At 46.4% G+C, this 51,929-nt stretch carries 39 protein-coding genes and 1 pseudogene (1 of these 40 only partly in view); 12 read left to right on the top strand and 28 right to left on the bottom strand.

Annotated elements, in window-relative coordinates; all coding sequences use genetic code 11:
* The 10 genes and pseudogenes from AB5627_RS09860 to AB5627_RS09815 form a co-directional block, all read left to right on the top strand.
* Positions 1-1,019: pseudogene (locus AB5627_RS09860) on the top strand (hypothetical protein); the annotation flags it as partial.
* A 5-nt stretch (positions 1,020-1,024) separates the two neighbouring features.
* Positions 1,025-1,354, top strand: a complete 330-nt coding sequence (locus AB5627_RS09855) for a hypothetical protein (RefSeq protein WP_117904555.1) — start codon at positions 1,025-1,027, stop codon at positions 1,352-1,354.
* Positions 1,354-1,515, top strand: a complete 162-nt coding sequence (locus AB5627_RS09850; RefSeq protein ID WP_181979835.1) for a hypothetical protein — start codon at positions 1,354-1,356, stop codon at positions 1,513-1,515. The genes AB5627_RS09855 and AB5627_RS09850 overlap by 1 nt, the downstream gene beginning before the upstream one ends.
* A gap of 16 nt (positions 1,516-1,531) precedes the next feature.
* The gene (locus tag AB5627_RS09845; protein WP_117904557.1) at positions 1,532-3,511 is read left to right on the top strand and encodes an AarF/UbiB family protein; all 1,980 of its coding nucleotides are present in this window, start codon (positions 1,532-1,534) and stop codon (positions 3,509-3,511) included.
* A 10-nt stretch (positions 3,512-3,521) separates the two neighbouring features.
* Positions 3,522-3,914 (top strand): hypothetical protein, encoded by a 393-nt coding sequence (locus tag AB5627_RS09840; protein WP_147338136.1) that lies wholly within the window; start codon positions 3,522-3,524, stop codon positions 3,912-3,914.
* Positions 3,915-4,352: 438 nt separating this feature from the next.
* Entirely contained in the window at positions 4,353-10,052 is a 5,700-nt protein-coding gene (locus AB5627_RS09835; protein WP_368369827.1) for a hypothetical protein, read from the top strand.
* A 152-nt stretch (positions 10,053-10,204) separates the two neighbouring features.
* Positions 10,205-10,609: an IS66 family insertion sequence element accessory protein TnpB gene (locus AB5627_RS09830; RefSeq protein WP_368365432.1), complete on the top strand. Its 405-nt coding sequence runs from the start codon at positions 10,205-10,207 to the stop codon at positions 10,607-10,609.
* Positions 10,603-10,959: an IS66 family insertion sequence element accessory protein TnpB gene (gene tnpB / locus AB5627_RS09825; RefSeq protein ID WP_368365433.1), complete on the top strand. Its 357-nt coding sequence runs from the start codon at positions 10,603-10,605 to the stop codon at positions 10,957-10,959. Before AB5627_RS09830 ends, tnpB begins: the two co-directional genes overlap by 7 nt.
* Positions 10,960-11,103: 144 nt before the next feature.
* Positions 11,104-12,741, top strand: coding sequence for an IS66 family transposase (locus AB5627_RS09820; protein WP_368369826.1), 1,638 nt, complete (start codon positions 11,104-11,106; stop codon positions 12,739-12,741).
* Positions 12,738-13,205, top strand: a complete 468-nt coding sequence (locus tag AB5627_RS09815) for a RyR domain-containing protein (protein WP_368369825.1) — start codon at positions 12,738-12,740, stop codon at positions 13,203-13,205. The genes AB5627_RS09820 and AB5627_RS09815 overlap by 4 nt, the downstream gene beginning before the upstream one ends.
* A 55-nt stretch (positions 13,206-13,260) precedes the next feature.
* On the opposite strand, the gene AB5627_RS09810 is transcribed toward AB5627_RS09815, so the two are convergent.
* The 4 genes from AB5627_RS09810 to AB5627_RS09795 all read right to left on the bottom strand — a co-directional run bounded on the left by AB5627_RS09810 (position 13,261) and on the right by AB5627_RS09795 (position 27,939).
* Positions 13,261-24,597 carry a YodL domain-containing protein gene (locus AB5627_RS09810; protein WP_368369824.1) on the bottom strand — a complete coding sequence of 3,779 codons (11,337 nt, stop codon included), beginning with the start codon at positions 24,595-24,597 and terminating at the stop codon, positions 13,261-13,263.
* Positions 24,598-26,649, bottom strand: a complete 2,052-nt coding sequence (locus tag AB5627_RS09805; RefSeq protein ID WP_287214460.1) for a DUF4316 domain-containing protein — start codon at positions 26,647-26,649, stop codon at positions 24,598-24,600.
* Between the two features lie 88 nt (positions 26,650-26,737).
* Positions 26,738-27,430, bottom strand: coding sequence for a hypothetical protein (locus AB5627_RS09800; protein ID WP_287214462.1), 693 nt, complete (start codon positions 27,428-27,430; stop codon positions 26,738-26,740).
* Entirely contained in the window at positions 27,427-27,939 is a 513-nt protein-coding gene (locus tag AB5627_RS09795; protein WP_195221651.1) for a hypothetical protein, read from the bottom strand. The genes AB5627_RS09800 and AB5627_RS09795 overlap by 4 nt, the downstream gene beginning before the upstream one ends.
* 115 nt (positions 27,940-28,054) lie before the next feature.
* On the opposite strand from AB5627_RS09795, the gene AB5627_RS09790 reads away from it, so the two are divergent.
* A complete protein-coding gene (locus AB5627_RS09790; protein ID WP_195221652.1) occupies positions 28,055-28,390 on the top strand; it encodes a hypothetical protein in 336 nt (111 codons plus the stop codon).
* 54 nt (positions 28,391-28,444) lie between these two features.
* On the opposite strand, the gene AB5627_RS09785 is transcribed toward AB5627_RS09790, so the two are convergent.
* Complete coding sequence (locus tag AB5627_RS09785; protein WP_368369823.1) at positions 28,445-30,457, bottom strand: DNA topoisomerase 3; 2,013 nt, start codon at positions 30,455-30,457, stop codon at positions 28,445-28,447.
* A 100-nt stretch (positions 30,458-30,557) separates the two neighbouring features.
* On the opposite strand from AB5627_RS09785, the gene AB5627_RS09780 reads away from it, so the two are divergent.
* Entirely contained in the window at positions 30,558-31,379 is an 822-nt protein-coding gene (locus AB5627_RS09780) for a PD-(D/E)XK nuclease family transposase (RefSeq protein WP_195221654.1), read from the top strand.
* Between the two features lie 42 nt (positions 31,380-31,421).
* Here AB5627_RS09780 and AB5627_RS09775 read toward each other — a convergent pair whose 3' ends face one another.
* From AB5627_RS09775 to AB5627_RS09665, 23 genes are all read right to left on the bottom strand, one after another.
* The gene (locus tag AB5627_RS09775) at positions 31,422-32,057 is read right to left on the bottom strand and encodes a hypothetical protein (RefSeq protein ID WP_195221655.1); all 636 of its coding nucleotides are present in this window, start codon (positions 32,055-32,057) and stop codon (positions 31,422-31,424) included.
* A gap of 17 nt (positions 32,058-32,074) precedes the next feature.
* Positions 32,075-32,932: a fibronectin type III domain-containing protein gene (locus tag AB5627_RS09770; RefSeq protein ID WP_243246364.1), complete on the bottom strand. Its 858-nt coding sequence runs from the start codon at positions 32,930-32,932 to the stop codon at positions 32,075-32,077.
* Positions 32,933-32,937: 5 nt separating this feature from the next.
* Complete coding sequence (locus AB5627_RS09765; protein ID WP_368369822.1) at positions 32,938-34,077, bottom strand: phosphoadenosine phosphosulfate reductase family protein; 1,140 nt, start codon at positions 34,075-34,077, stop codon at positions 32,938-32,940.
* Entirely contained in the window at positions 34,070-35,254 is a 1,185-nt protein-coding gene (dcm, locus tag AB5627_RS09760; protein ID WP_117856246.1) for a DNA (cytosine-5-)-methyltransferase, read from the bottom strand. Before dcm ends, AB5627_RS09765 begins: the two co-directional genes overlap by 8 nt.
* A gap of 74 nt (positions 35,255-35,328) precedes the next feature.
* Complete coding sequence (locus tag AB5627_RS09755) at positions 35,329-35,610, bottom strand: hypothetical protein (protein ID WP_242988897.1); 282 nt, start codon at positions 35,608-35,610, stop codon at positions 35,329-35,331.
* Between the two features lie 18 nt (positions 35,611-35,628).
* Positions 35,629-36,441, bottom strand: a complete 813-nt coding sequence (locus AB5627_RS09750) for a CD1107 family mobile element protein (protein WP_117856245.1) — start codon at positions 36,439-36,441, stop codon at positions 35,629-35,631.
* The gene (locus tag AB5627_RS09745) at positions 36,422-36,742 is read right to left on the bottom strand and encodes a hypothetical protein (RefSeq protein ID WP_046436710.1); all 321 of its coding nucleotides are present in this window, start codon (positions 36,740-36,742) and stop codon (positions 36,422-36,424) included. Before AB5627_RS09745 ends, AB5627_RS09750 begins: the two co-directional genes overlap by 20 nt.
* 12 nt (positions 36,743-36,754) lie before the next feature.
* Positions 36,755-39,532: a hypothetical protein gene (locus AB5627_RS09740; protein WP_287214477.1), complete on the bottom strand. Its 2,778-nt coding sequence runs from the start codon at positions 39,530-39,532 to the stop codon at positions 36,755-36,757.
* 21 nt (positions 39,533-39,553) lie between these two features.
* A complete protein-coding gene (locus AB5627_RS09735; protein ID WP_195221662.1) occupies positions 39,554-41,995 on the bottom strand; it encodes a VirB4-like conjugal transfer ATPase, CD1110 family in 2,442 nt (813 codons plus the stop codon).
* 64 nt (positions 41,996-42,059) lie between these two features.
* On the bottom strand, positions 42,060-42,437 hold the full coding sequence (locus AB5627_RS09730) for a PrgI family protein (RefSeq protein WP_009988125.1): 378 nt from the start codon (positions 42,435-42,437) through the stop codon (positions 42,060-42,062).
* A gap of 19 nt (positions 42,438-42,456) precedes the next feature.
* Positions 42,457-43,398, bottom strand: a complete 942-nt coding sequence (locus AB5627_RS09725) for a VirB6/TrbL-like conjugal transfer protein, CD1112 family (protein WP_287214481.1) — start codon at positions 43,396-43,398, stop codon at positions 42,457-42,459.
* Complete coding sequence (locus AB5627_RS09720; RefSeq protein ID WP_287214483.1) at positions 43,398-43,967, bottom strand: tRNA (adenine-N(6)-)-methyltransferase; 570 nt, start codon at positions 43,965-43,967, stop codon at positions 43,398-43,400. The genes AB5627_RS09725 and AB5627_RS09720 overlap by 1 nt, the downstream gene beginning before the upstream one ends.
* Positions 43,968-44,100: 133 nt before the next feature.
* Positions 44,101-44,190, bottom strand: coding sequence for a hypothetical protein (locus AB5627_RS09715; RefSeq protein WP_080550596.1), 90 nt, complete (start codon positions 44,188-44,190; stop codon positions 44,101-44,103).
* A gap of 100 nt (positions 44,191-44,290) precedes the next feature.
* Positions 44,291-45,901, bottom strand: coding sequence for a recombinase family protein (locus tag AB5627_RS09710; RefSeq protein ID WP_014078536.1), 1,611 nt, complete (start codon positions 45,899-45,901; stop codon positions 44,291-44,293).
* Between the two features lie 111 nt (positions 45,902-46,012).
* The gene (locus tag AB5627_RS09705; protein WP_014078535.1) at positions 46,013-46,201 is read right to left on the bottom strand and encodes a transposon-encoded TnpW family protein; all 189 of its coding nucleotides are present in this window, start codon (positions 46,199-46,201) and stop codon (positions 46,013-46,015) included.
* Positions 46,198-47,055, bottom strand: coding sequence for an ATP-binding protein (locus AB5627_RS09700; RefSeq protein WP_014078534.1), 858 nt, complete (start codon positions 47,053-47,055; stop codon positions 46,198-46,200). The genes AB5627_RS09705 and AB5627_RS09700 overlap by 4 nt, the downstream gene beginning before the upstream one ends.
* Positions 47,052-47,801: a phage replisome organizer N-terminal domain-containing protein gene (locus AB5627_RS09695; protein WP_014078533.1), complete on the bottom strand. Its 750-nt coding sequence runs from the start codon at positions 47,799-47,801 to the stop codon at positions 47,052-47,054. The genes AB5627_RS09700 and AB5627_RS09695 overlap by 4 nt, the downstream gene beginning before the upstream one ends.
* Positions 47,791-48,003 (bottom strand): hypothetical protein, encoded by a 213-nt coding sequence (locus AB5627_RS09690; protein WP_005927784.1) that lies wholly within the window; start codon positions 48,001-48,003, stop codon positions 47,791-47,793. Before AB5627_RS09690 ends, AB5627_RS09695 begins: the two co-directional genes overlap by 11 nt.
* Before the next feature lie 185 nt (positions 48,004-48,188).
* On the bottom strand, positions 48,189-49,811 hold the full coding sequence (locus AB5627_RS09685; RefSeq protein ID WP_014078531.1) for a relaxase/mobilization nuclease domain-containing protein: 1,623 nt from the start codon (positions 49,809-49,811) through the stop codon (positions 48,189-48,191).
* Positions 49,783-50,181, bottom strand: coding sequence for a plasmid mobilization relaxosome protein MobC (locus AB5627_RS09680; protein WP_044024773.1), 399 nt, complete (start codon positions 50,179-50,181; stop codon positions 49,783-49,785). The genes AB5627_RS09685 and AB5627_RS09680 overlap by 29 nt, the downstream gene beginning before the upstream one ends.
* Before the next feature lie 525 nt (positions 50,182-50,706).
* A complete protein-coding gene (locus AB5627_RS09675) occupies positions 50,707-50,910 on the bottom strand; it encodes a helix-turn-helix domain-containing protein (protein WP_173681418.1) in 204 nt (67 codons plus the stop codon).
* A complete protein-coding gene (locus AB5627_RS09670; protein ID WP_173681419.1) occupies positions 50,900-51,346 on the bottom strand; it encodes a sigma-70 family RNA polymerase sigma factor in 447 nt (148 codons plus the stop codon). The genes AB5627_RS09675 and AB5627_RS09670 overlap by 11 nt, the downstream gene beginning before the upstream one ends.
* Positions 51,347-51,549: 203 nt before the next feature.
* Positions 51,550-51,929, bottom strand: the 3' portion of a protein-coding gene (locus tag AB5627_RS09665) for an ABC transporter permease subunit (protein WP_173681420.1). It continues 769 nt past the right edge of the window; 380 of the gene's 1,149 nt are visible here — the last part of the coding sequence; its start codon lies off the right edge, out of view; the stop codon is at positions 51,550-51,552.

Here is a 51,929-nt window from a genome sequence, read left to right as displayed (position 1 = left end):
GTGTAAAGAAGCATCTGACATTCAATGGCGATTTGACTCGTGACGAGTATCAACGTTTAAAACAAGAACCTATAACAACGAAAAAAAATATTCCTTGGATTCCTTGTCCTGTTTCTGTTGGTTTGGATTACATTGACTTTTGTCCGGTGACAATCGATTTCTCAGAATCAAGGGTACTCGGCATTTATGGAAAAAAAGGATATGGAAAAACAAACTTGCTTAGAGTCATTCTTGAGGATTTATTTAAAAAGAAATCATCTTCGAGGTTTGTATTTTTTGATGACGGAAGAAAGCAGCTTGAAGAATTCTATAATAGATGTGAATCACTTGGTTTGGACTGTATAAAGTTTTATGAAACAAAGAGAAACTCACCGCTCCCTCCAAATAACGATAGTGGAATGAATCAAAAAACCCCAACTGATTTTATGGACATTATAGATAAACCGACTACTGCATCTGGTTTCAAGAAGACTTTATCACCGTTTCAGCAGTTTTACCATTTCATTAATGATTATTACATGGATCTCACTTGGAATGGAATTTCTAATAATCAACTTAAATCTCCTGTGGCAACTTATATATACGGTGAGGAGATGGCAGGACTTATGCCGTCTTACAACGAAGAACTAAATCCGATTAAACCGACGGTATTTATTCTTCAGAGTAAAATGCTTTATTTAAGCGCTAATGGTGAGAAACAGTTTATAAACAACATTCTTCCAAAACTCGCAGCCATCGCCGAAGAAAAAGATCTGATTTTTATTTTCACTGATGTGCAAAAAATTACAGATCAAGAAAGCAATAACTTTTTTAATAATTCATTAAATGCTATTTTCTTACTCGATAGTATCGCAGAATTTGCTGCTGAACGAGGACAAAAGACAGTATTCGGCAGTATGGATGTAAAAGGATTAAGGGAAGAATATGCTCGATGTGAAACTGGGGATGGTTATTTTTATGATATAGAAGCTGACAAGCTCATGAAGATGAAGTTTATTAGGCAAGACAAATGGAGGTAATAGTAATGGCTGATGGTAATCATATCAGATGTGCTGATATCGAAAAGCTTGTACAATTTGAAAAGGATAGTCAGGTAGCCAAAACGGACTTTGATAATATTATAAAGGAATTCAAACGGATTAACGAAGCATTACTCGGAAAATGGCAAGGTGCTGGTGCTAATCAATATCGAAAAGAGGTTGAACACATTCTTGAAAAAATCGGAAGTGTTGGAGAAGTTCTCGATGCGATAAATGAAGGGGCTGTAAAAAGTGCAAGAGATGCATATTTGCAGCTTGATGCCGATTTAGCTGCGTTCAATGAAAATCCAACTTCTGAGGAAGGTGGAAATTAATGAACAAAACGGTTAATAGTTCAGACGATCTCGGAAATATTGAACTTTTTGATGAAACCAACGATGACATTAAGACTGAGATCGTTCTTTTTGAATGCAACGATACCGAGGTAGATCAATCTATTTTTGGAATTTTAGCTTTACCAGAGAACTTGGATTAGAAAGAGATGTGATTCGGTGAGTACCCAGATAAAGGGCAGTAAATTCATTTATGAGATAGATGAAAAGGATTTCCCACATGGCTTTATTGCCCAGGGAACTGAAAGCTTTGTATTTAAAGGCAGAAAAATCTCTGTAAACGGTCAAGATGAAGAAGAGTTATCATTCTCTTGTGTTTTGAAGTTTAAGCCCTACTCTCGTTCTCGCTTTGAGCGATTTACGAATAATGAACTTAGAATATTTGAAGAACTTCAAGAGTGTCGTAGTGTGGCTCGGATATATGATGTTATAGAAGATCTTGGCGAAAGTTTTGATTTGAAAACGCCAGAAATATCAAAGCACATCCGAAGTAAAAGCATTGAATTAAATGGTGCAATGATACCTTGCTTCTGTGTTGTTGAAGAATATATCGACGGTTGGTCTTTGGAACAATACTGTATCAGGCAGTTTTGGGGACTTGAGAAGTTTAAAGATAATCGTTGGATTAAATACCATGAGTTTAAGGACTTTGAAAAGGAAGAAGTTCTAAAAAAATACAAAGATGAAAAAACTTTTTTCAGATATCAAGATAAAATGTTGCATTATATGCTGAGTCTGTGTGGTATATTACAATTTATAAGCATGACATCCAAAAAGAAAGTGCTGCATCTTGATATAAAACCCGAAAACATCATGGTCACAAGCCAAAGCGAAGAATTAGTTTTAATTGATTTTGGACGATCAGAATTTTTAGATGAGCGTGATCGATATATATATCATAAGCTCGCACCATTTAAGTACATAAATGATAATGGTGTCAGAGTCAAAGAAGACATCAACCATCCATTTTGTCATGGAACGATTGGTTATGCAGCCCCGGAAGCTTTTAGGGCTGCAATAGATGACAGTTTCCCATTAACTCTACTCAATGATAAAAGTGAAGACAAAACAAATGGCTTTGAAATTGGAAGAATGTCAATTGAAAGCGATATTTTTTCATTTGGGGCAACCTTCTGGGAATGCCTAAATATTGTTGAATTAGTAACTAACAGCGAAGAATTCTCAACTTTAAACCGTAAATCACGCTTTTATGAATCGCATTTGCTGAATCACGATTCTTATTATGAGCGAGATTTATCTCTTGAATGTACTGGACCATTAGGTGGAAGATATAATCTTGCCTTACAGAATATTATAAAGAAATGCACTCGCAAACGCTTAGATGGGTATATGAATGATCCAGCATTCTATCATGGATATGACGAGATAATTCGTGATTTGGAAGATGCAAGAGACTCTATTCCAACTGTTAAAAAGGGGGAAAACAAACAAGTAAAAAATTCCTCTATAACATTTGGAATTTGCATTGGTTGTTTCCTTTCGTTGCTACTGATATCGGGTGTTTATCGAGCAATTGGTGCTCGAATCGCAAAAAGCAACTGGAATAACCTGGTCAGTGAGATAAATAATCACATAGAACAAGGAGATTCTGCATATCAAACCACAAAGCAGGGGGAGCTGTCTGAAATCGCACTTGAACGAATGGAATTGGCAACTGGAGCACAGGAACTTGAAGTTTGTGATGAAACGTTCGTGTTCTTATGTAATGATAATGTGATTAATTCCTCAGAGGCGACACTTATGATTACATTACTTAATCAGCTTGATGATAACAATGATAAGATCCAATATGCTGATAAGATTATTGAGCATGCTAATCCAGTTGAGTTGCCTTCAATTGCGGCGAGTGTCAATTCGCTAGGCCTTTCTACAGACGATATTGGTTACAAGCTGGCAATAGCTCTTTACTGCGTTGATCGAGAAAATGATTATGATTATGTAGATGCGTATGATTTGATTGTACAAAATGCTAACTTAAAAGAGTACCGTACCATTATCAAGATGCTAGCCGTTACCTTAAACAACAAAGGCGACTATGTCATAAATCAGATAGCTGAGAAAAAAAGCGTGAAACGTTCAGAGGTTATTGAAACGCTTAATAGTCTTGAAAAAATGTGAGGTGGCAAATGTGGAATTCATAAAACGAATCAAGATGACTTTTGACAGAAGATTCGAGAAAAAACCTGTTATAGGTAACATTGTTTACGGCATTTTCACCGGATTTGCTGCTTGCACTTGCATGCTGGGTGTTTTTATTATATTTGCAGTCATAACGGGCCTTCATAGCACGCTTGGAATTAACTACAAATCTTGGCACCTTTTCATGATGCTTTCGCTGTTCGTTGCATTGATCGCATTTGTTTTAGGAGCATTTGCGTACTTTCCTTATCGAAGGAAGGGAAACAGCTTGTTCAAAAAAGAATATATTAATGGAACTTCATATAAAGCTTTGCATAATCTATTAAAGCCAACGAAAAGCGATAACTCTCACGAAGAAAGCGATGATGATAAACATGAGTAAAAACAGATACTGCGGTATTTTGCTGTATAGTGTGATATCATTTCTCATATCGGCTTTATCATTTATTCTGATTCCTTTTTCTAATTTTGAAGGAACAAAACTGCAAAAAGCAATAGCATATATGGTCGGTTTCATATTCTGGATAGGACTAATTGTAGGTTTAATACTAACGCATTATCTAGGTAAGATCCGTCAGAAGCATAATTATAGAAAATACGTCCTTCCAGGAATCCTTTGTTTCTTTAAAAATAAGAAAAGCAAATATATCGATATTCTTATGATCATTTCGGCAATTGCTTTTATTATTGTAAAGACTTCGTTTTCTAGTGAGATATTGGTATTGAGCATAACGCTATCACTACTGGTATTCTCTGTTTATATTCATTCAGTCTTAAATGGAAATAATTACGCATTTGCAGTTAAGAAAGGAGTACATCAATGAAAAACGCAAGAAGAATGTTTGCTTTTATCTCAGCACTTGCACTTGCTTTCAGTTATAATGCCCCAAGTTTTGTGGCTATTGCTGAAGATACTGTAGATCTCAAAGATAGTGTTGAGCAGCAAATCGCGGATGTATCTGAGCCCACCACTGAAGAAAATGACTTGGAGTTAAATGTTGTCATTCCCAATAACTGGACAAATAATTTTGATGAGTGGACTGTAGATGTTAGTATGGATGCAACGTTATATTACAAGACAAGTGAAACTCCTCTTGCTAATCATATGTGGGGAACTTATTCTGATTCTGATGCCAAACTTTGGAATGATGGTACGACGTTTGAAGACGGCGAGGGATATATTAAGTTCTGGGCTGTTAGAAAACAAGATGATCAGGATGAAGTCGTTGATTGTCAGGCTTTACCTTATAAGTATGATACAACAATCCCTGACGCTTTCAGTGTAGAAAAAATCAGAATCGATGACAAGACTTTTGATATAAAAAGTTCATCCTCAATAAGTGATAATCTGTCTTCTAATCTTGAAATTTACTATGTACTTGATAACAGCGAGCTGACAAAAAAGTCCGAAATCGAAGCTGTAGGCAATAGAATCTCACTTAATGATAATAACGGCGAGTACGGATTCAATCTCCATGGTGAGCCGTCAATGATTGATCACGAAGTGGTTTTTTATGTAATTGACGAGGCTGGCAATATTCAGCACACATCTATTGTTATAAAAGACACTTCTAAGCCTTATTTGAGCGTATCAGGAATTGATACGGATGAGAACAAGTGGAGTAATACTTTAAACTGGCTTGTAACATCAATTCCGACTGAGAATGTATCAATCTATTACAAAACATCAGATAAAAACGAGTTTGACTGGGGTGCGTATGAATCAGCAAGTGTGTGGAATTCTGAATGGGACTCTGAAGCATTAGCGGATGTTATTCCTGAAAATCATCATTATGTTCATTTTTGGGCTGCCTATGACAATGACTCTGATCATGAAGTGGCAGAGGAGACTTTTCATTATAATTTCGATAAAACAAAACCTACAGAGTTTGCTGTCAATATGTCTGATCCGTTTTGGCCACAACCTGGAAATTTCTGGTGGTCGCAGCGTAGCTTTTCGACTGATGCAACGTTTTATGAGAACGGCTCTGGAATTGAATCGGTTACATATAAAATTGGTAACGGCGGAGAACAATACATCGCCTATACCGAATCTAATGGTGGGTATAAATTTGAAATCAATATAAATAATGATGAGAATCTTGCCAACAATGCACTTACCTTTATTGTCAGAGACAAAGCAAAAAACGAGCAGACTTTCGTAATTGATGCTGTAAACAGTTCAAAGCCAATTATAAAAGAAGCTTCTGTAGTATACTCAGATAATAAGGAAGAGCTTGAGAAAGCCACATCAAAGCATTCTCTCATTTTCGGTGATGAAAGATCAAAAACATATCCATACTCAAACGCAGTGTATGCAAATAATAACGACTATATCAAACTTGAAGTTGATGATGCATCACTTAATAGTATTATTGTAAATGTTAATGGAAAACAACAAAGCTTGGGCGTTAGAAACCAGCAAGAAGCTGAAAGAAATGGAATAATCGTATACTCTGATAAGTCCAACTATAGATATAAAAACTGTTACATCCCAGTAAGCAAACTAAATGGACTTAATAAGCAAGGAGTTAACACCATCAGCTTTGTGATAAAGAGCCACAATAATACGAAAAGTGAAGAGGCGTATCTTCTCGATTCAAAAGATAATCATTGTGATATATTCTACGATCCCAAAGATCAAGATGATTCTACTGTGTCTTTCTCTGCCACACCACAATATGTTGATGCGGATGGCAAAAAATATTATGGGGGATCATCTTTTTCGGAAGAGATTGCAATTACCATAAAAGATGATAAAGGACTGAAGAACTATACCTGCACAGTAATCGGTCCCGATGGAAAGATAGTCGAGAAGTTCCCCCCTAATGATTTGTCTTCTGGAACTTTAACCACTGAACCGATTGAAGTTGATAATGAGGAGATAGTTGATGGTGAGACTGTAATAACTACAAGTTCGGTAGATATTTCGTATAATGTTCCCATAGATCGTAAGGAACATATTATTGAAATTAATAGTGACAAATATCAGGCAAATGGATGCTATACATTAAAAGTACAAGCAACAGATCTCGCTGGAAATATAACCGATGAAAACAATGGTACATTTGAGTTTTACGTTGATACAGATGCACCTACAGTTATTGAAGATCGGTATACTTATACACCCTCTATTTTGAAGTACTTCACTTTCGGAATTTTTGGCAATGATTCCGTTAGCCTTTCTGTTAAAGTTGAAGATAACGAATCTGGGTGTGGCTTTTCTGATGAAACCGACGAAAAGGTAAAGCTTAAGTGGGGCGAAGAAGAGTATAAAGTGAGTTCATCTTCTTCAAATGGACAAACGAGAGAATTCGTGTTTGATACTCTCCCTGTAAATGCTTCTGGTACCGCTTATTTTATAATTGAAGACGCACTCGGAAATAAATCCAATTATTATCTAACAATAATAGATGGTGTGGTTTCAACTAATGAATCTAGTTCGACATTGTTGCAGCTGGAAAATGTAAAGCCGAGTGCTGAAATCATACTACCAGAGAATAATCAGCACATCGTTAATGGTGAAATATGGTATCCTTCTGCGTTCAATTATGAAGTAGTTGCATCCGACAAAGACTCAGGTTTGAATAATGTTTCCTTGAATGTGAAGGATTCCAATAATAATGCTGTCTATGATCAGTACTCACATACTGAAGACGGAGTAGTTGTTGAGAACCAAACAATTAAGTTTGCTTCTCCTGAGACAAAAACCAAATATACAGATGAAGTCCGATATAACTATAACATAGACTCCGAGGGGCATTATCTCCTTATTTCTGATTCGCAAGATAATGCAGGTAATTATGCTTCTGAAAATACTGAGTTGTCCTTGAAAAACAAGCGTGAAAAAGTTGTTCATATCGATACAAAGAATCCAGAGATAACTGAATTCCGATTTGAATCTAAAGGTGAAAATGGCAGCGATATTGAATATTCAACTTACGGCTACTACTTCAAGGAAGATACAATTGTGCGTGTTTATGTAAAGGATGAAGATGTTTCGTCAGGCATAAATTATGTCACATTATATCGCCGTGAAGCCGGTAGTCAAGAGCCAATTTCTATGACAGTATATGCCAGTGGCACAGAAAACTGGAATTCTCAGGAGGGGTATGCCGAATTTAAGATTGAGAAAGGTTTCAAGGGGCAAATATGGGCGATTGTTGTTGATAATGTGGCTTCCTCTAATTATTTAAACGACAATTATAAACATACATCAGGATTGAGATATGCAAACGGTACTATAGTTGAGGATGCGGAACTTCACGCAAATGTTTCGTCTATTAAAATTGAAGAATCAAGCACAGTATCTCCATCAAATGTGTACCAGGAAAATGACACGAATATTGTATTCTATAATCAAGATGTTCCCCTTATTATTACCGTTGAGGATTCTTTTTCAGGCATCTCTGAAATAGAATGGTCAATCGCAAACGATAACAAACAAGGCACTATAACTGTAAATGAGAACGGAGATATTCAAACCACAGGTGACGAGGCAATTATCATCAATGAATCTATAGGAAAGGACTCTAATCTTGTTACGAGTTTACAATTCATGGTGACTGTAACCAGTGATACAAATGAAAATCTTGTTTCTGTTAATCTGACGGATAATGCAAAGAACAAGGTCGAAGCTGCAACTACAAAGAGCTATAATGTAGATAAGACTGCTCCTGCTATTTCATCAACTCTAACTTCAAATGCTGCTTATTACAATGGAGATCAAGTTGTTACAATTACTATAGATGAAAGAAATTTCAGATCCAAAGATGTACATTTTACGTTGAATGATGATGAAGTTGAAGTTACATCGTGGGAGAATGATCAAAATAACGCCAATGTACATATAGGAAAATATACAATCTCTAAAGACGGAGTTTATAGCTATAATATTTCCTATACCGATATGGCTGGAAATCACAGTCAGAATGCTTCAACCACTTCCTTTGTTGTAGACCAGACGCCTCCGGTTCTTAAGACTAATTTTAATGAGTTTAAAACATCAAATAAGGAGCACTATTTTGGTGTTAGTCAAATTGACAAAAACATTGTAATAACAATCACTGAACATAATTTTGATCCTTCATTGGCACACGTTGAAATTAAGCGAAAAAATCCAGGTGAAACACATGATAAGACCGGGATGGAAATTGTTTCAAGAGGTACTTGGAGTACTGATGAGAAAGATAAAGACAAACACACATTTACCATACCGTTCTCAAACAAGAAAGAAGACGGTAAATATGATACATATGATGGTATTTATGTTGTGAGTGTTACTCCATTTGACATGGCATCCAATTCAACACCATCACAAGAATCTGTAATATTTGAAATTGACTTCACAAATCCAGTCATATCGCAGAGGAATGGAAAGTCTGTAAGTGATACTGATAAGGCTTATACAAACTTGGAAATTTTCACTGATAATACAGGTGTTGATGATGGCTTTATTCCCTCTGTTGCCATGAACGATAAAAACCTTGATCGCATAGAGTATGCACTAACTGTTTACACACCGGAATATACAAGTGGAAAAGAAATCGGAACAATTGCTCCTTCAACCTCTAAAAACGGAGATATTACGCAAATTGTTGAGACCGGTACCGAAAATAAGATGAAAGAGGCGGTGTTCGCATTACCTGAGTTCAAGAAAGATGGTATTTACTCGTTTGATTTAACGGCTGTTGATAAAGCGGGGAATAAAAGTGTTCTGTGTCGAAACACCTCGGTTTTAATGATGAATTCCGATGTACTTGCTTATATTACGGAAAGTAAAAAAGCGGATAACGTTAAGGATTCTACAGGTTGGTACTCGTTGCAGAAAGATGAGAAGACACCAATTAGCAAACGACCTGATGATTTTAAGGATCTAAAAATCACAGTGTTCGCTCCTACAGATTCCAAAACCAATATCGTATTACGAGACCAAAATGGCAAAACAGATGATACTGGTTTGAACGCAGATAACAGCGAAGATATGTATGCGGTAGGTGTTTATAGCTACACATTACCAGGTCAGTTCTTCATAGATAATTATCCTGAAGGAACGAACAAGGACATTTATTTAAGGGCAGAGAACACGTATAAAGGAGAAACTTCAAATATATCTCTTGCATGGATAAGGATTGATGCACTTGCACCATCATGTAAAGTGCCAAGTGATCTGAAAAAAGGAAAGGCATTTATCAAAAATTCTAAGACCTATACTATTACCGATATCAGTGAATCACTTAATCCCGATGAGTGTAAAGTATATGACAACGGAGTGCTGATGACCAATTTCACTTACTCTGAAGCGGATAAATCTTTGTCATACACATTGGATAAGGGAAGGCACAATCTCAGTTTTGTTTTGGTCGATGAAGCCGGAAATTCTTATACTGTGCAGGAAGTATCCTTTATTCAGGTAGGACTTTTCTATTGCCTTTGGTTTAGAATCCTATTAGGCGTCATTATCGCTGTCCTCGTAGGAGTCGGCATATGGCTGTTCAGAAAGAAAAGATCAAACACTTAAATCAAATACTATGCCCTCTTGTAATAAGCAAGAGGGCGTGGGTATATAAATGGAGGAATAAAGTAACCGCCAACCACACCCTAACGTTGATTCGGCACTAAAAAAGCGATAAAATAGTTCCAAAGGGATTTACCCCGAAAGGAGCTGAGAATATGCCAACGATCAGAGAAGTAAAAACCGAGCTTCGTCACAGGGAGTGGGCAGATCAGATACAGGAATGCCAGAGCAGCGGTATGACCGTAACAGCGTGGTGCAAGGAAAAGGGGATCAGTCAGCACACATACTACTCACGCCTGAATGTGGTGAGAAAAGAACTGCTGAAACGAGCTGGATCGCCTTTGCAGCAGATCGTACCGCTGAGTGTTTCTCAAAGCGTCACCTGCACGACAGCTGCGGTGCAGACACAATGTGTTGCGGACAGCGCTGAACCTGGGAAACCTGAACCGGCTGTCCCACAAAAGATGATCGTCCGTAAAGACGGGATCGAGGTCGAAATGCCAGCAGATATATCCGAGAAGCTTCTGCTTACGCTGCTGAGAGGTCTGAAAGAATGCTGAAAGACTTAACTGCTGACAATATCTACATCGTCTGCGGACATACGGATATGCGTAAGTCCATTGACGGACTTGCGGCACTTGTACAGCAGCAGTTTCAGCTTGACCTGTTCGCAAGCAGCGCGTTTCTGTTCTGCGGCAGGCGCAGAGATCGTATGAAGGTGCTTTTATGGGAAGATGACGGCTTTCTGCTGCTGTACAAACGTCTTGAAGACGCGAAATTCTCCTGGCCGCGCAATGAACAGGAGGTCAGGAGTATTACCCGTGAACAATTCATCTGGCTCACGCAGGGACTGTCGATCGACCAACCAAAGGCAATCAAAAAAGTAGCCGGCGGTGTGGATATATGCTGACTTTTCCACGATGAAAATATACAGTAATGTGGACAATATTTCTATGCTTCAATGGCACTCTTTTTCTTGAAAGATCGGGCAAATCATGGTATAATCAGAGTATCATGAACCGTCCGGAATTTCAGGGAAAGGAGTGCTTTTGCTATGACATACGAAGAACTGAAAGCAGCATATGAAGCCGCTGTGCAGAAGTGCTCTGAGCTTGAAAAAGAAAATGATGAGCTGAAAAAATCGAACGAAAATCAAGCTCTTCACATCGAGCATCTGGAAGAGCAGATACTCAAACGGAACAAGATGCTCTTCGGACAGAAAAGCGAGAAATCGAAATTCATCTGCAACGGACAAATGGATCTGGATGGTAATGTGTTCAACGAAGCGGAAGAATTGTCAAATCTTTCTGCCGCTGAGCCTACCGAGGATTCCATCACAAAAAAATCGAAGAAAACCGGAAAACACCGCGGCAGAAATGAACTGCGTGGTGATCTTGAAACGAAAGAGATCGTGCATACGCTCCCCGAAGATCAGAGAAAATGTGCGGTCTGCGGCAGTAAGCTCGTGCCGTTTTCAAAAGAATACATCACCACACGGCTCTGCATTATCCCTGCGAAGATCTTTAAGATCACATACTTTCGTGAGGTCTACAAATGTGAACACTGCGATAAGCACGGAGATAAGGCGAATATTGTGAAGGCTCCGGATCTGACTCCTGCGCCTGTCATTCCGAGAGGTCTGCCAGAAGCAGAGCTGATCGCATATATCGCTGAGGCGAAATATCTGCTTGGCGAACCGCTTTACCGTATGGAACAGCACTTCAAGATGCAGGGCATCTACCTGAACCGCACATCACTTGCAAACTGGATCATCAAAAGTTCAGAATGGCTTATACCTGTTGTGAAGCACTTCTGGAAGTATGCTTACCTCGAACCCGTCCTGAACGCTGATGAAACTACGCTGCGTGTCCTGAAAATACAGGGAAAGCCTGTGAAAAAGCTGGGACAGATGTGGGTGGTCTGCACAGGAGCGTCAGCAAAGCTTCTGATCGCTATCTACACGTATCGGGACAACCGTTCAAAAGTGACCGCAGAGGAACTTCTCGGCAGTTATGACGGTATCGTGCAGACCGATGGGTTTCAGTCCTATGGTTCGGGAGAATATCTGCACGCAGGCTGCTGGTCGCACGCTCGCCGCAAGTTTGTGGACAGCATACCTGAAAATGATAAAAACAGCAAAGCGGTAAAAGCTGTCGGGATCATCGACAGAGCATTTGCCTTGGAGCGTGAAGCAAGAAAAGCAAACGTCTCGCCGGAAAAGATATTGGAGATGCGGCAGAAAGAGGTAAGACCGATCATAGAAGAATTCTACAACTTCATCGGAACGCTCAGACCGAGTAAAGGTTCACACCTTGGCGCGGCGGTCACCTATGCCCTGAATCAGAAAGACAAGCTTCTTCTGTTTTTAGATCATCCCGAAGTGGAAATGACAAATAATCTTGCAGAACGCACCGTTAAGCCTTTTGTGATCGACCGTAAGAATTTTCTCTTTTCTGCGACGGATAAGGGTGCAGATGCGAGCGCTCTCTTCATGAGCGTGATCGAAACAGCCAAGCGAAACGGACTGAATGTGTTTGGTTATCTCTCCTATCTGATGCTGGTTCTTCCTTCGTGGGGCAAAACACCTTCGGAAGAACAGCTTGACAGCATCATGCCGTGGAGTGCTGCACTGCCTGAAACCTGCCACAGAACATATCATCAAATCATCGAAAACGAGGCTGAGGTTAAGTGACAGCTTCTCATCCACAGTATTTCATAGTAACTGACAGTATTTCACCGCACAGTAATTCACAGCAGCTCACAGTAATTCATTGTGATGAACCGAATACGGGATTTGAGCCGAGGTTGATCTCGGCTCATTTTTTGCCCGCTGCTCTGGTTGGCGGTTACGGAATAAAAATGAAGTACACACCAAATCCTATGCAAACAAATGATATCACGCTTTCAGATGACCTTGTAGCCCTTACTGAGTTGATAGCAGCCAATGTCCACGATGTGTGGGCAGTTGGGCGCATTAAAGAAGGATGGACTTATGGAGAAGTTAAGGATACTGAAAAGAAAACCACTCCTTGCCTTGTACCGTATGATGAACTACCAGAATCTGAAAAAGAGTACGATCGTAATACTGCTATAGAAACGCTCAAGCTGATTACCAAGTTGGGCTATAAGATTACTAGAAAAGATATAGAAACTTGATTTGTAATATAAAGTAAAGAAAAGTCAACCACTTAAATTGCGGTTGACTTTTATGTTATTCAATTCCTTGCTTACTCCTGCTCTTAGCCTTGTCCTTCGGCGTTTTCGGCTTTTTAGCGAGCCTTGCGGCATCACGTTTCATCTTAGCTCGTTCAAAGTAGCAAGTCTTTTCACGCTTCGGAGCGTTCTTCTTCGCTTCGATAGCCGCCTGATTCAGCTCATCAGTCACGACTTTCAGCCTTTGCTCCTTAGTATCAAGCTCCTCCTGCTGAGGGAACGGCTCTGCTACGATCTTCTGTGCTTCTGCGTGGTCAAGCCTGAGCTTCGCAAGGTTATCCTGTGTCCTTTCGATTCTGCCGTCGATGTTGTAGAGGGCAGCTTCAAGACGGTTCAGGTTATGGGCAAAGCTCTCGATCAGCTTCGTGGTATGTGAAGTAGCACCTTGCAGACAAGCGGACATACCGCCGCCCATCATATTGCTGTTTACCGTCACGCTCAGGTCAAAGCCCTGGAACGAGCCGACCTTAACAGGAGTATCCGCATACTTGATAGCAAGCACCGCATCTTCCAAAGCCTTAGCTGCTTCTTTTCTGTCGGTGTACTCAGTCTCACCAATGGTGATTTTGAATACGGGCAGTTTTCGCTCAGGATCGATCGGGAGCTTGCGGAGTGCTTCACGGTCTGTATGGAGATCAGCAAGAATAGCTGTAAGTTTCTGCTCCTGTTCGGGGAAACGAGCGATCTTGTCCTCCATTTCAAATACTGTGTTGCGGTGTTCCGCAGCCAGTATCCTCAGTTCCTTCACTTCATTTTCAAGCATCAACTTCTCTTTGATACGGTCATCGCCAGTACAAAGTGCCTTGATCTCGGAATAAGTGAGTGCCTGCTGGTCTACATCTTCGCACTTTCTCGCGGGAGTCTTACTCGTCATGATCTGAGAGATAAACCTCTGCTTGTTCTCCAATGTCTGGTAGGAATAAGCGTCGAACGTGCCTTTGGTGACATAACGGAAGATCTGAACATTCTTGTTTTCATTGCCTTGTCTGATGATACGTCCGGCGCGCTGTTCAAGGTCGGCAGGTCGCCACGGAATATCGAGGTCATGGACTGCAATAAGCCGTTTCTGTACGTTAGTACCTGTACCCATTTTTGCAGTTGAACCGAGCAAGACACGGATCTCTCCGCTGCGGACTTTATCAAAGAGGTCAGCTTTCTGCTGTTCGGTTTTCGCATCGTGGATATATGCGATCTCCTCCGCAGGGATACCCCTTGCGATCAGTTTGTCACGAATATCGTCATACACGCAGAAGTCGCATTCTTCTTCAAGAGATTCGACCTCAGCAATAGACTTCTTATCCTTAGCATCATCGGCATCTTCGCCCTCGACCGCTGCTTCTGCTGCCTTGTGTGGAACACCCAAATCACAGAAGATGATCTGCGTAAGCCTGTCCTCAGCCGTTTCAGCGTGGATACGGGCTACGTTCTCAACGCACCTGTTCAGCTTCGTATCAGGGTTATCCTCAAAGGACGGATCAATCAGTCTCGGATCAAGACCGAGCTTTCTTCCGTCCGACGTAATTTTGAGCATATTGTCGATCGTAGGATCAACATTTCCTGCATTGATAGCGTCAGCTCTGTCGGCAAGCTCCTGAACAAGTTCCCGCTGAAAGGGAGTAGCTTCGACCTGGACCACCTGATAATCACAATCAGGTACATCGAGTTTCAGCGTATCCGCAGTACGAATGTCAGCGACCTGCTTGAACATACTCATCAATTCGGGCAGACCTGTATAGTTTGCGATACGGGTGCGCTCCTTGAAGCCATTGCCCGCAGGCTTTAGCTCCCAATCGGTTTTCTGGTCGCCAAAGACCGCAACCCAGTTGTCGAAGTGCTGTAAGCCGTGATCACGCAGGAAGTCATACTCCAAGTAACGCATCATAGTGTGCAATTCCGTGATAGAATTGCTCAGAGGTGTGCCAGTTGCAAAGATAACGCCCTTGCCGCCAGTCTTTTCATCGAGGTATCTGCATTTGAGGAAAAGATCGAGTGCTTTCTGTGAAGCCGAATTGGAAATTCCGGCTACATTCTGCAATTTTGTGGCGACGAACAGGTTTTTGAACTCGTGGGCTTCATCGACGAACAGACGGTCGATACCGAGCTGTTCAAAGGTCAGAGTATCGTCCTGATTAGCCTTTTCGAGCTTATCAAGCTGCTTTTGCAGACTTTTACGGGTACGCTCCATAGCCTTGATCTGAAACTTAGAGCCTTCGCTCTTTTTAAGCTCCTCGATACCACGAAGAATATCATCGATCTGGCTCTGGATCGTCATGACCTGTCTCTCCTTAGAAACAGGAATCTTACCGAGCTGAGAGTGACCGATGATAACCGCATCATAGTTGCCAGTAGCGATCTTAGCAAATAACTGCTGTCGGTTCTCTTTCTTGAAGTCCTTTTTTGTCGCAACAAGAATGTTAGCACCTGGATAGAGCTTCTGAAAATCGTCACCAATCTGCTCTGTCAGATGATTCGGAACGGCAAAAAGCGATTTTGTGCAAAGACCGAGCCTTTTTGATTCCATCGCTGTTGCGATCATTTCAAAGGTCTTGCCTGCACCAACACAGTGAGCAAACAGCGTATTACCGCCAAACATAGCGTGAGCGATCGCATTTTTCTGATGATCGTGCAGATGAATGTCCGCAGTCATCATCGGGAAAGAAAGAGCCGAGCCGTCAAACTCACGGGGACGGATACTGTTGAACAGCTCATTGTAACGCTCCACAATAGCTTCACGGCGGGCAGAATCTTTGAAGATCCACGCCTTGAAAGCCTTGCGAATATCGTCAGCCTTACGCTGTACCACACGAGTAGCATCAATATCGACCACACGCTTTTCCTTTGTATCGCCCAAGCCGTCAGGCACTTCGATAGTCTTATAGACCTTCGGCTCTTGCAAGTTCAGAAGATGCTCAAAGATGTCATAAGCGTTCATTTTGTGAGTGCCATACTTCTGAGTAGCAAGCACCGACCTGTCGGAAGATTTGTTGCTGACATGGAAAGAATTAGCGTGTACGGAGTATTCCACTCCCACGATAGCAGACTTGTTCCAACGGGCGGACGGACTGTCACTCCGCTGATATGCCGGAGTCTGCAACAGCTCATACATGAACTGCTCATAGTATTTCGGATCAAGCCAAGCGGCACCGAGCTTAATGTCAATATCTCCGGCTTTAAGCGGTTCGGGCATAGCCTGTTTCAGTGCTGATACATTGATATTGAAGTCGGGATCATATTCAGCGATCTCCTCAGCTTCACGGAGCTTCTTGCGAATATCGCCGGATAGATACTCACTCGCCGTCTGATACTCATTCTCCGTATGGGGAATCTTGAAGATATTGCCCGTCAGGTCGTGCTTCAGCTCGTCCTCGGTCATACCCGTCAGACTGCTCATGTACTCAAAGTCAACCCGTGCTTTTTCTGCAATGGAGAGCGTGAGTGATTCAAGTGCCGTGTCAACGTGTTCCACAGCCTTCGGCGGCACGATAGTCCGCTTTGTGAAAATATCGGACTTTTCAAGGAGCTTAGTCTTATCATAGCTCTTTTCCAGTCCTGCGACAAGATTATACGAAACATCTTCCGCAAAGTAACGCTTGTTGGTCTGAGAGTGGATAAGCCCGAACTTCTTATAAAAATCATCGTATGCCACATTCAACTTTGCCTGCAAATCCTTAATAACGCTGTCAGGCTTGTCAAGTTCCATTGCTTCGATCAGCTCACGGGTGAGATCACGAAGCTCAATAAATGCCTTGAAACGCTTGTGCTGTGCAGTACCCTTGTCAAAACGGAACTCACAGGCAGCATTATTTTTCTTGAAGAAGACCTGATCGTCAGAAAGGAAAAAGCTGTAATTACGCAGTTTCGACGGAATCTGCACCTGCACACCGTCAGCCGTTTTCGCATACACATCTCTGCCACGCTCATGACTGATCTCCGCAGACAGCTTTCCGACCGCTTCATGGAGCGCCGATCTCAGGTCAAAACCGTCCTCAGCGACAACCATAGTACCGCTGCCGTAGAGCTTGTTGCCCTCGACCACTGTACCAAGCACCATATCAGGGTGCTGTTCAAAGTATTTGTTGATCGGCAGACCGTCAGCCGTTTCACCGATATGAACCCAATCGGGAATATCGGACATTTCGGCAAGTGACTTGCCTTCATGCTTTTTCAGGAAGATAATATCCGTTGTGACCTCTGTTCCGGCGTTATCCTTAAAAGCTCCGTTCTTGCCACCCGGCAGACGGATAGCACCGATGAAGTCAGCCTTATCAGCCAACAACTGGCGAGTGCTTTCGTCACGCTTGTCGAGTGTGCCTGCCGAGGTCACGAATGCCATAATTCCGCCGTTTTTCAGCTTGTCGAGTGCTTCTGCAAAGAAGAAATCGTGCAGTTTCGTGGTATCGTGGACGGTATCACGGAAACCAAGCTCACCGAACGGAACATTGCCGACAGCCACATCAAAGCAGCCGTTCTGAAAACGGTTCTGCTCAAAACCCTGAATTGCAATATCCGCATCGGGATAGAGAGCCTGAGCAATCCTGCCGGACAGCGAGTCGATCTCCACGCCGTAGAGCTGAGAGTGCGACTGCATTTCTTCGGGCATTCTGCCGAAAAAGTTGCCGATACCTATTGCAGGCTCTAAGACAGCACCGCCGTCAAATCCGAAATTGCCAAGAGCTTCATAGATGCCGTCGATAACCGTAGGAGAAGTATAGAAAGCATCATTGACCGTTGAACGAGCCTGAGCGTACTCCTGCGGAGTCAGCAGCTCGGAAAGCTCCTTATACTCTGCGGCCCACTTCGGATCGTCCTTATCAAAAGCCTTTGCCAAAGCTCCCCAGCCGACATATTTCGACAGGGTTTCCTTTTCCTCAGCGGTCGCAGGACGCTTCTCCCGTTCAAGTGTTTTCAGCGTTTTAATAGCGTCAACATTGGCACGGAATTTCGCCTTTGCGCCGCCTTCACCGAGAGCATCATCGGTAATGGTGAAGTTTTCGCCCTTATCGGGTGCAGTTACTTCCGTTTCAGTAACATCGACTTCATCAGCAACAAGTGTGACCTCCGGCTCTTTCTCAGCCTGAACAATCTGCTCACGCTCCAAGCTGTCAATGAAATGAAAGCTCATGAGCATATCGCCGTTATCAAGCCGTGAAGTCAGTTCATCGCCGTCAAACGTCCAGTTCTTCGCACGGTCAAACTCCATGTGGAGGTCTTTGCCTGTAGGTTCGCCGTTTTCATCGAGCTTTCGGGAAGTAAAATCAACGGTGCTTACGCCTGTTACGATACGGCGTTCTCCGATGCACTCAGGACGGAGATGGTCTGTGATTTCAAACATCATTCCTGGTTTGATCGCCTTTTTGAGCTGAGACAGGTTCTTGATCGTAGGAATTTCGGGCTTTTCTGCTTCGAGAGCGACCGCAGAATTATCGGGTGTGCCCTCAGCCTTTTCAGGCTTCACGGGTGCAGACTGCTCCTTTTCAGGTTCAGCCTTGCCGATATACTCATACATACCGCTGTTCAGGAGCTTATCGTATGAGATATTCTCCGTCACAGCGAAACCGCTGCTTTCACGCTGAATGGTGCAATCGTCCGAATAGAACGGGAGCGCTCCAGTCAGCGAAATAACCTCAGAAACCTCGCCAGTAATCTTGTGACGAAATCGGTCACCGACTTCCACGATCTTGTGGCTCTGCTCCTCAGCCTTTTCCGCTTTGAGTGCAGCCCTCTCAGCTTTCTGTTCAGCAGAAAGGTAGGTATCGTCCCTGAGCCGTGATTCTGTCATTGTTGCGACATTGTACCACGAATGACGGAACTTTTCGCCGTTCTCAAAGCTGAATGTGATACCCTGAGAATTATAGTCAACGAGTGAGATCTTACCCTCACCGCTGTGTCCGCCTGTTCCGTATTCCTTTTTCAAAAAATCGGCAAGCCGCTGAATTGTCGGGTGCTGTTCCTCATAGAAGTCCTGCACACGGAGCTTGCCGTGAACAAAGCCAGTTCCACGGTCGATCTCTGCGGCAAGTGCTTCATAGACCTGAACACCGTCCACCACCGGATCTTTGGCAAATTCAGACTTTGGCTTTTCAGGTGCGGGCTTTGAAGCGGTCAGCGGTTCAGGATCACCGAAAAGAGAGAGCTGTTCGCCCTGTGCTTCGGGCATTTCCCAAAACGGAACATCAGCATTTTCATTACGCTGAATCTCGTCAATGACAGCCGTATCGGTGAAAAGGGGCTTGTCAATATCCGCAGTCTCCTGTTCAGGAGTTGCCACCGCAGGAGCATCATCGACCGCCATAACACCCAGCTCATAGGCAAGCGTGTCAAGCTCTGCCGTGTGGTCTGCATAAGTGTCAATGGAAATGATACCCTCAGCATTGTCCACGATAACCGTAGCACCGAGAGAAAGTGCCTTGTCCTTGATCTCGTCAAGGCTCTCGGCATCGCCCTTGTATTTCAGAGTGACCGCAGGAACATCATCGGCAGGAGAAGAAATATCTGCTGCATCGGCGGCATCGCTCATAAGCTCTACCGTCTGTTCGTCCTTACCAGTGTGACGCTCGATCACTTCATCGGGTACAGATACAAGATCGCTGAAATCAAGATCAGTCAGACCATTCTCGATCATATCCTCGATACTATCAAACTGCTCTGTATCGAATACCTCACCGTCAAATTCGTGAGTGATCTTGAAGTCAACAAGGTCAGCCGTTACCTGAATAGGCAGCTCATCGTCTGTCAGCGTAGTAAACGCAAGACCTACACTATGCAGATCGGAGAAATCCGCTTCTTCACGGTACTCAGCTTCACAGAAATCGTTGATAAGCCACTTTGCCTTGTCAAGCGGAGTTTCAAATGTACGCTGAAAGTCCATGATCTCCACAGGCTTGTCAGGATTATGCTCAATCATAGCTGTGCGCAGGAGTGCAGGAAATGTTGTCAGCTCACGGTAAGGCTCGATCTCCATTTTGTCGCCACGGTTATAGATACCGCAGACGGGATCGCCGCCATAAAACAGTTCACCGACCTTTTCGCCGTCAGCGATAGCCAGTTTCCATGTGCCACGCTCCGTTTCCGCAGATTCGCAGTCTGTTCCGAAGAACTTGTCAACGACCTGCTGTAAGGTCTGGAGCTTTTCCGCTTCACGCTTCGGAGGATTCAGTTCAAATGCCTGTTCGATCAGAACGGTATATCCTGCTTCACGAAGCTTTGCGGAGTATTCGTCCTTGACATGATCGGGGAAACCGACCATAGGCTGACCGTTTTTTGATGTCATATGCAGTTCGAGAACTTCCGCACCGATCTCCGCATTTTTGCCGTACATCTCGTAAAAGTCACCGACTTTTCGCAGAGAGACTGGTCCTTTGTCCTCCGGCTCTGTCTTTTCCGCAGCTTGACCGTCCTTAGACAGAATCTCAAAGCCCTTTTCCTCCATATCCTGCTGCCAGCCGTCATAGGCAAGCACATCGGAAGTGCCGAGCAGAATACCGCCGTAATCGGGTGCATCAAGGTCTTTCATCTTGATACGGTCAGGACTAATTTCCTCAATCTCACGGCGAGCGCCGTCATACATGATAATATCACCGACAGCAAGATCGGCAACAGACGGCACAGACTTCTCCTGTGTCCTTTCTTTTTCAAGGAAAAATTCAGGCATTTCGGTAAAGCCGAAGCTGTCGCAATAATATGCCGTGTCCTTATCGTCCATTGAAATGACGATAACATCGGAAACCGAAAGGGAGTGACCTGAGAAGTCCGCAGGCTGATTGGTGTTGAACTGAGTGAAAATGCCTTCAAGAGTTGCATTTCCTCTGAACTCACCGACTAAGCCCTCATATACAAGCTCATAATCGTCCCTATTGAGCTGTACGCCCTCTGCTTTCAGCCTGTCAAGCCCCTCAAAGCGGACACCGTGATACTTCTCACCGCCGGGGAGTTGATAGATCTGGAACTTACCCTGTTCCTTTTCCACATCATCATAGGTGCGGATCGGGTACTGTGCCTTGAAATCGTCGAAGATACGCTGTTCCTCAGCGGTCAGCTCAGAATATGCTTCAAGGAAAGGAACGAAAATGTCAAGCATTCTCTGCGCCCTTTCCTTATATTCCGGCTGATTGAACGGGTGCTGCGTATAGCCGAGGATACCCTCATTATATGTGCGGATATGGTCGATCAGCGAACCGCCACCCGTGCCTTTGCCATCGCCAATATCAAAGCGGCCGTCATAGTTGAACTCCTCACCGTTGATAACAGCGGTAATACTGAAATCGGTCTTTTTATACCAGCCTGCTTTCAGCTCAGGGATATTACGCTCCGAGTGCTGCTTCTCATCGAGGTATTCAAGGACAGCATTGCCGAGAGCAAAACTGCAATCAGGGTGTGCAAGTGCAAAATCGTGAACGATGTCGCTCTCGCTAACCCATTCATCGCCCTTATCCTTGCCAAAATGGAAGGACAGGCTATCCGGCTGCTTTTCGGGCTTTTCAGCTTCAAAGGTCACATCGTACTTGTGCTTTGCGATACAAGCAAAGGCTTTTTCGGTCTGGTCCTCGTCACCGAGAACATCAAACAGAGCCTTTTTGATACGGTTGAGCTTCGGGATATTATCGCCGTTTTCCCAACCGTGGAGTGCGGCACCGTCAAATGCAGAGATAAGCTCCTTTACCGTATCATCGGAAATATCGGGAATATCGTCCTTGATAAAATCAAGCACCGCCCAATATGCCAAGTCCTCATATTCCTCATGGATACGGTCGATGAAAGCCTGTCCGATCTCCTCAAAGGAGACAAAGCGCTCCATACCGCCGAAACTGCACTTGAAGCCGTCCTCAGTCCTCTCCAGATGCAGAGAGTGGCGGAGGTTTTCAGCATAATAATAGGTGCGGTCGGTCATTTCACCCTGTTCAAAAACGAACTCAATATCCGCAGAATTGCCGCCTTCTAAAAGACCGAGTGCAAGCTCCTTGCGAATATCCTCACCGTCATGAAAACGACGGGCAAGGTCATAGAATGCAGGCTCGCTCAGATGATAGCCGAAAGCCGCCTTATCGCTGGGCTTGTGCTTTTCAAGATAACCACGCTCAAACAGCGGATAAGCCATATCCTCCCATTCATCAGAAGAAAGAGTACGCTCCGCAAGGAACTTCGCAAGGTCAGCCTTCGGGAACAGCACTTCTTCCTCAGTGGGAACTCTGTTTGCGTTCTCACGGTCAATAACCGCCTGCTTATGGGCAGTCAGGAAGTCCGCAACATCGGATTCCTGCAAAGCATTATGGAGAATTTCATCGTATGCCTGAATGTCCTCAGCCGTGAAAGTCTCGTCAATGCTGTCGATCTGTCCTCTCGTCACATCACCGACAAACATAGCCGTAATTGCGGCTCTCTGCTCATCGGAGAAATCGTGCAGAGAAAAGAAGTCCGAAAGCTCGATACTGCGGTCAAAGCTGGACTTCGCTTCAAGCATATCGGTCAGCTTGCTGTTTTCGCCGTAGCGTTCAGCCGGAGCCTGAGCGATATATGCGTTCACAAGCGAGAGCATCTCGCCAAACTGTGCTTCATCGTATCTGCTGTCAAAGAAATCAGCAAGATCAAGCTGCATATCCTCGACAGCAAGGCGGTGGACTACGGGCGAAAGAGCGATATTCTGCTCCATCGGCAAACCGAGGTCAGCCATTTTGCGGAGCATATTTGTCTCACGGACAGCGTTTTCAAGCGCACGGTGAAATGCAGGAGCGTTCTCCTTATCCACCGCAAATGCGACCTTTCCGTCACGGACAACAGCGTGATAGCTCACACTTGTTTCAAGGAAAGGCTTGACCTCCTTGAACTGTTCAGGTGTGAGCTTTGACATATAATAATGGGTATCACGGTTCGCACGATAGTCACGGTTGCCGACTTCCTGCGCCTTATCGGGACTTGCAAACTGCTTACGCATATTTATAACAGAGTCCCTGATATTGCGGACAGCAAAGAGGTCAGCGTGAGAAACCGTCAGCGTACCCTTGCCGGACGGATACACTCTGCCCGAAAACTGCATACCACGCTTCGCCATGATCTCAGCCATTTTCAGCACAAGGTCACGATCTGCCGAAAGATACTCTTTCTGCGGGATATAGCGATACTCCGCAGAACCGAAGATGTTTTTTTCGGGCGGAGAGTATGGTCTGTTGGATTTGGTGGGAACAAGGTCGGGAGTGCCTGCGATACGCTTGAACCACTCCACATCTTTGTCATTGATCGCCATAATGACGGAATTATCACGGGCATAGGCATAATAGTTGATGCCCGATCTGTCAAGCTGTTCCTGCAATCTTGCAAAATCAGCAGCCTGAATCGTCACAAGGCTCTTGTCTCTGTTATCTGTCGCCTTGTGCCACATTTCATTGCCGTATCTTTGCATATCTGTCTGCTGAACCTCCTTTTTCTCAGTCTCATGTTCTACTGCTTTTGGGATACCACGAAGCATATCATTCCAGTCTTTATATGTATCGGGAGTGATAACACGCTTCATGTCGGGATACTGCTCCTGCAAACGCTGGGCAAAATCATTGCCTGCGGTATCATTGTCGGAGCATAACAATACATTCTCAGGAGAGATATTGTGCCTGAGCATTGTATCAAGCACGATATTCGGCTTCACGCCCATCATGGAAACGAGCCTGCAATCGGTCAGCTCTTTATCGTGCATTTGCAGATAGGAGAGCATATCAATAGCCGACTCAAAGAAAAAAGCCTTTTCTCCTGTGCCACGGACTACTTCAAAGCCGTGTCCTGCTGCCGAGCCTGTTGCAATTCCTTTGAATTTGTGTTCTGTTGATGTGCCGACCTTTTCAGCACCGATCACTTTGCCCTGATCGTCATAGTATTTGAAAAGCACATTGCCTGTCTTTTCTTCCTGGGCGATACTTCCACCACGGACAAGAGCCGATACCATATCATAGTCAAGCCCTCTTATTTTGCACAGGTACGCAAACACACGCCTTGCATTGTCAGCTTCGGCAAGGGAAAGCTCCCTTGCCGTTACTGTTTTCGGCTTCTGTTCGTATGTGCGGGACGGAGTATAAGTGCGGTCGATGTGTTCGCCCGTGAGAGCTTCGACCGCATCAACGAAAGACATTCCCATGTATTCACGCAGGAATCCGATGTTATCGCCGCCCTTGTCCTCGCTGAACCTGAACCAAGCACCACGCTCACCTGGACCGTTATCCTTGATGTGCAGGCTATCGTGATCCTTCCACACATACTCTCTGCCGACTTTTTTCAGGTCAAAGCCGTGAGCCATGAGGAACTGAGGAAGATTGACAAATGCCGCCCTTTCTTTCTGTTCATCTGTTACACGCATTTATTCAAGCCCCTGATTCTTTCTCTTTTTGGGTGTCTGTTCTCTCTGCTGAGACTTCTGCTGTCCTCGACCACTGATACGCTGTGCGTCACGCTGCATTCTGCCACGGGAGAAGAAAGCTCTCTGCGAGTCCTTCTTTGCGACTGTGACAGCGGACTTCTCACCGCCGAACACCGCAGAGTGTTCCACGCCCTTTGCGGTCAGCTCTGCCGACTTCTTCCGAGCCTGCCCCTCGTCCATACGCTGCGTAAAACGCTCCTGCTTCGGGAGTGCCTTGAAAAAGTCGGGATTGACATACTCCACGGCTCTTTCGCCCTTGACAGCACTCTCGATCTGCTTATATGCCTGAGCATTCGCCTTAGAGACTGTGACTGCCACCGTGTCATTCTTGCGGACTACCGCAGAATACGGGATATTCTGCTTTTGCAGCTCTGCCACGATCTTCCGTGCTGTGCCGATAGGCTCAACACGAGTGTGCTTTTCGTCCTTGCCGAGCGATGCATAGTATTCGGGATTGATCGTCTGATACTTGCCCTTTTCGCCCTTACCGCCGTTTTCCTTTGCGGCTTCTGTATGGGCGATCTTGCCGATAGAAGCGTACATCACATCATTCAGGGCAGGAACATCAGCTTTAGAAACAGTAATGCCGACCTTATCCTCGCCCTTAGTAGCAACGGAATATGCCACGCCTGCGGCAGTCAATGCGGACATGACCTCGACCGCCTGAACCTCCGTCATAGTCTCCACATGACGATCACCACGGGGCAACTCCTTGTAATAATCGGGGTTGACCTTGAAACCGCCGTCATCGGTGAGGACTGCATCGCCGTTATCCACCATAGTCATGAGCCATGACTCGACCTCGATCTCATCGGCGCTGTCAAGCAGTTCAAGCTGTTTCCGCATCTTTTCAAGCTCCGAAGTCGCATTCTCCCTCATCTCCTGGGGAACAAAGGGATTTTCCGCAAGGCTCTCCATATTCTTGATACCCTCACGAAGTTCAGCTCTTGCCTTGTCGATGTCCTCCTTGCTGCCGTTGTTGATGATACCGTCGATCATGTTATAATCATCTTCCATCTGCATTTCCGCACTTGCAAGCGGCTGGTCAACGAGCTTGTCAGCGATCGAAGCGACCTGTGATCTGTCAAGCGTTTCGACCTCCTGCGCCGCCTGCACAGCACCCTCAGCAAGAGAAGGCATATCCATAGTGCCGTTCTGCACCATTTCACCGAGCTTGTCGCCTGTGAGAACCATAGAAGCATCGAGCTGGTCATTGGTCTGCTTCTCGTAGTGGGTTTCGGGACGGGCGAGCTTCATGATCTTGCTTTCCAGTGCGCCGATACGCTCATTCACGCCCTTGAGCTGTTCACCGAGTTTGAGCTTGTCAACGGCACTCGTTTCAGGAGCGTTATAAGTGTCAAGAATATCCTGCCTTTTCGCTTCAAGCGTTGCTTTCTTGTCGCTCAGGCAGTCCACGGTCGAGCTGTTCAGCCTTGTCATAGCATCTGCAAATGCTTCACGGCGCTCCTTGTTGAAGTGAATACCGAAACTCCTGATCGTGTCATTGAGTGCGATCACACGGTTCAGCTTGTGTTCGATACGGTCACGCTTTGCGGTCAGGGTGTCGATCTTCTTCCAACCCTGATCTATCTTTTCCTGCCGCTTCGGGATCTTGACCTCACGGATAGCCTGAATACGCTTCTCGTTATTTGCGATGAGAGTGCGGATACCCGGCAGATTGCCGATAGTCGCTTTCAGCATACGGTTCGTATCTTCGAGCTTGTCAGCCTTTGCGGAGAGTGCTTCGATCTTCGCCTTGTTGCGGTCGATCTTGTCCGTCTGATTGGCGATCTTCTCGTCAAGGGAGTCGATACGGCTCTGATGATGCTCCGCCTTTGCGTTCAGAAAAGGAAGAAGTTTGCCCGACTTCTGAGCGCCGGACTCTTCCTGCTGCTGTTCCTGCGCCTGCGCCTGTTTTCTTCTAATTTCCTCCTCCGCATCGACCGCAGGCTGGTCGGCGGTTCTCTTATCGTCATTATCTTGTACGGGCATAGGCTACCTCACTTTCTCTTTCTCACGATGATGATAACCGCTGCGGTCACAGCCGTAACAACGGCACTTCCGATGATGATAAACTTCTTCATGGTCTGTTCTTCCTTTCTCTTTCTTCTGTCTGTGTGGCTCGCTCCTGTTCGTCACGCTGTCTGCGTCGGGCGATCTCAGCCAGATGTTTATGGGCTTCTCTTGTAAAGTGGTCATTGGCATGACGGCGCTGGTAAGCATCATAAAGCTCCGTGAATGAACGAACTTTATCCGCCGTCTGCACAGGTTCGGCAGGAGTTTTCTCCTGTTGCTTCTTGCGTTCATACTCCGAAATATCCGAGAGCGTTCTGCCGTTGACTGTGATGATACGGTCAAGCTCGCGCTGAATCGTTGCATCGTCACACAGCCAAAAGTCCGTGTATGTCTTGCAGAGCAATAGCTGAACTTCATTGGGACGGGACTGCAAGAAACTTACTGTTGTATTCAGAAGCTCCGCAACTTCACCGAGCAGTCGATAATAGCCGTCAGGCACTCCGTAAACTTGCAGCTCACGGAGCAATGCTTCATAGTCGCCGGACTGTGCCTTTGCGATGATCTCCTCGACCTGTTCCTTGTAGCTGCCGTCATAGGTCAGCACCATTTCGGCATCGCCAAATCGGGCAGAAAAAGGAATATTGCTCTTGTCGAGTGCCACCACGATAGCCTGAGCCTTGTCCGTTTCAATGCTGATAAACTCACGGTTTTTGATAGTGGAAACTTCGATACCGCCGATATACGGGAAATCTGTCACGGTGCGATCATCTCCCTGATGTTGTCGATAAGCTCCATATTCGTGCTGTCGGCATCGTACTCCATAGCATACGCACCGCAGATATTCTCCTGAATACGGCGAGGGAGCGACCTCAGCGCACGAACGGGAGTACCGATGAGCTTTGCCACATTCGGGAGGTCTGCGACCGCAAGAGCCTTGTTCACAAGGTCATAAAAACGGGCGGTCTGAGAGCTGTCCATCATGAACTCATAGACGATAGTCTGCTGAGTCTCATAGTCAAGGCTGCGGAGCGTTTCGGTGGTGATACCCGTGGACTTTGCGACTTCACTCAACTCAATATAGATTGAGCCTTTCTGCCACAGATTGTCGAGGGCTTCAAAGACAGCCTTTTTGTCCTCATCGTTTTTCACGGCGACCTGTTCAAAAACCGCTGTCATACTGTTTTTGATCTCATCGTCCATAGCTGAAACGCTGTCCTCGGAGACACCGAGGATCTTTGCGACTTCCGTAAGCTGGTTATTGTTCATAAAGATTATCCTTTCTGCTTTAAGCCAAATAATTGACTTTTCAGCGGTAGTTTGATATAATAAAGTAGTTAAGAGCGTCCTTCCGATTATTCAGAATTTGCAAAGGTGATATTCTATGAGCATACGTTCCAAAGGTAGACGTAAAATAATTGTCGATAGTCAAACATATTTATGGTATGTTGCTTTAGACGATGAATCTCCGTACAATATTCTGAATATAGTATCAGATGATAAATCCTATATTCTGGCTTGTCCGCTTCAAACTGAGAAGGAATATATAATAAGCAAAGGCAGAATGTTTCAGGCGAAAAAAACAAATGGACGATGGAACAGATATTTTCTTCCGTTTCATATTCCGGAAATCATCACTCCGAAATTCGTTGAACAGTTGATTCTTTGGTCAACAAAAAATACAGATGCTATTCCAATTAATGGTGATGTTCCTGTGTAGCATTATTCTGCTTTATATAGCTATCACCAAACAGCAAGGACACCCTTGCTGTTTTTATATACCCCTCTCCGTTTTCCACTGATAATACATCTTCCCATTGTACGGATTCTCCACGAGCTCAGGGCGCACAATGGTCTTTTTGCCCTTAGATGTATAGGAAGTCGATTTACCGTTCAGTAGTCCCTTGACCTGGGTATCGGAAAGCTCCACACCGTACACCTTTGCGATATTCATACCGCACTTGCCCTTGCAGTAGAAGCCAAACTTACCCTTGACTACATCTGCACCGCACTTCGGGCATTTCCCGATAGGCTCATTACTGCCGTCAGAAAGTGAAACAGACTTATCCACTGAGCCATATTTACCGCACATTTCAGTGATGAACTGCGTAATGCCCGACATAAAGACTGCTTCGGGCAGACTGCCGTGTTCGATCTGCTGTAACTTCGATTCCCATTCAGCGGTCAGCTTTGCAGACTTGACTTCATCGGGAACGACCGTCACAAGCTCCTTGCCCTTATCCGTTGCCCTGAGCTGTTTGCCGACACGCTCCACATAGCCATTCTTTACAAGTGCTTCGATCGTAGCGGCCCTTGTGGCAGGAGTGCCGAGTCCCTTTTTCTCCGTGTCCTCGTCATAGTTCTCATTTCCGGCTCTCTCCATAGCGGAGAGAAGTGTGTCCTCGGTATAGGGCTTCGGAGGAGAAGTGAAGTGTTCGCCCTTGCTTGCAGCAACCGTGAAAGTCTGTCCCTCAGATACCGCAGGCAGAGCCTTTTCCTCATTCTTCTTGTCGGTCTGCTTTTCATAGGCTTTCCAACCCATTTCAAGCACCGTGCGGCCTGCTGCCGTGAACTTCGTACCGTTGCAGATACCTGTGAACTGGACCGCTTCATACTTGTGCGCCGGAGCCGTTGCACAGATCAGCTTTGTTGCGATCAGCGTAAGGACATTCTTTTCACCCGACGGCAGAGAAGAAAGGTCAGCCGTAGCGATACCGCTTGTGGGGATAATTGCATGATGCCCCGATACCTTAGTATTGTTGATAACCTTAGAAATATCGGGAGTATGCGAAATGCCAAACCCGAAATTGGTATCACAGAGCTTTGCCACATCAAGTGCCGTCTGCGCCATATCATCGCTGAGATACTGGCTGTCAGTACGAGGATAAGTGACGAGCTTTCCCTCATAGAGCGACTGCGTATAGTCGAGTGTCTGCTGTGCCGTATAGCCGAAAGCCTTGTTTGCTTCTCTTTGAAGCGTGGTCAGGTCATAGAGCTTCGGAGCTTTATCGGTCTTGACCTCACGCTTGACCGAACTGATAGTGACCGTGTTGCCGTCACAGGCAGAAACAAGTGTATCAGCGGCATTTTCATCATCAATTCTCGCAGAAGAAAGAATAAAGTCTCCGCAGTTCAGGTCAACAGTAAAATACTTCTGCTTCACAAAGCCGTTTACCTCGGCATCACGCTGAACGATCATTGCAAGTGTCGGTGTCTGAACACGCCCGATGTTGAGCTTACCGCCGTAGCGAACGGAAAACAGCCGAGAACCGTTCATTCCCACAAGCCAGTCAGCCCTTGCACGGGCATAGCCTGCTGAAAACAGATTATCATATGCAGACATAGGCTTCATCGCTGTAAGAGCCTTGCGGATAGCTGATTCTTCAAGAGAAGAAACCCACAAACGCTTCACGTTTTTTTTGCAGTTCGCCATATTATAGACATAGCGGAAAATACATTCGCCCTCACGGTCAGCGTCTGTTGCACAGATGATCTCCGAAATATCGTCCCTGTTTATAAGGCTTTTCAGGAGATTGTACTGCGCCTTTGTGCTGTCCGTGACCTGAAACTGCCACTTGTCGGGTATCATAGGGAGCTGTGAAAAGCTCCACTTCCGGTCCCAGCCGTTGCCGTAGTCATTCGGATATTTCAGCCCGACAAGATGTCCGACACACCAAGAAACGATATAGCCGTTTCCCTCGGTGTAGCCTTTGTGTGCGGAAGAAGCTCCGACAACGGCGGATATGGCTCTTGAAACACTCGGCTTTTCGCCGATGATAAGAATCATGCTAAAACACGTCCTTTCGTAATAAATTTGTTATTGATTTTTCGGGGCAGATGTGATATAATAGTATTGAATAAGAATACTATATAAGAGGTGCATACCATTGGCTAAGATCAAACCAATACTTACGCCCGAAGAAGAACGTCAGCAAAACCTTGAACAGCTTGCCAAATATCGTCCTCTTGACGATGATTTCATGCGTGAGCTTTTCAGGAATAATCTTGAACTTGCTCAGTATGTGCTTCGTATTATCATCGGAAAGCCCGATCTGAAGCTCACCAAAGAAGAAACACAGTACGATCTACAGCATCTTTTTGGGGAACGCTCTATTTGCCTTGATGTATTTGGTGTTGATGATGAAAATCAGCAATATGACATTGAAGTGCAGAGGCAGGATAAGGGGGCATCTCCTCAAAGGGCAAGATACCATTCAAGTGCGATGGACGTTGATAATCTCAGGGAGAAACAGCAGTTTGAAAAGTTGCCCAACACTTATGTGATATTCATTACCGAAAATGATTTCTTCGGCAAAGGAAAAGCTGTTTATCCAATAGAGCGTATGAACCTTGCCACGGGTGAGCCGTTTAATGACGGAGAACATATTCTTTATATAAACGGCGCATACGAAAACAAGGACGATAACTCCGATCTTGCCAAGCTGATACATGATTTCAGGTGCAGTAAGGCAGACGAAATGTTATTATCACCGTTAGCAGACCGTACCAGATTTTTCAAAGAAACACCGGAAGGAGTGGATTATATGTGCAAGGCAATGGAAGAAAGAATTACCGAAGAAAAGCTCAGAATTGCCTATAATTTATTGCAGTTAGGCACAGTTTCTAAGGAAGATATTGCAAAAGCCACTAAACTTCCTATTGAAGCGATCAACGAGCTTGAAGAAGAAATGAAAAACGTTCCGGCATAACACATCTACCAAAGCACATTTCCCATCATGGGAAGTGTGCTTTTATTCTTCTAACAACAGCCTGTAATAGTCCTCTTTTGTAAGATTACAGTATGTCTTTTTGCTATTTTCCTCCTTGCGGATATATCCTGCTTTGAGAAACGCATCACAGACTTGGTTGACTTTCGTTGAGCCTGCATTGATCACATAGGTTAAATCAACCTTATAAAACGCTCTATGACGTATCATCCAAATCAGCAGCATTTCTATTTCACTTCGGGAAATACCACGAATTTTAATACTGCTCAAAGGAGCGTACTTCCTGACAGGAACTGTGACCGCTTTTACCGCAGTCTTTGGACTATCTTCCTGCGGTAAAGGCTTTTCCATTTCGGACGGTGCATCGTTCATCTCGTCGGGAGCATCATTATTGGTGGTAAGCCCCTTTCTGCTGTCAGAAGATGTGACAGCTTCTTTGACGGGAGCAAGACAGCCATCGTCTGGCTCATCAAACACCATCAGATGATGATCTTCATCATCGTCCTCGGAATGCTCGCCGTCACCGTCCTCAATGTCAGCCATAGCGTGAATCCTCTCGTTCATCTCACCGCTGCACTCACCGAGCTTGTAAGCAGCGTAGGCAACACCGCCGATCGCACCGAGTCCGATAATACCCTTGATGATCTTCTTTACGTTCATAATAGAAACCTCCAAATTTAGTATTCTACGGGTTCGCCGTAGTTGATCTTTTTAATACTTGTGATATTGGAACTCAGGTCAAGCCCGTTCCAATTATAGTAGCCCCAACTTCCGCTGAATGCCACGCAGGACGGAAGTGAATTATCATCATAAATAAACTCTATGATACACTTTCCGTTGCCTGCACCGCCAAACCAATGGTATTTACCCTCACCATCATCAGCATAACCTTTACTGTCGCAAATCTTGACGGTAAACTGTTGTCCTGCCTCGTTGGTGACGAGAAATCTGTCACCGCAATATCCGTACCATACGCCCATAGCACAGCAGTAATCTCCGTACTCATCACGCATTATTCCAGTGCCTGTAATAGTGTCCACAGAACAGCCTTGAATAGCGTCCCATGATGGTGACCTTGTAAGCCCAGAACTGCGTTCCCCACAGTAGCACGAATCCCAGCCTTCTTCATCGGGAAATTCGTAGATAACCTCTACCGTTTCCGTCTTTCCGTCAGCACTTGCGGAAACTGCGGAATATCCGTCCTTTTCATCATCTGAAAGAACAGGCTCGACCGTTACCGTGTACTCCGTACCCTCACGCAGACCTGTTATGTAGCAAAGCTCATTGGATTTGAACTCAAAATACATATTGTCCGCATAAGCGTAATCTTCATCATGAGCCGTGCAGCTCACAGTGTAGTCACGGTCAGTATCGCCATCCCAAGTGACTTTCAGGCAGGAAACAGATATTGTCGATACATTTAGGTTATCCGCTGTCAGCTCGATCGGTTCAGGTTCGGAAGATACTCCTGAAAACTCCATAATAAAGCCCATTACAAGGCTCAGTGCTTTCCTCTGAAATTCAGGATCGAACATCGTTATCACGCTCCTTTTCCGATTTCAGGAGCGTTGTAGTCAGCAGGTACGGCACTCCGATCAGAAGTGCAAGCACCGCTGTCACCACCAGTAACACAGGGATATACTCCGTCAGAGCCATATAGTCTATCACGTTTCTTCTCCTCTTTCTCTTTGGCTTTCATTTCCTTGACGAAAGCACGGTATTTCGCTGTATATTCATAGGACTTGCCAAAGATATTTACCGCTGCCTTGTAAAGATTCGGCTCATGTTCCTCGATGATTGCAAGCTCCTCATTGATATGTTTGCTGAATGGACAGCCTACACAGCCGGTTCGCCGTAACCCGTATTCCGTATAGCATCGGGAGTGCTGAACATCGAACATCTGCTCATAGTCTTTTTTATCGCCGTCCGTGTACCAAAATACCGGACGGAAGGTGTTGCACCCCTTAGACTTGCACTCAGAAAAACAAGTCTTGAAAGCTGCCGAACGGATACCGCCCTCAGCCTGTCGGATACCTGTTATATCCAAGTCTGCATCATGTTCCTTGACGATACGCTTTGCAGGCTTCTTTTTCGCATATTCACAGCACTTGTTGGATATGGGGAAATCCGGCGGATTCTGCATGATAAACTCTTTTAGGAAACGGTTGCGGTAAATTGAAAATCTGCTGATTTTCTGAACACCGTCCTCGTCAGAGTATCGCTCTCCGCACCACCATTGCAGAGCCGTCTTACACCGAGGGTATCTTTGCAACAGCACTTCAAGCGGTTCGTCCTCCCACTGAAATCCGTGAGCCTGCAAACGCATCATCTGTTCGGAAACATATTTCGACAGAAAAGGAACACCATACTGCTTCACACAGGTAGGGATAGGCTTATCGGGTTTGACACGCTCAATGGTAATGCCGTATTTCTGTTCAAGATAGTCTAAATGCTCCTTTGTAGCGGAGTATTCAAGCCCCGTATCTATCCAGAAATACTTGACCTTGCCGTCCTCATCGACCTTATGAATCAGGTCAAGGACAATATCGCTGTCAGAACCGCCGCTTATACTGCACACAGGATAATAAGACCGCATCAGTATGCGTTGTGCCTTGCACATACTTGTGTAAATGGTGTAGTTATTGTTATCGGCGCACTTGGTCAGGGCTTCATCAAGCATCGTGAAGCCCTCCCAAGATGTGTGTGATCACATCGACCGTCCACCCGTTGCCAATACACTTGTACCGCTGGGTATTGGAAATGCCTGCGGTATAGTTGTCGGGAAGAGTCTGCAAACGCTCCGCTTCAATGGGGGTGAGCTTGCGGATAACGTAGTCACCGTCAGGGAGATCAATCTTATACAGACCTGTTTTTGCACCCTGACCGCCGCCATTGGCTGAGAGCGTAACAGACTTGCCGACAACGGAGTAAATACGTTGTCCCTGTCCGCCCTTGCCATACTGTCCGATACGAACGGGAGAGCATACAAGCGAATCTTTCTGAACAGTGGTCAGGCAGTTGGACTTGCCGTCCTCACGCACTTCGATATGCTGTTCTGTCTTTTCGCCGTCAACATATCGTCCACGCTGGGCGGCTCCCATAGGCATAGCAACCGAAGTAGTACTGCCGTTGAAGCCTGAATTTTTGATGATCGTTGCTTCACCGTACTTATGATAGCCTGCCATGACGGTACGGGACTTGTCCGTACCCTGATATGTATTGTTCGGTATAGGTTCTGCGACCATAGTCCGCTGCTTACGTTCAAGGGTGTTATACAGCACAGCACCGTCATAAGAAGCGGTCATACAGTAGGACTTGTCCTGCCACGCAACACCGCTTTCAAGTACATCTTTCAGTAAAATGCCCTTATCTTCCGGGAAAGAAGTAAAAGGTATATTCGTCCAGTAACAGCGCTTTCTATTTTGTGCCGATACAAGTGCAGAGTTTATCATGATAGGTTCTACACCGAGAACCCTTGTGATCTCGTCCTTGATGTTCTGATGTACGGAATAGTTGTTTTCGTAGAGGAAATACTTACAGCCCGATTCCTCTAAGGCTCTCACATACTCCTTAAAGAGCCTGAATCCCTCACCGTTGCAGTCTACCTCTCTGTCCTTTTTGGCGATAGACCAATAGGTGCAGGGCGAACCGCCGAGCAAAAGGTCATATCCTTTGAACTGCGTGAAATCACCGTCATATACATTCCCGTGATGAACGATTACGGGGAAATTACGCTTTGAGACCGTGACGGCATACTTGTCGATCTCAAACGCATCATAGCATTCCACGGGAATGCCAGCCCTTTGCAGAGCCAGCATACCGCAGGAGATACCGTCAAATAAGCTGAGTACCTTCATTAGACAAATTCTCTCTCTTTTCTCATTGTCTTATGTTGTTTGTTTTGTTGTCGGGAACTTTGAATCCACTGGGTTCAAAGTTGATTATTCTTCGTAGTAGTCCTCAAAAGATCGTTGTAGTTCTCCTGAAGCTCCTCAAACTCCTCGCAGAGCTTGTCATACTTCTGCTGGATTACGGTCTTTTCCTGAGCGAAGTTCTCCGCAGCGGTCAGATTGCCGATGAACTGTCCTGCTTCAAAGCCACGGAGAAACCACTTCTTTCTCACGCCCTCAACTGCCTTAGCAGAAATGCCTGCAATTCCGGCGGTCCCTGCCACCGCTGCCGCACATAAACAGATCTTCTTCATCTTTTCCATTCTTTTGCCCTCTCTTTCTTATTCTTCATCGTCCTGATTATCGTAGAACCTCATATCGTCCTCAGATTCTTCGGTGATCTCTGTATCATCGTCATACTCAGGCTCAAACTGAACCGCTGTCTTATTGCCGCCTTTCTTTTTCTTCATCAGGAAGAAGCCTGCGACACCGACACCGATCAGAGCAACCACACCGAAAACAAGAATCATACTATTCTTGTTCATAGGAACAGACTTTGCCTGAGCTGCTGACTCAGATGATTCCTCGCCGTCCTCTGCGGTATCTTCGGCATAGTCAACATCGTTACTGTCGCCGGACTGCACTCTGCCGTTAGCCTTTTCCGCTTCCTGAGCTGCCTGTTCGGGAGTGATCTTGTCCTTTTCATCATCGTCCTCATCTCCTGCGTAAAGCAGAGCATACAGGTCATAATCGTCAACTTTGTTCAGGAAATACACGTTGTCCTCGCCATTGCCTGCCGTGTAATTTATAAGCACATAGAAAACGTGACCGTCCTTTGTGGTCACAGCGATGAACTGCATTTCCTCTGTGTTGTAAATGATTTGTTCTGACTTGATAAGAGTAGCGTTGCCGTCTGTATCATAGTAGGGATCACCGTCATAGTCGGGGGCAACATCGTTTGTCTCTGCCTCGGCAAGCTCACTCATGACCTCACGGAACTTTTCCATATCATCGGAGCTTTCGTCCGCAGGCTCAGAAGCGGTTGTTTCCGTAGTCTCTGCTGTTCCTTCTTCGGCAGAAGCGGTAATACCGCCAACACTTGCTGCTGCAAGCATGAAAGCAGCCATCACAGCACTAATCATTCTTGTTTTCATCATCGTCCTCCTCAGAGTAAAATCTCATTTGTTCTTCATATTTGCCGCCTTTGCCGAGATCGTCTATCTCATCATCGGTCAGACCACGAGCCTTCATATTCTGAATCTGCTCATGTTCTCTGGCAAGCACGGTTTCTAATTCCTCTCCATCACAATTCAGCTTTTCGCAGAGTGAGAGGTAACGCAGCCTTGTGATTTCGGAGAGAAGCCGTCTGCGTTCCTCTGTATCCCGCTTGATATTTCTTTCAAGCTGCTCTGCCTTTTTGCTGAATTTCTCTATTTTTGCATCATATAAAGCCATTATGTACCTCCGTTAATACAGCACGAGCCGAGGATCAATATAGTCCCAGCCGTAGCCGTCGGTGTCTATATAAATGTGGAAATTCACATTTCCTGCTGTTGTTTTTGCGAACTCCTGTCCGTCATTGATCGTATCGCCCTCGGTGAAGCCGCTTAACAGCACAGCATTTGCAATGGTAACTTCCGTGTCACGCTCCGTACCGCCGCTGCCGTCATACCAATACTCCGCATCGTCCTTGCGTATCGTGATCTTGTTATCATCGGTATTCACATCGGTGATCTTGCCCTTGAACGGAGCTTTGAGTGTATCGCCGTTATTGCAGTACACCTTGATACCCTGATACAATCCGTCGCTGTCGGTGTTCCACTCCGTCATTTCATAACCGAACTCACGTTTCAACGAGTAATCACGGATAGTAGCACCCGGCAGAAGATTGTGTAGCGTCTGATGATTGCCGTACATCGTTGCGGAATCCTCTGCGCCGACCAACAGGGCGTAATACTGTAAGCGTTCATCACTGTGGGACATACTACTCAGCTTATCGGCAATGACCTCATCAAAGGTCTTGTTCTGCTTTACGTTATAGTAGAGCTTGCACTCCGTTTTCCACTTGTATTTCTCATAGTAGCCGTACATACAAACATCGTTCAGACTGCTGTTCCAGATATGAGTATCAGTAGGCGATACCAAGAACCAAGCATCTGTGCCGTCCCAACCCCAAAAACTGCGGTCGTGGCGCTCTGAGCCTTGCATAAAGAAGAATGTATTTGTCGCATTATCAATGTAGTAGAATGGGTGGCTTGTGCCGGAATACCAGCGGTGATCCATGATAAAGAAGCCTGTTTCTCTGTAATCGTTCTGTGCATCAAGCACACGATAGCCGTCTGTAATGCAAAGATAACCGTCATCGTCCTCATACTGCGATAATTCCGAGGTTATCGCAATCGGCTTGAAACGGTATCTGTACGGCTGCCCGTCATAGATGTAGGCATCTTTCTCAGCTCTGTAATATGTTCCCGATGAAGCATTACCGCCACCCCAATAGTTGTATGGGGAAAGCTCCTCCCAACGGGACTGATTATCATACCAATAGACGAACTCATATTCCTCATTGAAGATTTCTTCAAGCAGATCTTCTGTATCGCCGTCAAATTCCCAATAGTAAATATCATCGTTATCGGCATCGAAATCATAATAATAGGCACAGAGGAACGACCACAGCTTGTAGGTGTCGAAGTCATACACAGGATCATAGTCATAGACCGAGGAACGTCCCCACACCCATTCATCAGGTGTGTCGGTGAGGTCGCCAGTGTTTGCGCCGAAAGCCGCAAGACCGTTTTGCCAGTCAGCAGAACTGCCGACCTTGCGTATCTTCTGATTGAGGTTATAGGCAAGCTCCGTGTAGTATTTCTCAGCTTCGGAGAGGTCATAGTCCTGAGCCGCATAAGTGCCGAGGGTGAAACCGCTGTGCGAGGAAGTTGCAGAGAATATCATCGTAAATACTGCAAATGCAAGCAGTATCACAATGACAGGTATCGCCAGACAAAGAAAGAACTTCTTGACCTCGCTCTCATAGACATTCTTCACGAATTTCCAAGCAGCTTTTAGTGCTGCGGAGATCGTGTCCTTTGCCCTTTTCTTCTTTTTCGGCTTCGGCTTTTTCCGCTTCTTGTAGCTGTCATGTTTGTCTTTCAGCTTGCTTTCCTGACGGCTCAGGCGGTTATTGGACTTCGATTTCTTGTCATTCAGACGGTCACGCTGTTTTTCCTTTTTCTGCAAACGCTGGGGCTTGCTGACCTTTTGTGCAGTCGGCTCTACCACACGCCTTTTTGCAGAGTCGATAGCGTGAAGAAAATCGTTGTCCTGATCTTCGTTGACCGCCTTTTGCCAAGCGGACGCTTTCATTCTGCCTGCGGTATAGGTGGCAGGCTTAAATGCAAGCAGTCCCGGACTACTGAGCTTTGTGATCTTACGCTGATTTCTCAGTTCTTTGGTGCGGAACTTGTTTTCAGTCCTGAGCTGTTTGCGCTCAAATTTCAGCTCACGCTTTGTCTGCTGATACGCCTGTAATCGGCGCTTGTTCATAGCCTTTCGGAGCTTATTTCCGTGGGCAGGCTTGACCTTTGCCTTGTATTCAGCTTTCGCTTGTTTCAGGGCAGTCTTAGTTGCTGCCATTTTCGGCTTGCCTGTTTTCGCCTTGTAGAGCCTGTTATCGGCTCTCTTTAGCTGAAACTTCGCCCTTTCAAGTTTGTACTGCTTCTTTGTTTTCAGGTGGTGATGCATACCCTTGACAGCATCGACCGCCGTGCGGCCCATGAGAAATACACCACGGTGATAATCGTCCACCGCTTCACGGGTGTACTTCTGTTTGAGCTTGTTGCGAACTTCACGCTGGGCAGTCTCCGATGTTTTCATAGCGACAGTCTCCGCAGCGAGTGCCGTATCGACTGCCGTCTGCGTAACATCGTGAACTGTGAAATTCACAGCACGGGCATTTGCCTTGAACAGCTTGCCCTTCATGGTCTTGGGCTGCCATGATTTTATTGTCCGTGTGACCGAGGGCTTATCGCCAGTGATACGGTATTTTGCATTAGCGACCTTGTGAATGATACCCCTGCCGCCGTGGTGCATCTTCTCGCCACGGACGATATATGCACGGGTATGAAATCGACCTCGGCTGTTTGCTTCACGGCGGAAGTCTATCTGAAACAGCTTCGACCGTCTGCTGACTTTATCGAAACGTGCCTGCGCTTTGCGGAGGTTATTTTCTTTTCTCTGTAAGCTCATAAATCCTCCATTCTGCGCAGTTTATACGTCACCAACTTTGGTTGTCATTAAGCGGTACATCTGCGTATCAGTCGGGAACTTATCCGTAAACGGCAGAAGCACCTTATCATAGCGGATAAGTCCTTCGCCCGGACCGCTGTTCGTGACATACTTCATCTGCTCTTTGGAAATGTGCAGTTTTTCCGCTAAAATATCACGGTCGCCTGCGGCTTGATTCAGCATATACACGAAGTCCGAGTTATCAAAGATGTTCTCGACCTCCTGAGAAGAAAGCAAGTCCTTGACATTTTGGGTGATACCTGTCGGCACTCCGCCCCATTTACGGAAACGCTTCCATATTTCAGCAGAATATTTCGCCGTCTGCTCCTCTTTCAGCAGGAGATGAAATTCATCAATATAATAGCGAGTAATCTTCTTTTTTTCACGGTTCGCAGAAACCCTGTTCCATACCGTATCCTGCACGATAAGCATACCGACCTTTTTTAGTTGATTGCCCAGCTCCTTAATGTCAAAGCAAATAATTCTGTTTGTCATATCAATATTTGTCCTGTGGTTGAACAAATTCTGAGAGCCGTTGACAAACATTTCAAGGGAGTTTGCCACACGCAGAGCGACCTCACCCTCGTTATGAAGCTGTTCCTGCAAATCAGACAACAGCGGCATCTTTTCGACCGTAGGTTCATTCTGAACAAAGTCCTTGTAAATACGCTGTACGCACTTGTCAATGACCGAGCGTTCTTCCGCAGACAGACCGTAACGACCGCCGACAATGATCTCACAAAGAGAAATCAGAAAATCGGACTTATTGGCGATAACTTCCATAGGATTGCTGAAAAGATAATCATCAATGGTTATATCCATTGGATTGATATGCTGTTCACTGTTTGAAGCAATGCGGATAAGCTGTCCTTGCAAAGCTGAAACAAGCGGATAATACTCACCTTCGGGATCGCAGATGATAATATCATCGGGAGTCGTCAAAAAGCAGTCGAGGATCTCACGCTTAACGCTGAAGCTCTTGCCTGCGCCCGGTGTTCCGAGGATAAGTCCGTTCGGGTTTTTGAGCCTTGATCTGTTGGCACGGATCATATTGCCCGACAGCATATTGATACCGTAGTAGGTAGCCTGTCCGTCCTGGAAAAGTTCCTTTGTTGTAAATGGTACGAAAATAGCGATGCCGCTGGTGTGCATCTCACGGCGGACGGGGATCTCGTTATAGCACAGCGGAAGTGTGGAAAGGAGCGTCTGCTCCTGCCGATAGTCATAAGGAAACATCATGCAGTTGTTCTTCTGGCAAGTTCTTTTAAGCATCTCAGAAAGCAGTTTCAGCTCTTTCTTCGATTTTGCGTATGCCCTCAGCGAAATGCTGATATGGAACAATCGCTCATTTTTGCTGTTCAGATCACCGAGGAGTTTTTCTATATCCTCGATATACATCTTGATCGCAGGGGGCAGAATGTCGGGATCGTAGCCGGACTGTGATGCTTTTTTCTGTTCGTCGATCTTCATCTGCTCCACATTGGTGAGCTTCTTCTTGACGAATTTCAGGGCATCTATCTGGTCCAGCGGTTCGACATGAATGTTCACGCAGAACAGATTCTGCATTTCAAGGAAGTCCTTGAGAATTTCATCGGGCAGCTCTCCGGCGAGGATATTCATACCCCACACAGCGCCGTAGGCATTGCCGATCTCAAAATCGCTCTTATTGAATTTGAGCGAGGGCGGACAGATGAAATCCTTTGTGTCCATTCCTGCCCTCAGCATTTCGCCCCAATCGAAAATGAATGGGGAATTTCTGTAAGGGTTCAGGGCATAATACAGAGCTTCAAGCCGCTGTCTGCCGTCAAGCAGTTCCGCTTCGACACCAAAGGCTTTGAAGCCCTTGATAACATCGTTCTTAATGCTCATGAGCTTTGCCCTTGCCGCCTTGTATGATGTGGATTCGATACCGAATGTCAGGAACTTACGAGCTGACTGACCGTTGCTGCCTTTCAGGAGCTTGTCGGTAAGCATTTCGCTGTATTCCTTGCGGATAGAGTTGAAATCATCGTCGTGTTCGGGTATCTGCACCGTTTTGACGAGCTTTGCCTTTGATCTGTTCTGATTTTCAAAGGTAAGCTGAAATTTGATCGTATTGTCAAAGAGATTGATCACATCGCAATACTTGGAAAAGATATTGTTCTGCTCATCAAACTCTGCAATGGAGTAGTTGGCATCGTAAAACTGCACCGTCAGGGAAAAGAAGTTTTCGCTGACCTGACACACACCGTCCTTGTACATACAAAGAAACGGTATCGTGTTCTGCACAGTATTCTTACCGCCGTTTTCACTCCTGATCTCCGCCATTCGTGCGGAGAGTATCTTTTTCTCCTCTTTTGTAAGCTGTGAGGCAGGCTTGCCCATGATAACAGCCGACTTCGACTTATTATCACTTAACTTGGCATTTCTCTTTCTAAAGCCCATTGTGACCTCCGTTTATTTCAAAGCGGAGACACCGAAAGTTATACTATTATATATAAGAGCCGTATCAGCCTTTTCTTTCGGCATCTCTCAGCTTCTTCTTGATTCTGTTGTATTCGATCTGTCTTTCGATAGAAACGAAAATGTTTGTTGTTCGGTAATATCGCTTTCTCGGTCTTGTGAAGTATTCACGCATGAACTTCACCTGTTTCTCCAAGAACACCCCGTTTTTCTTGTAAATGCCGCAGAGTATCGCAGGTGCGGCGACCGCACCCATAGCGAAGATCGCTCCCGACATTCCGATAGACGCTCTTGTGAGAAAGTACACAGGCGCACCAAGAACAAGACCGATACCGAAGCATATTACCTGTCTTTTTGTAAATCCCATGATGAACTTCTCTTTGATGTCGTTCAAGTCCTTTGGGATCGGTACATAATGTGCCATAAAACCTCCGATCTTGTTCTCAATGTGCGCTAAACACAGATTTTGAGATAGCTCCTGTGCGGAGAATCGTGAAGATAAGTGCTGCGGTATAGCCGAGAAGCAGTCCCATTTGCAGGATAACGCCGTCTGTACTTGCATTCAGAGCAACGATTGCATTGGAGAAAAGCGTCTTGAAAATACCGAGTGCCACTACGATAAAGAACCCCTGGAAAGAAAGAGCGAGAAGCTGTTTGATCCAGTTCTTACCGATAGAAGCCCATTCACCGCTGTCCATCATTGTAGCCATAGGGATCGGTGCAATGCTGAGATACATAAACACCTCGATGATACGGCTTGCAAGTGTGATAACGATAGCGACTATCAGTATCAGCACCCCAAGATGAACGATCAGGGAAATAAACCACACCGTCATCAGCTCGCCCAAGCTCAGACCGCTGAGAGCCGTCCTGTTGATGGAGAGCGTCTCGGAGAGATAATCTCCGCTGCCGAATAGTGTGGCAAGCCCGTTGGAGCATACCGTTGTGCCAAACGAGAATAGTGCCGAAGCGATGTAATAGGTGTTGGCGACCAAAATTACACCGCAAAGTGCTTTTATGATCCATTTTATAAAAATAGAATCATCAAAGTCTTTGAAGTTATTTCCTCGCAGTACCATCTGTATCAGTTCATTCAGCAGGATAACTGTCAGAATGAAACCGCCGATAGGCACTACGACATTGTTGCAAAGCGTTTCGATCGTTGTCCAGATCGTTGTTCCGCCAGTACCGCCGCCAGTAAACTGTGACGGGTGCTGAGTTACGAAGTCATTGACAAGTCCGCCGCTGCCGCCCGTTCCTGTTGTCTGCGAGAACGTATCGGACAGGAGGTCGGAAATGCCGTCGAATTGGCTTGTTATACCGTCTTTGAACAGGTCTTTACACCAATCTTCCAGTGCATCGATCGCATCGCTGATAATTCCCATTATTCATCACCTCCAATCGTGGGAGTGACTAAAGGTCTGTCATATTTGACAAGCTGCCGAAGCTCCAGTTTGGAGTGCAGAAGGTCACGGCAGAAATAAGCAGAGCCGAAGTGATTGCCCTTAGTGGTACATTCCATGTTCTGCCGTGTATGGTAGTCCACACGCCCGTCAAAGGAGAGCATCTGAATTTCGTTGTTGAAAATCTTATATCTCGCCTTGCCTTGAATACTGTTCACGGGCAGGAGCAGAGCGAAGGGCTTCTGAAAAGAAAAAGCTCTTTTTAAGACTTCATTCTTTTTGCTGAATGGGGGATTGGACACAAGAATGTCCCAATATTCGGGTTCATACCTGAAAAAGTCCTGTCCCTCCTTCAAGCTGCTTCGCTCCACTTCATAGCCTTTTTCCGAAAGAAACTGATAGAAAGCACTCCATTCCTCATCGAACGGACACCATATCTTCTTATCTTTCGGAAGAAACTCCAGTAACGGTTCTACCGCATAAAATGGTGTGTAGACCTCATCTCCTGCACTTGTTCGGTTAGCTGTCAGATAACCGATGTTTATTCCCATTCTGTCTTATCGCTCATACCCACCACAACCCACCGCTGAGCGACCTTTCATAATTCTATTGGAACGGCATTATTTATATAGCGTTCAGCCGAGGTTTACGCTTGTCTCTTTTCTTGATTAGCCGTGTGTCAGATTACACTGCACCCGTCATCATACCCTCAAGTACGGGAACGAGAATGATAGCAAGCAGGATCAGACCAAGACCAGCCATAAGCTGCTTCATGCCCTGAGACTTTACTGATGTGTGATAAAGAAGTAATAGAAGTGTAAAAAATTTTGCCGTTCCTATCCGGCACATGAGGTATGTCGGATAGGTCGGGCGGTTATTCGGGCAAGTCCACCTTGCCAACAAAAGAATAATAAATCTCAATGTCCTGCCTACGGGTCTTGTTCTCGTCATAGCTGCACTCATGCACAACGATTTTCTCTACAAACTCCCGCAACAGAGTAGGGGTAAGTTCTTCAAAGCTGGTATGCCGCCGAACAACATTCATAAACTTTTCTGCGTTCACGGTGGCTTCCTGTGCTTTGGAAAGCTCCGCTTGGATAGCAGCGGCTCTTTCTTTCAGCTCCCGTTGTTCTGCTTCATAGTCTGCCGACAGCTCTGTGAAACGCTCGTCTGATATGCGCCCGGTCACGCTGTCCTCATACAGCCGCTTGAAAATAGCGGATAACTCGGCTATGCGTTTCTCGGTGGCTTCCAGCTCCTTTTTCTTGGCGGCGTTCCTGCGCTTGCCCCCGTCCTCGTTCTGCTCAATCAAGAGCTTCATAAACCGGGCTTCATGCTTTGCCGCATAGCTTGTCACTTTCCGCAGATTGGAGAGTACGCCAGCGGTCAAGAGGTCGGTGCGGATAAAGTGCGCCGTACAGTCATGGGTGCGTTTCTTGTAGTTGCCGCAGATATAACAGTCCTGCTTGCGCTTGTCCGTCTGGTATCGCTGCTGATACATGACACTACCGCAGTCCGCACAGAACAGTATGCCGGAGAACAAGCCCACTTCATCATAGCGGTTTGGGCGTTTGCGCTGTTTGCGAAGCTCCTGCACCCGTTCCCATGTTTGGGTGTCTATGATAGGCTCGTGGTGGTTCTCGAAAATCACTTGCTTTTCCGGGGGATTTTCTACACTGTGCTTGACTTTGTAAGAAAGTTTTTCTGTCTTGAAATTTACCAGACAGCCTGTGTATTCCCGGTTTTCAAGGATATGCACTACGGTATTGGTCGCCCACTTGCACTCATAGCCGGGGTGGTAGCGGCGGGTGCTGCCCGTCCTGCGGTATTCAAGCGTTCCCGGCGTGGGGATTTGCTGCTCTGTGAGCATACGGGCTATCTTGGTCGGACCATTCCCGGCAAGACAGAGGTTGTATATCTGCTTGACTACGGGTGCAGCTTCCTCGTCAATGATGAAATTTTCGTCCTCGTCCATGAGGTAGCCATACACAGGCTTGCTTGTGATGGGCTTGCCACTCATGCCTTTTGAGCGTTTTACCGCCCGTATTTTCTTGCTCGTATCTCTCACCAGCCATTCGTTAAAGATATTCCGCAGCGGGGCAAAGTCATTGTCGCCCTGTGCGCTGTCCACTCCGTCATTGATAGCGATGAAGCGGACGCCTTTCTGTGGGAAAATCATTTCCGTGTACATTCCCACTTGCAGGTAGTTTCGCCCTAACCTCGACATATCCTTTACGATAACTGTCCCGACTTTTCCGGCTTCAATGTCCGCAAGCATGGCTTGAAAACCGGGTCTTTGAAAGTTCGCACCAGAATAACCGTCGTCCGTGTACCAGCGCAGATTGGAAAAGCCGTTCTGCTTCGCATAGGTTTCAAGGATACGCTTCTGATTGGAAATGGAATTGCTCTCGCCTTGCAGCTCGTCCTCATGGGAAAGTCTTGGGTAAAGGGCGGTAATTGGTTGTTGGTTGGTCTGTCTTAACATAAAATCCTCCGTTTCCGACAGCCAGCCCCACTATTCCGTACCTTGATTGTACCACATGGGGTGGCTGTCTGTATAGCGGCAAAAGCGTCAAATCTGCTTCTTTATGGTCGGTCAAATCGCCATTTTTTGTGTAGCAGCTTCCGCTTCCAGCACTTTCATCATCTTGTCGGCTGCGGTATCGGTTGCGCCCTGCTTGAAGAAGCCGGAAACGGTAAGGACGGAGTTGCCCATGCGGATTTCCGTCACACAGTCCGGGCGGCGGTCTGTTTTGGTGGTGCTTGTCTGTTTCGTTTCTGTCATAGGCTCTCCTTTCGCTGCTTCATCAGTTGCTTTAAGCGTTCCAGCTTTTCCTGTGCGGTTTCCTTTCGGAAGTTGCTGCCCGTGAAGCGGACGGGGGCGCACATGGAAGTCAGCCTGTCATAGATACGGGCGTGGGGCGTGTCCTGCGGGTGCTGCAATTCCTCCAGCGTGAGGTTGGTCGTGGCGATCAGCGGCTTGCCGCTTCGGTAACGGCTGTCAATCACGCTGTAAACCTGTTCCAGCCCGTACTCTGTCCCTCGCTCCATACCGAAATCATCAAGTATCAGTAGAGGATAGCTGCAAAGGCTGGAAATATATTCGTTCCTGCCCTCAAAGCTGGCGGCAAGGTCACCCAGTATCGTTGCAAAGTTTGTCATGCAGACGGCAACTTCTTTCTCCATAAGGGCGTTGGCGATACAGGCAGCGAGGTAGCTTTTTCCTGTCCCCACGCCGCCCCAAAACAGGTAGCCGATATTTTCAGCCTGCATGGTTTCCCAGCTCTCCACATAAAAGCGGGCGGTTTCGGTCTGTGGGTTTCTGCCGTTGTCATGCTCAAATGTCCAGTTTTGCATAGCGGGGTCGGTAAAGCCCCGGCGTTTCAAGTCCTCCACTTTTTCAAGGTGCTTCTGTCGGCTTTCAGCGGCTTCCCGTTTTTCACGGGCTGCCCGGTGGCAGTCGCACTCTGCCGGGTGTCGGTCATGCCCTAACCATTGGGCGGTTTCTTTTGAAAAATAGGCTTCTTTGGGCGTATGGCACTTGCCGCAGTATAAAAGCCCGTCCTCGCCTGTGTAGTCCTCCGCTTCGGCGGTAGTGGCTGTAATGTCCGTAATCATAGCTTCAATCTCGTTTTTCATAAGCTCTCGCCCTCCTTGCATGAATAATCGGGTATGCCCTGTTTCGGGGCAGCCTTGCCTTTGGCAGCGTCCTCCTGCGCCCACTTGTAAATGGTGGCTGCATGGCTGTGGTACTGCTTCCCGGTGGAAGCGATATGGCAGGAAAGCCGGTCAATATAATACTCCCACTTGTCGGGCAGCTCTGTTTTCAGCCCGGAAAGCTCTGTATCGGTCAGTATCACATTGTTGTATCTGCCATAAGCGGCGGGGGCGGGGTGCCCCGTTTTTCCCTCTCTCTCTTTTTCTATCTCTATCTCTTTCTCTAACTCTATCTCTATCTCTGGTGGACGAATGTCGGACAAATGTCCGCCTTTTGTCCGGGGCGGTAAAAGTGCCTTGTTTTCCAGCCTTGCAGCCCGTTTTCGCTCGGCTTCGGTAGAGGACTGTCCTATCATCAGCTCAATGTCGGTCATATAGAAAGCCCCGCTGTCAAGCTGCTCCACAAGCCCCAACTGCCGGAAAATCTCTAAAGCCCTCTCAACTGTCCCTATCTGGTGGCGGGTCAGTGTCGCTATCATCTGTGCTGTGTAGGGGATATGCTCGTCAAGCTGCAATTTCCCGCCGTTTTTCAGCGATTTTAAGTACAGCTTCAAGAGGATATTGGAATATAAAATCCCGTCTTTCATATCTTCCAGCAGCACAATGGAGTCGCTGTCAAAAAAGTTCTCTTTCAGCTTGAGGTAGTAATACTTGCGGTTATCTGCCATTGTCCCTGTCCTCCTTTTTCCGGCGTTTGGAGTAGTAGCGGGGGCAGAGTATGATAACCGCCCGGAAGCTCTGCTTGCAGCTATGGGTACAGCCCCGGCAGAGGTCGTTGTATGTGATACGGTCGCAGGTGGTATTCCCGACTTTTACTTGCCGCAGGAAAAAAGACCATTCCAGCCGCCGTTTCTTGCTCATTCTTGGCATGGGTGCGCTCCTTTCTGCCGTTTCCGCTGGTGTGGCGGTATCGGCGATAATTCTGTATCATCTCGGTATCATTTTCGGGATTTTTCTGCCCTGTAAGCCCGTTAAAAAATCCTTTGGTATTGCCGGATAGGGTACGGGGCAGCCCCCTTGTTCGGTATGGGTTCGGGTACATTTTGGGGTGGTTTTTATCGCTCCTGTTCCTGCCTTTTCACAGGCTTGCGTTCCCGGCGTAAAATCTGGTCGATATTGCCCTTGACAGTCTGTAAGCGGCGGTATTCCTCCCGTTTTGCCCGGTAATCGTTGTAGCCGCTGTTTTTCTCTTTGATAAGGCTTTCAATCTCTGCTTGCAGGGCTTTATGGCTCGGCAGCTTGGAAATGCCGTTCTCCCTGAAATAGCGGGCGGCTGCGTCTGCTATGATAAAGTCGCTTTCGTGCTTCTGTCGGTAGGCTGCTTTTGCTTTGGCGTTTTTCTGCTGTTTCAGCCCGTCCCGGACAGGGCGGGTCTTGGAATAGGCAAGCACCTGCCGTTGCAGCTCCTTTTTCCCGTCCAGCGTCTTTTCCACCTGCTTCAGCTCCGTAAGGCTTTCTCGCATGGCGGTATAGGCGGCAGAACAGGCTTCGTCCAGTTCCTCCGGGGAAGAAAAGCCGTACTGCTGGTAGGCGGTAACGGTAGCCGCCATTTGCTTTAGATTGTGCTTTGCCGCCCAGCGGTCATAGCCCACGCCCTTGCCCTCGGCTCGCTTGGCTTCCCGGTCAACCATGCGCTGCAAGGTGTTGTCTGCCGGGGTGGTTTTTGTGGTTTTTTCCCCTTGTGACGGCTTTTTAACTGCGACAGGGTATTCGGGTATGGCTTTGGTCTGTTCTGCGGCTCTGCGGGCGTTCTGTGTAAGCAGGGCAAGGACAGCAGCCTTGTCAAAATCGTCCCCCAGCTTCCGGGCTGTGATAGGCTTTGTCCTGTCCGGCGTGAGGTAGGAAAGCCGCCCCCGGCTCTCCTTGACGGTCACACCCTCCCGCAGCAAAAGGGAAGAAAACTCGTCAAAGCTACCAGCTTGGGAAAGTGCCTGCCGTATCGTCCGGCGCAGCTTCGCCTTGTCCGTTTCAAACTTGGTGGGCTTGGTTGGCTGTCCGGTGGCTTCTCTGGCGGCGTTCTCTTTATCAAGGGCAAGCTGCCCTTTCTTTGCCGCCCAGTATTCCCGTTCCGTTATCCGTTCCTTGCTGCCGCTTAGGAGGTCGATTTGGTAAAGCCCCTCCCGGTGGCACATCTCCATGACTTCACTCTTGAAATATTCCATAGCGGCGTTGGTGCAGCGGTGCTTGCAGCCCTCCCGTGTATCGGCTGGTCTGTCCATGTAGGGCAGAAGCGGGACTTCATAAATCCGCAGGGAGTTGATGACGATATGCACATGGATATTGCCGCTGTGGTTATGCCCGTCCGGGTGGGTGCAGATTAGGGCTTGGTGTCCGGGGAAATGTGCCTTGCAGAACTGCTCGCCCAACTCCTGCGCCCGGTCTACGGTCAAGCCGTTGTCTGTCCCGTCCCGTGGGTCAAAGCTTATGATATAGTGGTGGCTTTTCACATCTTCCCGTTTTTGGTTTTTCTCATAGCGGAGATTAGCCCGCATACAGGCAACAGCGAAATCCTCGCCCCCGCAGTTAAGGGAAGAAATGCGGTAATCCTCCCTCGGTATCAGCCGCCCGTTTTCATCAAGGGTGGGCTTCATGGTAAACTCGTCATGCTCAAATGTGAGGTAGGCTTCCGCTGCGCCATAGTCTGCATTTTTAGAGCTGATATGTTTGAATGTTGCCAACCGCGTCACCCACTTTCTGCAAGATTTCAAACTTTAGGGCAGCAAGGTCGGAAACCGCCGCCCGTACCTCCCCGGCAAGCTGCGGGTAGGGGCTGTGCCACTCGTTCAGCGTCCGGGCTATCTGGTTTAAGTTGCCGCCGATCCTGCCGTATTCGGCGGTCAGCTTCCCAACAGCGGCAAGCAGCTCGTCATTGACGGGGGAAACAGTTATGATGGGGCGTATGGCTGCCCCGGTTATGGCTTGCCGGATAAACTCGGATTGGCTCATGTTGCAGGCAGAAAGCCTTTCCGCAAACTCGGCATATTCTTCCTCGGTCATGCGTGTCTTGACTACCCGGCTGCGGTGCGGTGTGTTGTATCGTTTTCGCATGGTAAAACCTCCTTTCGACTGCCGCATGGCTGCGGCGGGATAAGCGGCGTAAGCCGCATGGCAGGGTTTGGGGAAGGCACTCCCCAACAAGATTCCCGCAGGGGCAAAATGAGCGATAAGCGAATTTTGGTACTGCGGTAGAATCTTGCTCTAAGTAAGCCGCAGATTTCCCCTTGCACTTACTACTCGTATAGCCGCCGCCCGTTTTGGCTGGATTTCTGCAAAAATCTTACGGCGTGGAGCGAGTTTTACCCGCAGTTCTTTCTTTCCGCTAAAGATACATTTCAAAGGCCGCCAGCTACCCGCTTGCCGGGAATTTCTCAAATTTTCCTTTACCTTAGAAATACAGGAAATGCAGATTTGGCTACCGCCGCAGAAAATTTTTTATTTCCGGCTTCACCTACCTACTACGGACGGATTGCGATTTTGCCAAACGGACAAAGAAAAAAGCAGCAAATCTTTTTCAGACTTACTGCTTTTCGCTGCCGCCGGTGACGGTGGGGTATTCAGTTGTGGGCTGTGCCGTCATTCTCTAAAACGGAATTTGAAGATTGCGGCAAGCAGCGTTTGTGTGATGTAGTCCTCTGCGTCCGGGTTAAACTGCCCGTTTACGAAAGCGGAGAAATATATGTGCCGCCGGTAATGCTGCAAAATGGTATTGACCGCCTCCGGCTCGCCGCTGGCGGCCTGCACGATTGTTTCATAGGGGAGAAGTCTGCTATTCCTCATGCGTCATTCCCTCCATTTCCTCATAAAGCCGCCGTAGGGATTTGCGGATATGGTAGCCGGTGGCGCTGCGGCTGCGCCCGTACCGTTTCCCGATTTTCTCCTGTGAAAGACGGTGGTAAAAGGACAGGTAAAGCATTTCCTGTTCCTCAACCGGTAGACGGGAGAGGGCTTGTACCAGCAGCCCGTTGTTTAAGATAACTGTATCACCGCAAAGGTTCAGTATGTATTCCTCGTCCGGCTCCGGGGCTTGAAAACATTTATCATTTGTGCCTAATGGGTGGTGCTTTTCTTCTGTGAGGTATTCAAGGGATATTTCTCTTTTGTATTTCCGGCTCCAATCCCGCAAGGCGGTGTACTTGGCGTTGCGGATAACGACAACGCAAAAGGCATGGAACGTGTACTCGATATGCTCCTTGTATTCTTCTGTGCAGGTCATAGAAAATCCCCCTTTCCTCCACAATGGGCTGTGCATGGTTGACGGGCTGTATTATAATCATAGGGGGCGGCAGCACTCCTTGCTGTCGCCCCTTGATTACCCTCCTGCAAAGACGGGCGGGGCTGTCAACGGCGGGCATTTATGCCCGTTAAGTTTGCCGTTGACTGCTTCGCCTGGTTGCGCTACCCGTTACGGAGTTACATTTATCTACCGTTAATCTGATAGCGATTGTATGTCAGTTTTCCAATCAAAGCGAAAATGACAGCCAACACCAAATATACAATCGGCGCATACTGATAAGCTGCTAAAGGACTGCCGCCCACATGAAACATAGAATAACGAAATGCCCCGTTAAGCGAAACAAGATTACTCGGAAGCAGATACCAAATTTCAGAAAGCAGTTTGAGGTTTGCGGGCATTTCCATAATGAACATTGTAACAAGGAGAACACCCGTTATAATTCCAATGGTAGCAATGCTATTTTTCGTTACCTCTGATAACATCATGGTAAATATGCTAATCAATGCAGCTCCGGCAAAGGACAATCCAACTAAAATCAAAGCTGCCTGTCCCACGGTAAGAT

It is taken from the genome of Ruminococcus sp. RTP21198st1_G1_RTP21198_201120 (assembly GCF_040924265.1).
GTDB classification, from domain to species: Bacteria; Bacillota; Clostridia; order Oscillospirales; family Ruminococcaceae; genus Hominimerdicola; species Hominimerdicola aceti.
This window is presented reverse-complemented; position numbering and strand designations above follow the sequence as displayed.

Excerpts from the sequence above, each read along its gene's own strand:
- AB5627_RS09675 (WP_173681418.1), bottom strand. The coding sequence starts at position 50,910 with ATGAGGAATAGCAGACTTCTCCCCTATGAAACAATCGTGCAGGCCGCC.
- AB5627_RS09795 (WP_195221651.1), bottom strand. The coding sequence starts at position 27,939 with ATGAACAATAACCAGCTTACGGAAGTCGCAAAGATCCTCGGTGTCTCC.
- AB5627_RS09785 (WP_368369823.1), bottom strand. The coding sequence starts at position 30,457 with ATGATTCTTATCATCGGCGAAAAGCCGAGTGTTTCAAGAGCCATATCC.
- AB5627_RS09750 (WP_117856245.1), bottom strand. The coding sequence starts at position 36,441 with ATGAAAACAAGAATGATTAGTGCTGTGATGGCTGCTTTCATGCTTGCA.
- AB5627_RS09740 (WP_287214477.1), bottom strand. The coding sequence starts at position 39,532 with ATGAGCTTACAGAGAAAAGAAAATAACCTCCGCAAAGCGCAGGCACGT.
- AB5627_RS09775 (WP_195221655.1), bottom strand. The coding sequence starts at position 32,057 with ATGAACGTAAAGAAGATCATCAAGGGTATTATCGGACTCGGTGCGATC.
- AB5627_RS09805 (WP_287214460.1), bottom strand. The coding sequence starts at position 26,649 with ATGCCCGTACAAGATAATGACGATAAGAGAACCGCCGACCAGCCTGCG.
- AB5627_RS09695 (WP_014078533.1), bottom strand. The coding sequence starts at position 47,801 with ATGGCAGATAACCGCAAGTATTACTACCTCAAGCTGAAAGAGAACTTT.
- AB5627_RS09710 (WP_014078536.1), bottom strand. The coding sequence starts at position 45,901 with ATGTTAAGACAGACCAACCAACAACCAATTACCGCCCTTTACCCAAGA.
- AB5627_RS09680 (WP_044024773.1), bottom strand. The coding sequence starts at position 50,181 with ATGCGAAAACGATACAACACACCGCACCGCAGCCGGGTAGTCAAGACA.
- AB5627_RS09705 (WP_014078535.1), bottom strand. The coding sequence starts at position 46,201 with ATGACAGAAACGAAACAGACAAGCACCACCAAAACAGACCGCCGCCCG.
- AB5627_RS09725 (WP_287214481.1), bottom strand. The coding sequence starts at position 43,398 with ATGGGAATTATCAGCGATGCGATCGATGCACTGGAAGATTGGTGTAAA.
- AB5627_RS09670 (WP_173681419.1), bottom strand. The coding sequence starts at position 51,346 with ATGACCTGCACAGAAGAATACAAGGAGCATATCGAGTACACGTTCCAT.
- AB5627_RS09770 (WP_243246364.1), bottom strand. The coding sequence starts at position 32,932 with ATGTTCGATCCTGAATTTCAGAGGAAAGCACTGAGCCTTGTAATGGGC.
- AB5627_RS09730 (WP_009988125.1), bottom strand. The coding sequence starts at position 42,437 with ATGGCACATTATGTACCGATCCCAAAGGACTTGAACGACATCAAAGAG.
- AB5627_RS09855 (WP_117904555.1), top strand. The coding sequence starts at position 1,025 with ATGGCTGATGGTAATCATATCAGATGTGCTGATATCGAAAAGCTTGTA.
- AB5627_RS09765 (WP_368369822.1), bottom strand. The coding sequence starts at position 34,077 with ATGCTTGATGAAGCCCTGACCAAGTGCGCCGATAACAATAACTACACC.
- AB5627_RS09690 (WP_005927784.1), bottom strand. The coding sequence starts at position 48,003 with ATGCCAAGAATGAGCAAGAAACGGCGGCTGGAATGGTCTTTTTTCCTG.
- AB5627_RS09700 (WP_014078534.1), bottom strand. The coding sequence starts at position 47,055 with ATGAAAAACGAGATTGAAGCTATGATTACGGACATTACAGCCACTACC.
- AB5627_RS09810 (WP_368369824.1), bottom strand. The coding sequence starts at position 24,597 with ATGCGTGTAACAGATGAACAGAAAGAAAGGGCGGCATTTGTCAATCTT.
- AB5627_RS09790 (WP_195221652.1), top strand. The coding sequence starts at position 28,055 with ATGAGCATACGTTCCAAAGGTAGACGTAAAATAATTGTCGATAGTCAA.
- AB5627_RS09720 (WP_287214483.1), bottom strand. The coding sequence starts at position 43,967 with ATGGGAATAAACATCGGTTATCTGACAGCTAACCGAACAAGTGCAGGA.
- AB5627_RS09745 (WP_046436710.1), bottom strand. The coding sequence starts at position 36,742 with ATGGCTTTATATGATGCAAAAATAGAGAAATTCAGCAAAAAGGCAGAG.
- AB5627_RS09820 (WP_368369826.1), top strand. The coding sequence starts at position 11,104 with ATGACATACGAAGAACTGAAAGCAGCATATGAAGCCGCTGTGCAGAAG.
- AB5627_RS09830 (WP_368365432.1), top strand. The coding sequence starts at position 10,205 with ATGCCAACGATCAGAGAAGTAAAAACCGAGCTTCGTCACAGGGAGTGG.
- AB5627_RS09850 (WP_181979835.1), top strand. The coding sequence starts at position 1,354 with ATGAACAAAACGGTTAATAGTTCAGACGATCTCGGAAATATTGAACTT.
- AB5627_RS09835 (WP_368369827.1), top strand. The coding sequence starts at position 4,353 with ATGAAAAACGCAAGAAGAATGTTTGCTTTTATCTCAGCACTTGCACTT.
- AB5627_RS09735 (WP_195221662.1), bottom strand. The coding sequence starts at position 41,995 with ATGGGCTTTAGAAAGAGAAATGCCAAGTTAAGTGATAATAAGTCGAAG.
- tnpB (WP_368365433.1), top strand. The coding sequence starts at position 10,603 with ATGCTGAAAGACTTAACTGCTGACAATATCTACATCGTCTGCGGACAT.
- AB5627_RS09715 (WP_080550596.1), bottom strand. The coding sequence starts at position 44,190 with ATGAAGCAGCTTATGGCTGGTCTTGGTCTGATCCTGCTTGCTATCATT.
- AB5627_RS09755 (WP_242988897.1), bottom strand. The coding sequence starts at position 35,610 with ATGGAAAAGATGAAGAAGATCTGTTTATGTGCGGCAGCGGTGGCAGGG.
- dcm (WP_117856246.1), bottom strand. The coding sequence starts at position 35,254 with ATGAAGGTACTCAGCTTATTTGACGGTATCTCCTGCGGTATGCTGGCT.